The following is a 56,311-nucleotide window of genomic DNA, read 5'->3' on the forward strand; positions in this document are numbered from 1 at the left end:
TCATCCTCGAGATGCAGACCTATCGCTATCGCGGTCACTCGATGTCGGATCCCGCGAAATACCGCTCCAAGGAAGAAGTGCAGAAGATGCGATCGGATCATGATCCGATCGAGCAGGTCAAGGCGCGGCTGACGGCCAAGAAGTGGGCGACCGAGGACGAACTCAAGAACATCGACAAGGAAGTCCGCGACATCGTCGCCGACGCCGCCGAATTTGCCCAGCACGACGCAGAGCCGGATCCGTCCGAGCTCTGGACCGACATCGTATTGTAACGGGAGGGCAAGGACATGCCGATCGAAATTCTCATGCCCGCTCTCTCGCCGACCATGGAAGAGGGCAATCTTTCCAAGTGGTTGAAGAACGAGGGCGACAAGGTCGTCGCCGGCGATGTCATCGCCGAGATCGAAACCGACAAGGCGACCATGGAAGTCGAAGCCGTCGATGAAGGCACGATCGGCAAGATCGTGGTTCCCGCCGGCACCGAAGGCGTCAAGGTCAATGCGGTGATCGCCGTGTTGCTGCAGGACGGGGAAAGTGCAGGCGACGTCGAAAAGAGCGGCAAGCCTGCCTCCACCCAGGATGCCATTTCCGCTGGCGGTCAGCGGACCGATGCAGCCGAGGAAGGCTCAAAGGCGGCTCCCCAGGATGCCGGCGAGGCTCCGAAGGCAGTTCCCGCCGCTCCGGCAGCCAAACCTGCCGCCGATCCGGATATTCCCGCCGGCACCGAGATGATCTCGACTACGGTGCGCGAGGCCTTGCGCGATGCCATGGCCGAGGAAATGCGCCGCGACGGCGATGTCTTCGTCATGGGCGAGGAGGTCGCGGAATACCAGGGCGCCTACAAGATCACGCAAGGCCTGCTGCAGGAATTCGGGCCGCGCCGCGTCGTCGACACGCCGATCACCGAGCACGGCTTTGCCGGCGTCGGCGTCGGTGCGGCGATGGCCGGCCTGAAGCCGATCGTCGAGTTCATGACCTTCAACTTCGCCATGCAGGCGATCGACCAGATCATCAACTCCGCGGCCAAGACGCTCTATATGTCGGGCGGCCAGATGGGCGCACCGATCGTGTTCCGCGGACCGAACGGTGCGGCCGCCCGCGTCGGCGCCCAGCATTCGCAGTGCTATGCCGCCTGGTACAGCCATATTCCCGGGCTAAAGGTGGTGATGCCGTACACGGCTGCCGACGCCAAGGGCCTGCTCAAGGCGGCGATCCGCGATCCGAACCCGGTCATCTTCCTTGAAAACGAAATCCTCTACGGCCAGTCCTTCGACGTGCCGAAGCTTGACGATTTCGTGCTGCCAATCGGCAAGGCGCGCATTCACAAGCAGGGCAAGGACGTCACCATCGTCTCGTTCGGCATCGGCATGACCTACGCCATCAAGGCGGAGGCCGAACTGCGCGGCATGGGCATCGATGCCGAGATCATCGATCTCAGGACCATCCGCCCGCTCGACCTCGACACCGTCATTGCCTCCGTAAAAAAGACCAACCGCCTGATCGTGGTGGAAGAAGGTTTCCCGCAAAGCTCGGTCGGCGACCACATCGCCAATCAGGTGTCGCAGCGCGCCTTCGACTTTCTCGACGCGCCGGTCATCACCATCGCCGGCAAGGACGTGCCGATGCCTTATGCGGCGAACCTCGAAAAGCTGGCTTTGCCCAATGTCGGCGAGGTCATAGAGGCGGTCAAAGCCGTCACGTATCGCTGACGGTCTTTCTTGCGGGGGAGGCAGAAATGGCGACGATGGCAGATGTGAGGAGAATAGCTTGGTCTCTATTTTGGCGGAGCTTCCTGTCTAGTATCGCTTGTGGATTTGTTGCTGGCGCGATTGTTGGGTTCGTCATTGGGTTCATTGGCGGTTTTTTTGGACTTCGCCATGAGGCAATTCAGGTACTGAGCTCTGTTGGGGGAGCATGCCTTGGGCTTGTAGCATCATTCCTTTGTTTGAATTTCTTCTTGGCCCGATCGATTGGCAAGGAATTCAAAGGCAAACGTCTAGAACTTGCCGTGGTTAGCCCGGCTGGCTTGCAGGGAGAGTAACTATGCCAATCAACATCACCATGCCGGCACTCTCGCCCACGATGGAAGAGGGCAATCTTTCCAAGTGGCTGGTCAAGGAGGGCGACAAGGTTTCGCCGGGCGACGTGATCGCCGAGATCGAGACCGACAAGGCGACGATGGAAGTCGAGGCCGTCGATGAGGGCACGGTCGCCAAGCTGGTCGTTCCGGCCGGCACCGAAGGCGTCAAGGTCAATGCGCTGATCGCCATTCTCGCCGGCGAAGGCGAGGATGCAGGGGCGGCGGCAAAGGGTGGTGGCGATGCCGCGCCCGCGAAAGCCGATGCCAAGCAGGATAAGGCGTCAATCTCCCCACCCGTGGGGGAGATGTCGACGAAGTCGACAGAGGGGGGCGCTGCCCCGCCGACCTCTCAGTCTGTCGCGCCCCCCTCTGGCCTGCCGGCCATCTCCCCCACAAGGGGGGAGATCAGCCAATCGTCAGGCGAGCGCACCTTCGCTTCGCCGCTGGCTCGTCGCATCGCCAAGGATGCCGGAGTCGACGTGTCCGCCGTAACCGGCACCGGCCCGCATGGCCGTGTCGTCAAGGCCGATGTCGAGGCGGCGATTGCCGGCGGTGGCGCCAAGGCTGCACCGGCCGCGAAAGCCGCACCTGCCGGCGCTGCGGCACCTGCGGCTCCGGCTGCGGCACCCAAGGCGATGTCGGACGAACAGGTGCTGAAGCTGTTTGCCGAAGGGTCCTATGAGCTCGTCCCGCACGACAATATGCGCAAGACCATTGCGCGCCGCCTGGTCGAGGCCAAGACAACCATCCCGCATTTCTACCTGACGCTCGACTGCGAGCTCGATGCGCTGCTGGCGCTGCGCACACAGATCAATGCGGCTGCTCCGACGAAGAAGACCGACAAGGGCGAGGCTCCCGTCTACAAACTCTCGGTCAACGACATGGTGATCAAGGCGATGGCGATGGCGCTGATGGCGGTGCCGGATGCCAATGCATCGTGGACCGAAAGCGCCATGGTCAAGCACAAGCACGCCGATGTCGGCGTTGCCGTGTCGATCCCCGGCGGCCTGATCACGCCGATCATCCGCCACGCCGACGAAAAGACGCTGTCCACTATCTCCAACGAGATGAAGGATCTGGCGAGCCGTGCCCGCAGCCGCAAGCTGAAGCCTGAGGAATATCAAGGCGGCACGACGGCTGTCTCCAATCTCGGCATGTTCGGCATCAAGGACTTTGCCGCCGTCATCAACCCGCCGCATGCGACGATCCTGGCGGTGGGTGCGGGCGAGCAGCGGCCGGTGGTCAAGAATGGCGAGATCAAAATCGCCAATATCATGTCGGTGACGCTGTCGACCGATCACCGCGCCGTCGACGGTGCGCTCGGCGCCGAACTTCTGGTCGCCTTCAAGCGCATGATCGAAAATCCGATGGGCATGCTGGTCTAGGAAGGAAAAAGGCTGTGCGGAAATTCGTCACCAGCCTTTTCGCCCTGATCCTTTCCGGCCTGGCCGGCGGGCTGGTGGCGCTGTGGCTGGCAATCGTCACCAATGCGAATTCCGAATACATCCTGGTCTTCATGGTTTCGGCGCTGGTCACCATCGTTGCGACCGTGGCGTTTTTCATCGCGCAGTTCGTGCCAAACCCGCAAAGGGCGATAAACCTGACGGGGCTTGTTGGGGTTTCGTTGTTCGTGCTGGCCGGAATCGGGCTGATTGCCTGGACCTTCTCGCAGCCGCCTGGCAAAGCCCAGTGGTCGGGCGATCTCCCCGTTGTCGCCGGTCTGTTTTTGCCAAGCATCGCCACGGTTATCGTGCAGTGGCTGTTCGTGGGATGGCGCGTGCGGCGCGGGCTTAGGGCGGAGGCGGGTGCGGGTGCATGAAGACGATCCTCTGCTACGGCGATTCCCTGACCTGGGGCTATGACGCGGCGAGCCTCGGGCGTCATGCGCTGGAAGATCGCTGGCCGAGCGTGCTCAAGGCGGCGTTGGGCGACGATGATATCGAAGTCATTGCCGAAGGTCTGAACGGCCGCACCACGGCTTTCGACGATCACCTGGCTGGTGCCGACCGCAATGGCGCCAAGGTGCTGCCGACGATCCTGACCAGCCATGCGCCGCTCGACCTGATCATCATCATGCTCGGCGCCAACGACATGAAGCCCTGGATCCACGGCAATCCGGTCGCGGCCAAGCAGGGGGTGCAGCGGCTGATCGACATCGTGCGCGGCCACGATTATCCGTTCGACTGGGCCGCGCCGCAAATCCTGATCGTCGCGCCACCAGCGGTCAGCCGCACCGACAATGCCGAATTCAAGGAAATGTTTGCCGGCGGCGACGAGGCCTCGAAGCGGCTGGCGCCGCAATATTCCGCGCTCGCCGACGAGGCCGGCTGCGGCTTTTTCGATGCCGGCACGGTGGCCGAGACCACACCGATCGACGGCGTCCATCTCGATGCCGAAAACACGCGAAATATCGGCCAGGCGCTGGCGCCATTGGTGCGCGTGATGCTGGAACTCTAGAGAAAAATCAGGGAGAAACCCCGTGGCTGAATCCTACGACGTGATCATCATCGGCTCAGGCCCCGGCGGCTATGTCACGGCGGTGCGCTCCGCCCAGCTCGGCTTCAAGACTGCCATCGTCGAGCGTGAGCATCTCGGCGGCATCTGCCTCAACTGGGGCTGCATCCCGACCAAGGCGCTGCTGCGCTCGGCCGAGATCATGCACTATTCCGACCATCTGAAGGACTACGGCCTGAAGCTCGAAGGCGGCAAGGTCAGCGCCGACACGGCCGCTGTCGTCGACCGCTCGCGCAAAGTGTCGTTGAGGCTCAATGGCGGCGTCGCCTTCCTGATGAAGAAGAACAAGGTCGACGTTATCTGGGGCGAGGCCAAGCTTTCAAAGCCAGGTGAAATCGTCGTTTCCAAGACGGCCAAGAAACCGATGGAGCCGCAGCCGCCGGTGCCGAAGGGCGTCAAGGGCGAGGGGACCTATACCGCCAAGCACATCATTCTCGCCACCGGCGCCCGGCCGCGCGCGCTGCCCGGCATCGAGCCGGACGGCAAACTGATCTGGACCTATTTCGAGGCGATGGTGCCGAAGGAGATGCCGAAATCGCTGCTGGTCATGGGTTCGGGCGCCATCGGCATCGAGTTCGCCTCCTTCTACCGCACCATGGGCGCCGAGGTGACGGTGGTCGAGCTTTTGCCGGCGGTGATGCCGGTCGAGGATGCCGAGGTCTCGAAATTCGCGCAGAAGCAGTTCGAGAAGCAGGGCATGAAAATCATCCTCGAGGCCAAGGTGACCAAGGTCGAGAAGGGCACCAACTCGGTTACCGCACATGTCGAGATGAAGGACGGCAAGGTCGAGAAGATCACCGCCGACCGCATGATCTCGGCCGTCGGCGTGCAGGGCAACATCGAAAATCTCGGCCTCGAGACGCTCGGCGTGGAGACCGATCGCGGCTGCGTCGTCATTGACGGCTATGGCAAGACCAACGTTCCCGGCATCTACGCTATCGGCGATGTCGCCGGACCGCCTATGCTTGCCCACAAGGCCGAGCATGAAGGCGTGGTGTGTATCGAAAAGATCGCCAATTTCCCCGGCGTGCATGCGACAGACAAGCTGAAGATCCCGGGCTGCACCTATTGCAACCCCCAGGTCGCATCGGTCGGGCTCACCGAAGCCAAGGCCAAGGCCGAAGGCAAGGACATTCGTGTCGGCCGCTTCCAGTTCGGCGCCAACGGCAAGGCGATCGCGCTTGGCGAGGACCAGGGCTTCATCAAGACCATCTTCGACAAGAAGACCGGCCAGCTGCTCGGCGCGCATATGGTCGGCGCCGAGGTGACGGAGCTGATCCAGGGCTTTGTCGTGGCGATGAACCTGGAGACCACCGAGGAAGAACTGATGCACACCATCTTCCCGCATCCGACGCTGTCGGAGATGATGAAGGAAAGCGTGCTTGATGCCTATGGCCGTGCGCTCAACGCGTGATAAATTGCTGCCGCGAGACTCAGACGCATGCGCCGGAGGAACCTTACGGCAAGACAGTTCGTTTCCGGATGCATTTTCACCTGACACTGGAGGAGTTGGCATATGGACGTGAATGGCGTGGGCTGGATTGCGGCCATCATCATCGGCGGTTTGGCCGGGTGGCTGGCCGAGATGGTCATGAAGAGCAATACCGGCGTCTTGATGAACATCATTATGGGCATTGTCGGCGCGGTGGTGCTGAACGCAATTCTCAGGGCGCTCAACATCGAACCCTTCGGTGTCGGCTGGCTCGCCTACCTGATCACCGGCTTCATCGGCGCCTGCCTGCTGATCTTTGCCGGGCGGCTGATACGCCGCTAGACTACCGCTATGCGAAAAAGGCTGTGGCGGCATGCGCCGCCGCAGCCTTTTTCTTTGCACCGAAAAGTCCTAGATGACGCCAGAAGGGCGAATGCCGACGGGCAGACGCCAACAAGTCAGGTTTGAGATGGTCACTGTTCTCGACACGATCGCCAACGCGCCGCGCCTGCGGCACCCCGAGAAGGCACACAAGCCTGATCAGGACGTGCTGCGCAAACCCGACTGGATCCGCGTCAAGGCGCCGATGTCGAAGGGCTATGCCGAAACCCGCGAGATCGTGAAGTCGCACAAGCTGGTCACGGTTTGCGAAGAGGCCGGCTGCCCCAATATCGGCGAGTGCTGGGAGAAAAAGCACGCCACCTTCATGATCATGGGCGAGATCTGCACGCGCGCCTGCGCCTTCTGCAACGTCGCCACCGGCATTCCGACCGCGCTCGATGCCGATGAGCCGGCACGCGTCGCGCACGCCGTCAAGCAGATGGGGCTGACCCATGTCGTCATCACCTCGGTCGACCGCGACGATCTCGCCGATGGCGGCGCGCAGCATTTCGCCGAGGTTATCCGGGCGATCCGAGCAGCGACGCCCTTGACCACGATCGAAATCCTGACGCCCGATTTCCTGCGCAAGGAAGGCGCGCTGGAGATCGTCGTGGCGGCCAAGCCCGATGTCTTCAACCACAATCTCGAAACCGTGCCGTCGAACTACCTGACGGTGCGGCCGGGTGCCCGCTATTTCCACTCGATCCGGCTGTTGCAGCGGGTCAAGGAGCTCGACCCGTCGATCTTCACGAAGTCCGGCATCATGGTCGGCCTCGGCGAAGAGCGCAACGAGATCCTGCAGCTGATGGACGACCTGCGCTCGGCCAATGTCGACTTCATGACCATTGGCCAGTATCTGCAGCCGTCAAAGAAACACCACCCCGTGATCCGCTTCGTCACGCCGGAGGAGTTCAACTCCTTCGCGACGATCGGCAAGACCAAGGGTTTCCTGCTGGTGGCGTCGAACCCGCTGACGCGCTCCTCGCACCACGCCGGCGACGATTTCGCCAGGCTGCGGGCCGCGCGTGAGGCGCAGCTCAAAAAAGCCAGTTAAATCCTGCTTCAATGCCGAAATTCGAAGCCACACGCCGCGTTGCCCACACGCCGGAGCAGATGTTTGCTCTGGTCGCCGATATCGAGACCTATCCGCAATTTCTGCCGCTTTGCGAGGCGCTGACGGTGCGCTCGCGCAAGGAGCGTGACGGCCGCACCATTCTCCTCGCCGATATGAGCATCGGCTACAAGGCGATCCGCGAGACCTTTACGACGCAGGTGCTTTTGAAGCCGGACGAGAACACAATCGATGTCAAATACATCGATGGACCGTTCAAATATCTCAGCAATATCTGGCGCTTCGAGCCGGCCGACGGCGGCGGCTGCAACGTCCGCTTCTTCATCGACTACGAGTTCAAGAGCCGCATCCTCGGCGTGGTGATGGGCACCATGTTCGATCGCGCCTTCCGCATGTTTTCCGAAGCCTTCGAAAAACGTGCGGACGTCATCTACGGAACGACGCCCATCTCATGAGTGTCGCCGAGCGCGCGCAGCCCGATCTCCAGCGCATGCTTGACCGTCTCGCGGCGGATGAAGTCGCGGCCATTGTCGGCAAACATATTGAGCTCGGCAGCCACCGGCCCACGTCTTAGGGCAACTCCGAACCAGACGAGGCCGACCGGTTTTTCCGGCGAACCGCCGCCTGGGCCGGCAATGCCGGTGACGGCAAGCGCCAGCCCGGCGCGCGAGCGCGCCAGAGCGCCCGCCGCCATCTCCAGAACCGTTTCGCGCGAGACGGCGCCATGCGCCTCGAGTGTGGCGGGCGAGACGCCGAGCATCTCCATCTTTGCTTCATCGGAATAGGTGATGAGGCCGCGATCGACGACAGCGGACGAGCCGGCAATGTCGGTCAGTGCCGAGATGATCATGCCGCCGGTGCAGCTCTCGGCCGTCGCCAGCATGATGCCGCGCTGCTGGCAGACCTGGAGCAGGGCGTTGGCAAGATCGCTGTTGTTCATGCGGGAACCTCCCCGGGGAAGACGACACTGGCTGTGGCGATGGCGGCGACGCCTTCCTCGCGGCCGACAAAGCCGAGTTTTTCGTTGGTAGTCGCCTTGATGGAGATGCGATCGCTGGAAATGCCCAGCATCGCCGACAACGCGTTGGTCATGGCCTCGCGATGCGGGCCGACGCGCGGAGCCTCGCAGATCAGCGTGATGTCGGCATTGGCGATGCGGCCGCCGCGTTCGCGCACCAACCTGGCCGCATGCTCGACGAAGATCTTCGACGCCGCGCCCTTCCATTGCGGATCGGAAGGCGGGAAATGCGTGCCGATGTCGCCGGCGCCGCAAGTGGCGAGCAGCGCATCGGTCAGCGCGTGCAGGCCGACATCGGCATCCGAATGTCCCGAAAGCTTCTTGCCGTGCGGAATGGCGACGCCGCACAGAGTGACATGGTCGCCTGCCTCGAAGGCGTGCACGTCATAGCCATTGCCGGTGCGAATGTCTGGAAAACGCTCGCCAGTAAGCCGCTGATCCGCCATCGCAATATCCCTTGCCCAGGTCAGTTTGACGTTGTCCGGCGACCCCTGAACGATTTTCACCGGAATATGCGCCCATTCGGCGATCGCGGCATCGTCGGTGAAATCCGTCTTGCCGAGATGATGGGCTTTTTCGTGCGCGGCGAGCAACGGCCAGAACGGAAAGCCTTGCGGCGTCTGCGCGGCATGAAGGCCGGCCCTTGGCACCGTCTCCTCGATCATGCCGGTGGCCGACTCGCGCTTCAGCGTATCGGCGACGGGCAAAGCGGGCAGCGCGCCCTGGCGCTCGCCAATGGCGGCGATGATACGGTCGATCAGGGCCGTGTCGACAAACGGCCGCACCGCGTCATGGACAAGGACACGGCCGGGCGTACGTTCCCTCAGCGCCAGCAGGCCGAGCCGGACCGAGGCCTGGCGCGACTCGCCACCGACCACGGCGGTAACCCGCTCGGCATATACGCCGGCTGCCTTGTCGAAAAGCGCGCGGTCATCGGCATGGATGGCGACGACGACGGGACCAATTTCGGGATGCGCCAGGAACGTCTCCAGCGTGCGCGCGATGACGGCACGGCCACCGACGCGCTGATATTGCTTCGGCCCGTCGGCCTGTCCGGCGCGCGCGCCGCGGCCGGCTGCAACGATGACCACGCCGACCTTGTCGGTCGTCGCCTCGGCCGGTTTTTCGCTTGCGTCTGTCATGCCGAGAGGCTTAGTCGCGGCTTATGGCGAAGGCCAGCATTTTCCCAAATGCGCCGCAATGTGACGTCATTGCGCGTTGCACAATGCCTTTCTTATGGCTAGAGAATGTGCAGCAATCCGATATGCTTGGTTTTTGTGCATGCCTGAAGTGACAAAATTGGCTTCGCCGCTCGACATTGGCGGCGTGACGATCCGCAACCGCGTCTTCCTCGCGCCCATGTCGGGAATAACGGACGAGCCGTTCCGGCAGCGCGCCTACGCGCATGGCGCGGGCCTGGTCGTGTCGGAAATGGTGGCGAGCGGCGAGCTTGCCAAGGGCAGGGCCGGCTGCGACCTGCGCATCCGTCATTCCGGGCTGCCCGTCCATATGGTCCAGCTTGCCGGCCGCGAGGCCGAGCACATGGCCGAGGGCGCGCGCATCGCTGCCGGCGAGGGCGCCGACATCATCGACATCAATATGGGCTGCCCGGCCAAGAAGGTGACCGGCGGCTATGCCGGCTCGGCGCTGATGCGCGATCTCGACCACGCGCTGTCGCTGATCGAAGCGGTGATCGGCGCGGTCCAGGTGCCGGTCACGGTCAAGATGCGGCTCGGCTGGGACGACAATGCGCTCAATGCACCCGTCTTGGCGCGCCGCGCCGAAGAGGCCGGTGTTAAAATGGTGACCGTGCATGGGCGCACGCGCTGCCAGTTTTATCAAGGCAAGGCCGATTGGGGCGCCATCGCCCGCATCAAGGACGCCGTCTCGATCCCGGTGGTCGCCAACGGCGATGTGTGCTCGCCCGCGGAGGCCGCCGAAATCCTTGAACAGTCGGGCGCCGACGCGGTGATGATCGGCCGCGCGCATTATGGCGCGCCATGGACGGCGGGCCGCATTGCGGCGACGGCTGCGGGCGACGCGCTCTCCGGCGTGCCGGAAAGCCCGCAAGCCATGGCCGACTACATCGTTTCCCACTACGAGGACATGCTGACGCTTTACGGCGTCGAAAGCGGCTTGCGCCAGGCGCGCAAGCATCTCGGCTGGTATCTCGATCGCCACGCTGTGGGCGTCACCAATGAAGGGCGCAAAGCCATCCTCACCTCGTTCGAGCCCGCCCGCGTCATGGCCGTGCTGCGTGAGGTGTTTTCCGGCGGGGGCGAGGCCGCATCCATGCGGAGCGCTGCATGAACGCGCCTGCTGCACCGGGCACCGAGATGGCAAATGCTGCCCATATCGTGCTCAACACCATCCGCCGTCCGGTGATCATGGTCGATCCCGATGGGTTCATCACCTACGCCAATGCCGACGCGGAAGACTTCTTCCGCTCCAGCGCCAACATGCTGGCACGCAACACACTGTCCAAACTGATCCCGTTCGGCAGCCCGCTGTTGCAACTGGTCGACCAGGTGCGCGAGCGCCGTGCGCCGGTCAACGAATACCGTGTCGACGTGTCGTCGCCGCGTCTCGGCATCGAGAAGGTCGTCGATCTCTATGTCGCGCCGGTGCCGGAATTCCCAGGCTCGATCGTGGTGATGTTCCAGGAACGCTCGATGGCCGACAAGATCGACCGGCAGATGACACACAGGGGTGCCGCGCGTTCGGTCACCGGCCTTGCCGCCATGCTGGCACATGAGATCAAGAACCCGCTGTCCGGCATACGTGGCGCCGCACAGCTGCTCGAACTCTCGGCGTCCGACGAGGATCGCGCGCTGACCCGCCTCATCACCGACGAGACCGATCGTATCGTCTCCCTCGTCGACCGCATGGAAGTGTTTTCCGACGAGCGACCAATCGACCGCTATCCTGTCAACATCCATGTCGTGCTGGACCATGTGAAGGCAATCGCGAAGAACGGTTTTGCCAAGAGAATCAGGATATTGGAGGACTATGATCCATCATTGCCTCCGGTTTTCGCCAACCGCGACCAACTGATCCAGGTGTTTCTCAACCTGGTCAAGAACGCTGCCGAGGCGATCGGCGGCGACCCGCAGGGCGAGATCGTGCTGTCGACCGCGTTCAGGCCGGGCATCCGCGTTTCCGTTCCCGGAACCCAGGACCGCGTGTCGCTACCGCTTGAATTCTGCGTGCGCGACAATGGGTCCGGCGTTTCGGAAGACATTCTGCCGATCCTGTTCGATCCGTTCATCACCACCAAGCCGAACGGGTCGGGGCTCGGCCTGGCGCTGGTGGCGAAAATCGTCGGCGAGCATGGCGGCATCATCGAATGCGATTCGACGCCGCGCGGCACCACCTTCCGAATCCTGATGCCGGCCTGGAAAGAAACACCCATCGACACTGCCGATGATGAAGGCGAAGGAGACCGCAAATGACGGTTCGCGGCAATATTCTCGTCGCCGACGACGATGCGGCCATCCGCACCGTGCTCAATCAGGCGCTGTCGCGCGTCGGCCATGAGGTGCGCGTGACCTCCAACGCCTCGACGCTGTGGCGCTGGGTGGCGGCGGGCGAGGGCGATCTGGTGATCACCGACGTTGTCATGCCGGACGAGAACGCCTTCGACATGCTGCCGCGCATCAAGAAGGCGCGCCCCGAGCTGCCGGTCATCGTGATGAGCGCGCAAAACACTTTCATGACGGCGATTCGTGCTTCCGAAACAGGTGCTTACGAGTATCTGCCGAAGCCGTTCGACCTGACCGAACTGCTCAACATCGTCAACCGGGCGCTGTCAGAGCCGCGCCGACCGAAGATCGATACGCGACCGGAAGAACAGCCTGACGCGATGCCGCTGGTCGGCCGGTCGGCCGCCATGCAGGACATCTACCGCATGCTGGCGCGCATGATGCAGACCGACCTGACGGTGATGATCTCGGGCGAGTCCGGCACCGGCAAGGAATTGGTGGCGCGCGCGTTGCACGAATATGGCCGTCGCCGCGGCGGTCCGTTCGTCGCCATCAACATGGCGGCGATCCCGCGCGATTTGATCGAATCGGAGCTGTTCGGCCACGAGAAGGGCGCCTTCACCGGCGCACAGAACCGCTCGACCGGCCGCTTCGAGCAGGCCGAGGGCGGCACGCTGTTCCTCGACGAGATCGGCGACATGCCGATGGAGGCGCAGACGCGGCTGCTGCGCGTGCTGCAGCAGGGCGAATACACCACGGTCGGCGGGCGCACCCCGATCAAGACCGATGTGCGCATCGTCGCCGCCACCAACAAGGATCTGCGCACGCTGATCAACCAGGGGCTTTTCCGCGAGGATCTGTTCTATCGCCTGAATGTCGTGCCGCTTCGGCTGCCGGGTTTGCGTGAGAGATCGGAAGACATTCCCGATCTGGTGCGGCATTTCTTCAAGATCGGCGCCAGCGAAGGCTTGCAGACCAAGCGCATTTCGACCGGCGGCATCGAATTGATGAAGCGCTATCCGTGGCCGGGAAACGTGCGCGAGCTGGAAAACCTGGTGCGCCGGCTTGCGGCGCTCTATTCGCAGGACGAAATATCAGCCGAGATCATTGAAGCCGAGCTGAAGACAGGCGAAAGACCGGTCGTTCCCGGCGGCGGCAATTTGATCCCGGACGATCTGTCCATCGGGCAGGCGGTGGAGCACTTCCTGCAGCGCTATTTTGCCTCTTTCGCCGGTGAGTTGCCGCCGGCAGGTCTCTATCAGCGCATCTTGTCCGAGGTCGAATATCCGCTGGTGCTCGCTTCCATGACGGCAACGCGCGGCAACCAGATCAAGGCGGCCGAATTGCTCGGCTTGAATCGCAACACACTGCGCAAGAAGATTCGCGAGCTGGGCGTCAACGTCTACAAATCGTCGAGATCATGAGCGCCTGGCGCCCGAAGTGACGCGAGGTCATCCCCTTTTCAGGGGATCGGCGGCCGAAAGATTTCCGTCACGGCCACACTTGTTGCATAATCGCCACAATGCGTTGCATACATCCGACGCAATCACTGGCTCTTAGACGGCGACATGGCTTCGCAAGCTCTGACATCAAACGAACCGCTTTTCAGCAGACCCGGCCAGAGGGATGGACGGCGGCTGCTTGCGTTGCCCGGCGTTGTGGCAATTGCCGGCGCGCTGGTTACGGCGGCAATCTCGTTTGCGATTCTTGTCGGCGCCACGCCGATCACGCCAGACGCAAACACAACGCTGACGCTGATTGCGGCCAATGCCTTATTTGTGCTGGCGCTGATTGCCCTCGTTGGCCGCGAGGTGCATCGCATCACCATGGCGCGCCGGCACGGCAAGGCGGCGTCGCGGCTGCATGTGCGCATCGTGACGATGTTTGCGCTGGTCGCGGCCATCCCCGCCATCATGGTGGCCATCATCGCCTCGATCACGCTCGATATCGGCCTCGACCGCTGGTTCGAGATCCGCACCAAGGCGATCGTCAACTCGTCGCTGTCGATCGCCGACGCCTATGTGCAGGAAAACGCTCGCAATCTTCAGGGCACGACGCTGTCGATGGCCTACGATCTCGATGCGTCGCGCACGCTTTACGGCCTCGATCGAACCGGCTTTCTCGACCTGATGAACAAGGAAGCCGTCGGCAGAAGCCTGGTGCATGCGGCGCTGGTCAGGGAAGACGGCTCCTTTGTCGTGAGTGCCCAGACCGATGCGGACTTCGCCATGCCGGCACCGCCTGAGGGCGCGGTGGCAAGTGCGGCCGACGGCAAGCCGGTGCTGATCGAGCCGAAGACGCGCAACATCATGGGCGCCATCATCAAGCTGCGGGAGATCGAAGGCCTCTACCTCTACACCAATCGCCTGGTCGACCCCGAAGTGATCAAGGCGAGGGCGATCGTCCAGTCCAACACCGCCGAATATCGCGGCCTGGAAGACAACAGGCGGACGTCGCAGGTGGCGTTCGCGCTGCCCTATCTGTCGCTGACGCTGATCATCATCCTGTCGGCCATCTGGACCGGCATAGCGGTGGCCGACCGTCTGGTGCGGCCCATCCGTCAGCTCATCGGCGCGGCTGACGAGGTTGCGACCGGCAATCTCGATGTCGCCGTTCCGGTACGGCCTTCCGACGGCGATGTCGCCTCGCTTGGCGATACGTTCAACAAGATGCTGCTGGAGCTTAAATCGCAGCGCAACGAGATCCTGTCGGCCAAGGATTTGATCGACGAACGGCGTCGTTTCTCGGAAGCGGTGCTGGCCGGCGTCACCGCCGGCGTCATCGGCGTCGATCCCTACGGCATCGTCTCCATCGTCAACAAATCGGCCGAAACGATGCTGGCCATATCGGCCACGGCGGCGCTGGGGCAGAACCTGTCCGCCGTGCTACCGCATGTCGGCCGTGTCTTCGAGATCGGCCGCAAATCCGGCAAGCCGGTCTATCGCGAGCAGGTCACCTTCTATCGCACCGGCGCCGAGCGTACCTTCAACGTGCAGATCACCATCGAGGCCGGCGACGACGGCGAGGAGGAGAAATCCTACGTCGTGACTGTCGACGACATCACCGATCTGGTCCAGGCACAGCGCTCGTCGGCCTGGGCGGATGTGGCGCGGCGTATCGCACATGAAATCAAGAACCCGCTGACGCCGATCCAGCTCTCGGCCGAGCGCATCAAGCGACGCTTCGGCAAGGTCATCACCGAGGACCGCGAGATTTTCGACCAGTGCACCGACACGATCATCCGGCAGGTCGAGGATATCGGCCGCATGGTCGACGAGTTCTCGGCTTTCGCCCGCATGCCCAAGCCCGAGATGAAAGCCATCGATCTGCGTGAATCGCTGCGCGAGGCGTCGTTCCTGGTCGAAGTCAGCCGCGCCGACATTGCTTTCGAACGCGTGTTCGGCAACGAACCGCTCAAGGGCACGTTCGATAGCCGATTGATGGCGCAGGCTTTCGGCAACGTCATCAAGAACGCGGCCGAGGCGATTGACGGGCTGGAACAAAAGGACGGTTCGCACGGCATAATCCGGATTCAAGCTGCCCGGCAGAATGGCGCGATCAGAATCGACGTCATCGACAATGGCAAAGGCTTGCCGCGCGAGAACCGCCAAAGGCTGCTCGAGCCCTACATGACGACGCGCGAGAAGGGCACCGGGCTCGGTCTCGCCATCGTCAAGAAGATCGTGGAGGACCATGGCGGGCGGCTCGAATTGCACGATGCGCCCGCGGATTTCCACGGTGGACGCGGCGCGATGATCTCGATCATCCTGCCGCCAGCTGCCGCAACCGCGCCGCCACGCGGTCAAGGCGAAACGGAACACGAACGAGAAACTGAAAAGGTCGGTAATGGCGTCTGATATTCTCATCGTCGATGACGAGGAAGACATCCGTGAACTCGTCGCGGGCATATTGAGCGACGAAGGGCATGAAACCCGCACGGCATTCGATGCCGACAGCGCGCTCGCGGCAATCGCCGACCGGGCGCCGCGGCTGATTTTCCTCGACATCTGGTTGCAGGGCTCGCGCCTCGACGGGCTGGCGCTGCTCGACGAGATCAAGACGATGCATCCGAGCCTGCCGGTGGTGATGATCTCCGGCCACGGCAATATCGAGACAGCGGTGTCGGCCATCCGCCGCGGCGCCTATGATTTCATCGAGAAGCCGTTCAAGGCCGACAGGCTGATCCTGATCGCCGAGCGGGCGCTCGAAACCTCGAAATTGCGGCGCGAGGTGTCCGACCTCAAGCAGCGCAGCGGCGAAACCTTCGACCTGATCGGCATGTCGTCGGCGATGAGCCAGCTGCGCCAGACCATCGAGCGCGTGGCGCCGACCAACAGCCGCGTCATGATCATCGGTCCGTCCGGCTCGGGCAAGGAGCTCGCCGCGCGCGCCATCCACACGCTGTCGACGCGCAAGGGCGCGCCCTTCGTGACGCTGAGCGCGGCCAACATCACGCCCGAGCGCATGGAGATCGAGCTGTTCGGTACCGAATCGAACGGCACCGAGCGCAAGGTCGGCGCGCTTGAAGAGGCGCACCGCGGCATTCTCTACATCGACGAAGTGGCCGACATGCCGCGCGAGACGCAGAACAAGATTTTGCGCGTGCTGGTCGAACAGCAGTTCGAGCGGGTCGGCGGCACCAAGCGGGTCAAGGTCGACGTCCGCATCATCTCCTCGACCTCGCAGAACCTGGAGGCGATGATCGCCGACGGCCGTTTTCGCGAAGACCTCTATCACCGCCTGGCGGTGGTTCCGGTCATGGTGCCGGGCCTGGCCGAGCGGCGAGAGGACATTCCCTATCTCGTCGACAATTTCATGAAGCAGATCGCTCGCCAGGCCGGCATCAAGCCGCGCCGCATCGGCGACGATGCGCTTGCCGTGCTGCAGGCGCACAACTGGCCGGGCAATGTCCGCCAGCTGCGCAACAATGTCGAACGGCTGATGATCCTGGCGCGTGGCGACGATATCGATGCGCCGATCACCGCCGACCTGTTGCCGTCGGAGATCGGCGATGTCATGCCGCGCACGCCGAACCAGTCCGACCAGCACATCATGGCGCTGCCGCTGCGCGAGGCGCGCGAACAGTTCGAGAAGGACTATCTGATCGCCCAGATCAACCGTTTCGGCGGCAACATCTCGAAGACGGCGGAATTCATTGGCATGGAGCGCTCGGCGCTGCACCGGAAACTGAAGTCGCTGGGGGTCTGATCCCCATTGTTGTTGGTCCAGCGGGCCGTGGCCCGTGCAATTGCCGGTTACGGCAGCGGCGGAATCGCCTAGAAATAGCGAGACTGTTCTGAGGGATAACCCATGCCGCGCATTGCCTATGTGAACGGGCGCTATGTCGCCCATGCCGACGCTGCCGTGCATATCGAGGATCGCGGCTATCAATTCGCCGACGGCGTCTACGAGGTCTGCGAGGTGGCGCAGGGCTTTATCGTCGACATGCCGCGCCATCTTGCCCGGCTGAACCGCTCGCTTAGCGAATTGTCGATCGACTGGCCGGTCACCAAGGGCGTGCTGCCGCTTCTTCTGCGCGAGATCGTCCGGCGCAACCACGTCGTCAACGGCCTGGTCTATGTCCAGGTTACGCGCGGTGTTGCCAGCCGCGACTTCGTTTTCCCGGCCGATACACCGTCATCGCTGGTGATTACGGCCAGAAAGGCCGACCCGGCGGCGGCCGCCAAGCGAGCCGAGGCGGGCATCAAGGTCATCACCGTGCCGGAAAACCGTTGGGACCGGGTCGACATCAAGAGCACCGGCCTGCTGCCCAACGTGCTGGCCAAGCAGAAAGCCAAGGAGGCCGGCGCCCAGGAAGCCTGGTTCGTCGACACCGATGGCAACGTCAAGGAGGGCGGCTCGTCCAACGCCTGGATCGTTACAAGGGACGGCGTTCTGGTCACCCGGCCGGCGGAGCATGGCATCCTGCGCGGCATCACCCGCACGACCATGTTCGAAGTGGCGGCAAAGCTCGGGTTGACGATCGAGGAGCGCGGGTTTTCAGTCACTGAAGCCAAGGCGGCGCGAGAAGCTTTCATCAGTTCGGCAACGACAATCGCCATGCCGGTCGTGGCAATCGACGGTGCCGCGGTCGCCAATGGGCACCCCGGTTCGATAACACTTTCATTGCGGCAAGCCTTTTTTGACGTTGCGGAAAAAAGTCCAGCCTGATAACCGCACAGACGGACTGCACATCAATATATCTCGTTCTGCTTGTCGTTACTGACGGCAAGGGGGTGTTTGCAAGCTTGACATGTGCCCGCTAATTTGGCGCATTAGCCTGCAAACCGAAGGGGATCGGCGAAAGACAAGAACAATGGCGGAACGATCGCAAAACCTTCAGGACCTGTTCCTGAATTCTGTTCGCAAGAGCAAAAATCCACTCACCATCTTTCTCATCAACGGCGTCAAGCTGACCGGCGTGGTCACTTCCTTCGACAATTTTTGTGTTCTGCTGCGCCGTGACGGCCACTCCCAGCTCGTCTACAAGCATGCCATTTCCACGATCATGCCGAGCCAGCCGGTTCAGATGTTCGATGGCGAGGAAAGCCAGGGCGCCTGATTGGCACGTGAAAAAGACGCGGACCGCGGCGTCCGCGGGAAACCAGCACATAATTCCGGGACGGAAGCCACAGGTCCGACCCGGGCGGTTGTCATTGTGCCGGTGCTTACCCGGCATCAGCGCAACGATGACGAAACGAACCGTCCACGGCTGACGCGTTCGGCGGATGCGCGCCACGACGAAGCGGTCGGCCTTGCCCGCGCCATCAACCTGGATCTGATCCACACGGCGGTGGTCACCGTCAACGATCCACGCCCGGCAACCTTGCTCGGCAGCGGCAAGGTCGCGGAATTCGCCGAGATCGTCAAAGAGGGTCACGCGGAGGTGGTCATCGTCGACCATCCGCTGACGCCGGTGCAGCAGCGCAATCTCGAAAAAGAAATGAATGCCAAGGTGCTCGACCGCACCGGATTGATCCTGGAGATTTTTGGCGAGCGCGCGCGGACCAAGGAGGGCACGCTGCAGGTCGAACTTGCCCATCTCAACTACCAGAAGGGCCGCCTGGTGCGGAGCTGGACCCACCTTGAACGCCAGCGCGGCGGCGCCGGCTTCCTCGGCGGCCCCGGCGAAACCCAGATCGAGTCGGACCGGCGGCAGCTGCAGGAAAAAATCATCAAGCTCAAGCACGAGCTGGAAACGGTGCGCCGCACCCGCGACCTGCACCGCGCCAAGCGCAAGAAGGTGCCGTTCCCGGTGGTGGCGATCGTCGGCTACACCAATGCCGGAAAGTCGACGCTGTTCAACCGGCTGACCGGGGCCGACGTGCTGGCCGAAGACATGCTGTTTGCAACGCTCGACCCGACGCTGCGCCGCGTGCGCCTGCCGCACGGCACGCCGATTATCCTGTCGGACACAGTCGGCTTCATTTCGGACCTGCCGACGCATCTGGTCGCCGCCTTCCGGGCCACACTGGAAGAGGTCGTCGAGGCCGATCTGGTCATCCACCTGCGCGATATCTCGGATCCGGATACCGCAGCGCAAGCCGAGGACGTCGAGCGCATTCTCGCCGAACTCGGCGTCGATGCCGGCGATGCCAAGCGCGTCGTCGAAGTGTGGAACAAGGTCGACCTTCTCGACGACGGCAACCGGGAGCGCCTGCTCGCCGACGGCACTGACGCCAACAAGGCGCCGCCGATCGCCATCTCGGCGGTCACCGGCGAAGGCATCGATGCGCTGAAGGCGCTGATCGAGACCAGGATGTCGGGCGAACTGGAGGAATTGACGGTGACGATCGAACCGGCGCAGTTCGGCCTTGTCGACTGGCTCTACCGCAATGGCGACGTCGTTTCGCGGGTAGACAATGAGGATGGCAGCGCGACCATCGCACTCAAGGCCACGCACAGCGCGCGGCATGAGATCGAAAGCCGATTGCACCGCAAAAACAGGCAGTAAGCCTGATTATTTCGCGCTCTTGGCCTGCTGCCAGAGCGCTTCCATCTCGTCCAGCGTGGCTTTTTCGAGCGTGCTTCCCGATGCATCGATCGCGCGCTCGACATAGTGGAAGCGTGTGCGGAACTTTTCGTTGGTGCCGCTCAGCGCTGCTTCCGAATCGAGCTTGAGGTGACGCCCCAGATTGACGACGGCAAACAGCATGTCGCCGAATTCGGCCTTGATCTCAGCCGTTTCGCCCTTGGCCAGCGCCTCGCGCAATTCGCCGATCTCTTCCTCGATCTTGTCGAGGATGGGCGCCGCCTCGCTCCAGTCGAAGCCGACCCGGGCTGCCTTTTCCTGCAGTTTCAGTGCCCGCGTCAAAGCGGGCAGGGCGACCGGCACGCTGTCCAGGAACCCCTTGCCATTGTCTTCGGGGTCGAGGCCGCGGGCGAGGCGCGCACTTCGCTTTTCAGCCTTCTCCTGCGCCTTGATCTTTTCCCACATGCCCTTGGCCATGCCGGCGCTGCGCGCCTCTTCGTCGCCGAAGACATGCGGATGGCGGCGGATCATCTTGGTGGTGATGGCCTCGACCACATCACCGAAGGCAAAATCGCCGGCTTCCTGCGCCATCTGCGCGTGGTAGACGACCTGCAGCAGGAGATCGCCGAGTTCGTCGCGCAGATCGTCGAGATCGCCGCGCGCAATGGCGTCGGCCACCTCATAGGCTTCCTCGATCGTATAGGGCGCGATGGTCGAGAAATCCTGCTCGATGTCCCAGGGACAACCGGTCTTCGGCGCCCTGAGCGCCGCCATGATCTCGATCAGCCGGGAAATGTCGCGCGAAGGTTTCATGCGGCGAATGCTATCCCGCTGCCTGTCGTGCGGCCAACGGCGTCAGCCGGAGAGGGGAGATTGTCCACAGCGAGCTTCAGCCGAGTACCGACACAACCGCCTTGGCGAGGTCATCCATGCCGTCCTCGGGCAGGCCGGCGACGTTGATGCGGCTGTCGCCGACCATGTAGACGCCATACTCGGCACGCAGCCGCTCGACTTGCGCCTCGGTCAGGCCAAGCCTGGAAAACATGCCGCGATGGCTGGCGATGAAGTCGAAGCGGTCGGAGTTGGACTGCCGGCGCAGCGCGTCGGCGAACTGGACGCGCAGCCTCAGCATGCGCAGCCGCATCTCCTCCAGCTCCGCCTCCCAGTCGGCGCGAAGGCCATCATCTTCCAGCACCATGCGCACGGCGGCGGCGCCATGGTCCGGCGGCATCGAATACATGGCGCGCGCCGCCGCCAGCATCTGGCTCATCGCCACATCGGCTTGCGCACCATCCTTCGCCAGGATCATCGCCGCGCCGACGCGGTCGCGGTAGACGGCAAAGTTCTTCGAGCAGCTCGAGGCAACGACCATTTCAGGCACCTTGCCCGCGAGAAGGCGCAAGCCGGCCGCATCGGCGTCCAGGCCTTCGCCAAAGCCCTGATAGGCAATGTCGACAAAGGGCAACAGCCCGCGCTCGACGACAAGATCGGTGACGCTGGCCCATTGCGCGATATCGAGATTGGCGCCGGTCGGGTTATGGCAGCAGCCATGCAGCAGCACGATATCGCCGGGCTCGGCTGCGCCAAGCGTTGCCAGCATCTCGTCGAAGCGCACCGCGCCGGAAACGGCATCGAAATAGGGATAATCGCGCACCGTGAGGCCGGCCCCGCGCATCACCGGCGGGTGGTTCGGCCATGTCGGGTCCGACAGCCAGACGGTTGCGTCGGGGCGGGTCCGCTTCAACAGCTCCGCCACCAGCCGCAGCGCGCCGGAACCGCCAGGCGCTTGCGCGGCGCGGATGCGCGTCATGTCGGCAGCGGGGCCGAAGGCCAGCTTGACCATCGCCGTGTTGAAGCCGGTGTCGCCGGCAAGGCCGAGATAGGTCTTGGTGTCCTGGTCCTGCAGCAACCGCTTCTCGGCCTCGCGCAGGGCGCGCATGACCGGCGTCCTGCCGTCGCGGTCCTTGTAGACGCCGACGCCGAGATCGATCTTGCCGGGGCGCGGATCGGCGCGATAGAGGCCGATCAAGGCGATGATCTTGTCAGCCGGGGCAGGTTGCAGGGTCTCGAACATCAATACGGCTCCAATGGCGGCGGAGTAATACGCAAAGCGGCCGCGTTTCGCCAGTGCTTCCATCTGCGCCAGTCCGCTAGCGTACTGGACCGTTACGCCAAGCTTTGTCTGTACGGCAGGGGTCGGCGGCTATGGCGACGGGTTCATTCCAATCCGCCGGATAAGCACCCGTCCAATCACGGCGAGACCGATGCCGGTCAGCAGGGAGAAACCGCCGAGCATGCCGGCCAGCCCGGCAAGGAACCAGCGTCCGGCGAAGCTGTCGACGGAGGCATTTTGCGGATTGGTTGGGTCGTAAGCGACAGGGACGCTGTCGCCATCACCCCAGAACGAGCTGTGGACGGCATTGTTGAAGCGGATGACGGTGCCGTCGGCGGTCGAGAACTCGATGCGGGGATTGTATTCGGCGGCGACAATCCTGCCTGTCGCCGAAGCGGTACGAGGGCCGTACATCTCGACGATGGCCAGCACGCCGGAAGCGATCAGTCCGACAATGCCAAAGATGATGAACACCCTGCCGACGACCGGCAACGCTGCAAAACCCGTTACACGACTACCATTGGCCATCTTTTGCTCCTGGGACAGACGGATAAGGCTAGACTTCATCCATAAAGCAAACATCTGCCGCACGGGAGATGGGTAAGTGCGCAGCGGACTTCTGATTGCATGATGCCTATTGTGGCGACGCAAAAAAGTTTTGGTGGCGATGGATTAAGATCCCCGCCTGTTTCGTAAACGGGGCATGAAACGGTCGATGCCACGCTTCGATATTGTCGGACAGCTGGGTTCGCTCAGGCGCTACGCACGCTCGCTGACGCGCGACGGCACTGACGCCGAGGATCTGGTGCACGATGCGCTGGTGCGCGCCTACGAGCGGCGCGACACATTCCGCTCGGGCGGCAATCTGCGGGCATGGTTGCTGTCGATCGTCCACAACGCTTTCATCGACAAGATGCGCTCGCGCCGGTCGGAAGCAGCGCGTGTCGAGCAGGCCGGCTATCTCACCGATGCCAGCACGCCGGCGCCTCAGGAACATTCCGTGCGACTGGCGCAGGTGCGCGAGGCCTTTTTCAGTCTGCCGGAGGAGCAGCGTTCGGCGCTGCATCTGGTCGCCATCGAGGGCCTTTCCTACCAGCAGGCCGCCGACGCCAGCGGGGTGCCGCTGGGCACGCTGATGTCGCGCATCGGCAGGGCGCGCGCAGCACTGCGCGAGATGGAAAACGCTGCACCTTCGCCGGCCAAAAGCCATCTGAGGATCGTGGGAGACCCGTCATGACCGACCTGTTGCGGGACCCGGTGACCGATACCGATCTCGATTCTTATGTCGACGACCAGCTGGATGTCGCGCGCCGCATCGAGGTCGAGGCGTTCCTCTCGGTTCGTCCGGAGGCTGCGGCGCGGGTGATGTCCGACTTGAGGACGCGCGACGAACTGCGCCTGGCGCTGGCTGCTTCCACAGGCATGGCGCGGCCGGCGACGACTGAAGTCGCGCGCCGGCTGGGCAGGGGACTGGCCAGTCGCCGCGTCTTCGCCGTGCTGCAGCGGGCGGCCGCGGTCGCCGTCTTTGTCGCTGCCGGCTGGCTGGCGAACGGCCTCTTCGGGCCGCTGCTGGTGACCAAGGTCGTGGCTTCGCCGCCGCCGCCCGCCTATGTCGAAGAAGCGATCCGGGCGCACAAGACGACGCTCATGCGCGAGGCGATGCCCTCGCAGCTGGAGGCGCCCAACTACAATGGCGACGAAATCCGCGCCGCCACCGCAATCGTCATGCCATCGCTGCCCAAGGACTGGAAGGTCCGCGACGTGCAGATCTATCCGTCGCGCTTCGGGCCGAGCGTCGAGGTGGCGCTGGAGACGAAGGATATGGGGCTGGTCTCGCTGTTTGCGATCCGGCCCGGAACCTTCGACGTGGTCAAGCCTGCCATCGCGCCCTCCGGCGACATCTCCTCTGCCTATTTCCAGATCGGCGAGGTCGCGTACGCGGTCGTCGCGCGCAGCGATGTCCACGACCTCGACCGCGCCGCCGAGACGCTTGCCAAGACACTTTACTGATCAGGACACTTTACTGAGACCACATAAGGAGAACCCGCAATGAATACCCCTGACCTCGGATACCGCATGGGCACTGGCGCACGCGCCGGCGCCATCTATGACGAGGGCCTGCGCAGCCACATGCTGCGTGTCTATAACTACATGGGCATCGGCCTCGTCGTCACCGGCATCGTCGCCATGGTGGTCGCTTCGACGCCGGCCCTCTACGTGCCGATCTTTTCCAGCCCGCTGAAATGGGTGGTGATGCTGGCGCCGCTCGCCTTCGTGCTGCTGTTCTCGTTCAAGATGCAGACGATGTCGGCGGCGAGCGCCCAGTTGATGTTCTGGGCCTTCTGCGCGGTGATGGGGCTGTCGCTGGCTTCGGTGTTCCTGGTCTTCACCGGCACCAGCATCGCGCGCACCTTCTTCATCACCGCCACCATGTTCGGCGCCACCAGCCTCTACGGCTACACGACCAAGCGCGACCTGACCCAGTTCTCGTCCTTCCTGATCATGGGCCTGATCGGCGTGGTGATCGCCAGCGTCGTCAACATCTTCCTTGGCTCGACCGCGCTGCAGTTCGCCATCTCGGTGATCGGCATTGCCGTCTTTGTCGGCCTGACCGCCTGGGACACGCAGACGATCAAGGAACAGTATGCGGAGAATTTCGACGCGGAATCGCAGCAGAAGCTCGCCGTCTTCGGCGCGCTGTCGCTGTACCTGAACTTCGTCAACATCTTCCAGCTGTTGCTGAATTTCACCGGCGAGCGCGAATAGTCGAACCGTAGCAGGGCAACAATCTCGATCTCGCAGTGGCCGGAGGAGAATCTCCGGCCACTGTCGTTTTGCCGTGGAGACATCGCTCCTCTATCAGCGCGATGTCGCTGCGCCCTTGAGTCCATGCGGGCTTTTGCTAACCTGCCGCTCGCACGCAGCTTTCCGCGAGAACGCATGGAACAAGTGACGCTTCACGGCGACGGCATCTCGGCAACCATTGTCGGGCAGGGGGCCGAGCTCGTCTCCTTGCGCAATGCCGAGGGTCTGGAGTTTTTGTGGCAGGCCGGGCCGGAATGGCGGCGGCATTCGCCGGTGCTGTTTCCGATCGTCGGCCGGCTGAAGGGCGACCAGCTCCGCCATGGGGGCCAGGTCTATCCCCTGACGCAGCACGGATTTGCGCGCGACAAGCCATTTGTGTGGGCTGCTGAGACGAGTCCCCGATCTTGCACGCTGGTGTTGACCGACGATGCCGATACACGCACGCGCTATCCGTTCGCCTTTCGCCTTGCCATCACCTATACGCTCGAGCGTCGCGAACTTGGTGTGAGCTTCGAGATTGCCAACACCGGCGACGAGACGCTGCCAGCCTCCATCGGTGCACATCCGGCTTTCAATTGGCCATTGCAGCCGGGGCTCGCCAAGACCGACTACCACCTGACCTTTGCCCAGGACGAGCCGGCGCCGATCCGCCGGCTGAAGGATGGCTTGGTGCTGGCTGCACCGCGGCCGACGCCCATTGAAGGCAAAACGCTGGCGCTTTCCGAACAGCTGTTCGAGGCAGACGCCGTGATCCTCGACCGGCCGGCCAGCACCAGCGTGCGCTATGCCGCCGCGAACGGTGCGGCGATCGAGATGTCGTGGCAGGGTTTTAAGGAATTGGGCATCTGGTCGAAGCCGAGCGGCGCTCCGTTCCTGTGCATCGAACCCTGGCACGGGCTTGCCAGCCCCGTGGATTTCGATGGCGAGTTCGCGGACAAGCCGGGCGTGATGCTGATTGCGCCCGGTGAAAGGCGCGTGCTGAGCTATCAGGTACGGCTCTACCATGCGCCACTGTGACCGATGAACCAGAGATAGGCGCGATGAAACTTGGCTTCATCGGCACGGGTGCCCTTACAGCGGCCATCGTCAGCGGCTCAAATCCGTCGCGGATAACTCCGTCTCCGTGCTGCTGTCGCCGCGCAATGAAGAGATCGCCGCAGAGCTGGCAGCCCGTTATCCGGATGTGCGTATTGCTGATGACAATCAGGCGGTTCTCGATCAATGCGACCTGGTCATGCTGGCTGTCCGGCCGCAAATTGCGCATGACGTCCTGCCGGGTTTGCGGTTTCGGCGCGAGCATCACCTCATCAGCTTGATCGCCACGCTGCCGCGCGAGGAGATTGCCCGCTTGACCGCACCCGCGCACCAGGTGACGAAAGCGCTGCCCATGCCGATGATCGCCCACCGGCTGGGGGCAACGATCATCTGCCCGCCGGATGCCACTGTCGCTGCCTTGTTCGGCAATCTGGGGAAAGTGATCGAGGTCGAGAACCCAGCCGAATTCAACGCGTTGAGCGTGGCCACCGCAACCTATGCCAGCTACTTCAGATATCTCGATACGATTAACAGCTGGCTCAAGAGGAATGGCGTGGAGGAAGGGAAGGGGCGCGATTACATCGCCTCGCTTTTCAAAGCCTTGGGATGCGCTCCCGATATGTCGCCGGATGCCGACTTCATGCATCTGGCGCAGGACTATGCGACGCGCGGCGGCATCAACGAACAGGTTCTTCGCGAACTCACGGCGCGAAACGTGTTCGAGGCGCTCACCGAGAGCCTGGACGGCGTACACCGGCGCATCGTCGGCGATACGCCTTGATGGGCGGCACCTTGAAATTCCCTGATGATCAGGAGTATGGCTCCAACGGATGTTCCGGACCGTTTCGGGAGGGTCGGCGGGTGCCTGCATGCTTGAAATTGGGCTTTGTGGCAGCGGCGCTGGCTGTGCTGATTGTCTTTCCGGTCGCTGCCGCCGACATCGACCGCGCCAGCCTCTACCGCGCGCAATCGGTGACCAGCGGCACTGGCGAGGAGAACCGGGCGTGGGGCCTGGCGCCGTGCCTTGAAGAGGTGCTGGTCAAGGTTTCCGGCGACCCGCGGCTGATCGGCGACCCGCGTGTTGCGGACATGAGCCGGCACGCGGCCGACTATGTCACTGGTGTCGGCTACCGCGACCTGCTCAACAACCGCCCGCCGCATGACGAGCAGGGCACCCACGACCGTCCGCAATACATCACCGCCGATTTCGACCCGGACAAGATCGATGCCTTGCTGGCGTCGCTCGGGCGCAAACCGTGGGCGGTGCCGCGGCCAAAAATCGTCGCACTGCTCGATGTAAGGCCGATGAAAGGCGAGGGCTTCACGCTAGTGCGCGATGGCGGCGGCGAGCTTGCGGCGGATATGCGCGTTGCGCTGGCGGACGCGGCGCACCGGACCGGTTTGCCGCTGGAGTTGCCTCGGCCGTCGGACGTCGCGCTCGCCGACGTGGCCAACACGCTGGATGGCGACGCCCTGCTTTCCGGCACTTTGGCATGGCGCCAGGAAGCGCTGGGTTGGGTCGGCGACTGGCGGCTCAGCTTCAAGGATAAGGACTATCGCTGGCAGGTACGTGGCGTCAGTTTCGACGATGCGTTCCGCAACGCCACGCGCGGAACGCTGCAGATCCTGTCGGGCAATGGAGAGCCGGAAGCCGTCACGCCCTGACTTCAAGGGAACCTTCTTGCCGGAGCGCCGTAAACAAAGTGGCGGGCAAGCTTTGAGCAAGGAGGTAGAATTGCAACATCGCCGGATCGACGTTGACGGAAACAGCATCTTCTATCGCGAAGACGGCCCGCCTGATGCTCCCGTCCTTCTCCTGCCGCACGGCTATCCGTGCTCGTCCTATCAATTCCGAAGGTTGATGCCGGCACTTGCCGATCGCTGGCATACATTCGCGCCGGACTTTCCCGGCTTTGGCTACAGCGGCACGCCCGAAATGTCGGACTTTGGCTATGATTTCGATGCCTATGCCGAGTTTCTGACAGCTTTCGCCGATGCGCTCGGCATGTCGCGCTATGCTCTCTGGCTGCACGATTATGGCTCGCAGATCGGACTGCGCCACGCCATCGCACATCCCGAGCGCATCGCGGCACTCATCATCCAGAACGGCGATATATACCAGGATGTTCTCGGGCCGAAATACGCTGGGATAAAAGCCTATTGGAAGGAAAAGACGCCCGAAAAGCACCGGCCGTTGGAAGAGGCGGTGAGCGAGGAGGGGTTCCGGCACGAGTTTGTCGGAGAGGTGGATTACGCTGTAGCCGAGCGCGTGGCTCCCGATCTTTGGAAACTCCACTGGCCTTTGATGGACACGCCGATCCGCCGGCGGCTCGCGGTCGGCCTGATGGAGAAGCTGGAGGCGAACCTCGGCTGGTTCCCGCGCTATCAGAGCTACCTGCGCGAGCACCAACCGCAGACGCTCATTGTCTGGGGCCCCGAGGATGGTTACATGCCGGCACAATCGGCGCATGCCTACCACCGCGATTTGCCGGAAGCAGAACTTCATCTCATCGGCGGCGCCGGCCACTGGCTGCTCGAAACCCATTTCGATGAGGCGCTTCCCCTGGTGCGCGATTTTCTGGCGCGCGTCCACAGCCAGGAAGCGAAAGGGACGGGCCGGGCGGCCGGCCGGGCGTAGACCCCTCCGTTGCGGCCACCCGATCAATCTGCAACCATGGCGTCACGATGGAGAAGTCTGCCGCGCCCTGGCCTCTGCTGCAAATCGCGATCGAGCCGAAGTCGCGGGCCGATCAGGAGAAGCTGCTTGTCACTTCGTCCAAGCTCGCGCCTGACGACCGCGACCCGTCCGCTGCCATGGCCATGGCCAGATGACGTCGCCAAAATTCTCCTCGCGGGCAGGGTTCCTTGTCGGCCTCGGCATCACGCCCGTCGCCTTTTTCCTGGCGCTCTATTCGGCCGGAGCCGGGCATGGCGACTATGGGCTGGCGCGACTTCTCTATCCGGTCCCCATGCTGGCAACGCTGTTGACCAACACAACGATCACCGGCCTTTCCATCGGATTGGCTGCGCTGCAGTTTCCTGCCTATGGGGCGAAAGGCGCCATCCCAATCGCTAAGGGGAGAGGGGGGATCGACCTGAAGCAGCCGCTCGTTAATGAGGCGATCATCCCATACCTGCACCTCGATGAACTTGTCATACTTCATCGTTGGATCGGTCTTCCAGCGCTCACCGGGCATCCCAAATTCGGCCACGACGGCTTCGATCTCACCAAGAGTAAACACTTGCCCGTGGTATCGCTTTCGTTGGGGGCGAAGATCGTCACGCGTCGCGATCGGAAGACTTGCCATGCTGTCCGGATAGGTGAAAGTGAGCGTCTCCGGTGGGAACTCTCGCAGTCGCATAACGAGTGAGCTTGGCCGTGACGGGTCTTTGCCGTCGGCAAAGTCGCCAAGAAAGAAATAGACCGGACGCTCTAGCTTCGTGGGCCCAAGCAGTCGGCGCCGTTCTCGAATGAGCCATTCCTCCGTTAATCGTCGCCTCTCCAAGTAGTTTGCTTTGATAGCGCGCAGCCCAGACGCTCTGATCTCGTCAAGAACCCGTTCTGCCTGCTCTCGCAAATATTTCTGCACGGTCCTCGACGGGGATCGTAGTTGTGAGTGATGACCTCGGGGAAGCTATACGAACCGCGCGTCAGCAGGCCAGATCGCTGGCAGATGGATGCCCCTGAGGGTACCCGTTGGGACGTTGTCGGCAAATCATGCGTTGTATCGCAACCATGGGATGGTGACCGCCCAGTGAGCCGCCGGCCTGCATCTCAGTCAGCAGGGCGTATATTGGCACGCCGCTAATGGAAGCAGCAGCCACATATGAAAGTCGCATAAGATAGATTATGGAACTTATGCATCAGGCTGCAGCTGGGAACGGACGCGGACTTTCATAGGGCTTGGCATGAGCCGTTGGCCAACGCTACGCTGTGTCGATGACGACAGGAAAGCGTGACATCGAAGCGGCGATCGAAGTGTTCGTGCACGGCTTTAGCACCGACAAGAGCCGCACCTTTCCATACGAAGCCAGCCGCGTCGGACCCTTGTGGCTGATGCGCGATGCCGAGCGCAAGAATGCACGCGACTACCGTGGCGAAGAATGGATCGTCCATGACGTCGCCGCCGAGGAAGCCGATGCCATCGTGCGGCAGCATGCGCGGCCGGGCTTTGCCGTTTCGGTCGTGATCGCGAATGACGGCCCGGACGAACCAACGCGAACGGCCTACAAGGCGCTCGGCTACCGGCTGCTGCGGACGGAAGGCTTTTTCGTCCAGTCGCTGCGCCAAATTCCAGACCCGCCAGCAATCGTCTCTATCGAACGCGTGAGGACGGCTGAACGCGCTGCACAACTGGGAAAGGTCATACGCAGGCGGCCACTTCCAGACGATCAACTCGGCGACGATGCGCCGTTTCGCCAGTATGTGGCGCTCGATGGCGACGCTATCGTCGGGCGTGTGCGCAGCATAGACGCCGTCGGCGCCACATGGTGCTCGGCAATGTTTGTCGAGCCTTCGCACCGGCGTCGAGGCATCGGCCAGGCGCTGATGGCCAAAATGCTGCATGACGACAAAGCGCATGGGTCGCGGTGCTCGATGCTGTTGGCGACGCGTGCCGGAGCGCTGCTTTATCCCCGCATGGGCTATGAGCGGATTGGAACGCTGCTGATCTTCGCGCCGAAGAACCGAACGTCCTTATAAAGATCTGCTCGTATCATGCTGTCTCATAAAGGAATTTCGATCACCATGCCGTCATAGGCCGGAGTGACGTTGGCCGGCACCTCGGCCTTCACCGTGGCATAGTCGAGCGGCACATGCATATGCGTCAGCACGGCCTGTTTCGGCGCCAGTTTTTCAATCCAGCCAAGCGCCTGACCGAGCGACAGATGGCTGGGATGGGTATGGTACTGCAAGGCATCGATGACCAGCATGTCCAGGCCGCGCAGCCGCTCGGCGGTGGTATCCGGGAAGTCGCTTATATCGGGGCAGTAAGCCAGCCCGCCGATGCGGAACCCGAGCGAAATGATGTCGCCATGGATCTGCGGCAGCGGCTCGAGGGTGAGGGCACCGCCCTCGCCTTCGATCGTCACCGCCCTTGCGTGATCGATGATGTGCGGCCTGACGATCGGCGGGTAGGAACTGCCAAGCGGCGTCTCGAAGCAATAGCCGAACGCTTCGCGCAGCCTGAGCATGGTCGGCTGGTCGGCATGCACATCGATCAAATGGCGCTGTTCCAGCACGTAGCCGCGCAGATCGTCGATGCCGTGGATGTGGTCGGCGTGCGGATGCGTATAGACGACGGCGTCGATGCGCCGGACCGCCGCCATCAGCATCTGCTCACGGAAATCAGGCCCGGTGTCGATGACCACCGTGGTTCTGGCGCCGTTGGCTGCTATCCGCTCGACGAGCGCGGCTGAGCGTGTACGCCGGTTTTTCGGATTGGCCGGGTCGCAATTGCCCCAATCGCCGGTGATGCGCGGCGTGCCAGGTGACGAGCCGCAGCCGAGGATGGTGAGGCGCAGCCGGTCGCTCATGCGTCAGAGCCCGGCGGGCCGCGGCATCTTGCCGAACAGCCGGAAGAAGTTCGCCGTCGTCAGCGTCGCGATCTCGGCTTCGCCAACGCCGACCGTCTCCGCCAGCACCTTGGCTGTATGCGCGACATAGGCCGGCTCGTTGCGTTTGCCGCGGAACGGCACCGGCGCCAGATACGGCGCGTCGGTCTCGACCAGCAGCCGGGCATGCGGCACATCGGCTGCGATGGCGCGTAAATCGGCGGAGTTCTTGAAGGTCAGTATGCCCGAGAAGGACACATAGCCACCAAGCGCCACGCCGACCTCTGCCAGCCGTCGCCCCGACGAAAAACAATGCAGGATGAAGGGGAAGGCGCCCTTCCCTGTTTCGTCTTCGAGGATGGCAGCCATGTCGTCATCGGCATCGCGCGAATGGATCACCAGCGGCAGCCCGGTCTCGCGCGCAGCTGCTATATGAGTGCGAAAACCCTGCGCCTGCGCATCGCGTGGCGCCTTGTCGTAAAAATAGTCGAGCCCGGCCTCGCCGATCGCCACCACCTTCGGGTGCGCGGACAGGCGCACAAGGTCCTCAGCCGTCACATCCAGCTCTTCGCCGGCATTGTGAGGATGGGTGCCGACCGAGCAATAGATTTCGTCGAAACTCTCGGCAATCTCAAGCACTTGCGCAAACCGCTTCACGCGTGTCGAGATGGTCACCATGTGACCTATACCGGCAGCCTTTGCGCGGGCGACGATGGCCGCCCGCTCCTCGGTGAAATCCGGAAAGTCGAGATGGCAATGGCTGTCGACGAGCATCAGGCGCTCGCTTCAGGGTTTTCGACATAACGCGGAAACACGCCCTCCGGCGCGGGCAGCGCCGTGCCGGGCACCAGCGCATAGTCGGCATGGACATGCGCGAAGTCACGCTTGTCCGCCGGCACCACCAGCAGATCGAGCAGCTTGCCGGCCGACCCCGGAATGTAGGGTTGGCACAGCAATGCCACGCGCCGCACCAGTTCGGCGGTCGTCCACAGCACTGTTTCCATGCGCGCCGGATCGGTCTTCTTCAGCGCCCAGGGCTCCTGCGAGGCGAAGTAGCGATCCGCTTCCGCCACAACGCCGAAGATCGCCGCCAACGCGAGATGGATGCCCTGTTCCGCCATCGCCTGGCGCGCGGTACCCAGCGCTTCCACCGCCTGGTCGAGGATCGCGCTGTCGGCTTCGGTCAGCTCGCCGCGATGCGGCACCACGCCGCCGCAGTTCTTGGCGATCATCGACAGCGAGCGCTGCGCCAGATTGCCGAGACCGTTGGCGAGATCGGCATTTGTGCGGTTGACGATCGCGTCATGGCTGTAGCTGCCGTCCTGGCCGAATGGCACCTCACGCAAGAAGAAATAGCGCACCTGGTCGAGGCCGTAATGCTCGACCATGGTGAAGGGGTCTACGACATTGCCGACCGACTTCGACATTTTCTCGCCGCGGTTGAACAGGAAGCCATGCGCGAAGACGCGCTTCGGCAGTTCGATGCCGGCCGACATCAGGAAAGCCGGCCAGTAGACGGCATGGAAGCGGACGATGTCCTTGCCGATAATGTGCGTGGCCGGCCAGTAGCGCCATTGCTCGGCCTTGGTGTCGGGATAGCCGGCAGCGGTGATGTAGTTGGTCAGGGCATCGACCCAGACATACATCACATGCTTGTCGTCGCCCGGCACCGGCACGCCCCAATTGAAGGTCGTGCGCGAGACCGAGATGTCCTTGAGGCCGGACCTGACGAAGCTCATCACCTCATTTCGGCGCTCGGCCGGACCGACGAAATCGGGCTGGCTTTCGTACAGCGCAAGCAATTTGTCCTGATAGGCGGAAAGCCTGAAGAAGTAGCTTTCCTCCTCATTCCATTCGACCGGCGAGCCAAGCGGCTCGCGGCGCACGCCGTCGTCGCCGAGCGTGGTTTCGCTCTCTTCGAAATAGGCTTCCTGGCGGACCGAATACCAGCCACTGTAGCGGTCGAGATAGATGTCGCCATTGGCCGCCATCGCCTTCCAGATCGCCTGGCACGACTCGTAGTGGCGTGGTTCCGTCGTGCGGATGTAATCATCATTCGAGCCGCCCAGGACCTCTGTCATCGAACGGAAGATCGCCGAGTTGCGGTCGGCAAGCGCGAGTGGCGTTATGCCTTCCTTCTCGGCCGTCTGCTGCATCTTGAGGCCGTGTTCGTCAGTGCCGGTGAGGAAGAGCACGTCCTTGCCGTCCAGGCGCTGGAAGCGGGCCAGCGCGTCGGTCGCGATGACCGTATAGGCGTGGCCGATATGCGGCTTGCCGTTCGGATAGAAAATTGGTGTCGTGATGTAGAATGTGTCGCGTGACATGAATTAACCGTCATGAATGGCCGAATGAATGTGAGCGGTGGATATCGCATCGAGACGGCGATTGCCATCCCGCCCCAATGCCGAAACCGGTCACATTCGCATTGCGGAATTCAGGCGGTCGATCATGGTCAAGGCGTGCTGCTTCTTGTCAAGATTGTAGGTATCGGTCTCAGATATGGCGTTCAGCGCGTCGTGCCAAGTGTCGGACAGCGTTTTCGCCCGCGCGAGATCCCCAGCCAGCGCGGCTTCACTGGCGCCGGTGGAGAGCAGATCGAGCGCGCGGCGGTTGAAGATGTCGAACTGGATCGCCTGGTCGCGGCCGGCGACGGCCTCGGCAAGGCGATAGGCGCCGGCGATGTCGCTCTTGCCCGACGTGACCAGGGCGTCGAGCGTGCCGGCAATCTCCAGCCCGCCATATTGGGTCAGAAGGATCGCATTGCGGGCGCTGCCCCCTGCCCGTTCCGCCAATGCCGCGCGCGCGGCAGGATCGGAAGGTGGCGGCGGCTCGACGGTTTCCAGAACGCTCATCAGGCTGCCGGCATCGAGCGGCGTCAGCCGCACCATCTGGCAGCGCGAGCGGATGGTCGGCAAAAGGCTGCCCGGCGCATGCACGATGAGGATGAACAGCGTGCGGCTCGGCGGCTCCTCAAGGTTCTTCAGCAAGGCATTGGCGGCGTTGGTGTTCATGTCGTCGGCCGGATCGACGATCACCACCCGGTAGCTGCCGTCATGCGAGGTCAGCGACAGGAAGCGGTTGACCTTGCGGATCTCGTCGACGGTGACGACCGTCTTGAAGCTCTTGGTCTTGTCGTTCAGCGGCCTGGTCAGATGCAGCACGCCGGGATGCGCCCCTGTGGCGATCTGGCGAAACAGCGGTGAGGCCGGATCGGGAACGGCAAACACATCCGGCGCCTGGTCGAAGGCCGGATGCTTCAACAGATGGTGCGCCAGGTGAAAGGCAAGCGTCGCCTTGCCGATGCCGACCGGCCCGGCAAAGATCAACGCATGCGGCAGTTTTCCCGAGCGATAGGCGGCAGCGAGCATCGCGGCCGCCTGCTCATGGCCGACCAGGCGCAGCGTCTCGGACGGCTCCGGTACACCGTCCAGCGTGTCGTGCTGCTCGGGAGCGATGCGTTCGAAGATCATGCGGGCGCCGCCTGTCGGTTGCGCGCGGGCGCCCTCGCCTCAAGTGCGGCGAACACCACCGCGGTGATGACATCCTCCACCGCAGCGGGAGGCGCCGACGCGTCGATCACGATGCAGCGGTCCGGCTCGGCGGCTGCGATCGCCAGGAAGGCGTCACGGCGGCGCTGGTGGATGTCCAGCGTCTCCTTTTCGAAGCGGTCCGGACCGTCCTCGGCGCCACGCCGCGCGGCGGCGCGCCGCAAGCCCTCGGCGGGGTCAATGTCAAGGATCAGCGTCATGTCCGGCATCATGCCGTTGATGGCGACCTCCTCCAGAGCTTCCATGAAAGCCGGATCGAGGCCGCCGGTGACGCCCTGATAGACGCGCGACGAATCCAGGAAACGGTCGCAAAGCACGATGGAGCCGCGCTCCACCGCCGGCCGGATGACCTGCTCGACATGGTCGGAGCGTGCGGCGGCAAACAGCAACGCCTCCATCTTCGGCCCGAAAGGCTCGGCGGCGCCGGACAGGAGCACGTGCCTGACCGCCTCGGCGCCGGGTGACCCCCGGGTTCGCGGGTGAGGAGGACATCGTATTTCTTGGCGCGCATCTTCTGGGCCAGCCGCTCGATCTGCGTCGACTTGCCGGCGCCCTCGCCGCCTTCGAAGGTGATGAAAAATCCGCTTGCCAATCGAAAGGCCTTTGTCCTGCTTTGCGCTGGTGTCTTAGTCCGCGCCCGAGAAAAGGTCCACGCCGCAGGAACTCAACGCAGCCAGCCTACGGCCAGTTCCCTGGCGGCATCAAACGCTCGTTGCGGCAGTGTGCCGACGCCAACCGATTCGGCGGCGAAAAGCGGGGTTTCCTGGCTCAGCGTGTCGCCGATCCAGACGCGCAGCGCGCCGACGGGCTGTCCCTCCTCCACCGGCGCCGATACCGGCCCCTGATAGACGATCCTGGCGGTCAGCTTGTCGCGGTTGGCGATCGGCAGCAGGACGTCGATGGGCGCCTTTGCCTTCAGCGCTACGCTGGATTTGGCGCCGCCGAACACCTGGGCCTCGCCGACCACTTCGTTGCTGGCGAAAATCTCGGTCTTCTCGAAGGAGCGGACGCCCCATTCAAGCAGCTTGCGCGCTTCCTCGGCGCGCTCGCGGTCGTTGGCCAATCCGCTCATCGCCGCGATCACCCGCGTCCCGTCATGGCTGACCGAGCCGACGATGCCGAAACCGCCCGCCTCACTCGACCCGACCGCCAGCCCATCGGCACCGATGCCCATGGCCAGCAACGGGTTGCGGTTCTTTTGCGAGATCTTGTTCCAGGTGAAATCGGCCCGGCCGTAATAGAGATAGAGATCCGGATATTCGCGCCATATATGCAGGCCAAGCTGCGCCAGTTCGCGCACCGTCGTCTGCTGGCCGTCGGCCGGCAGGCCGGTCGAATTGACGAATGTCGATTTCGCGAGCCCGATCTGGCGGGCGCGATCGTTCATCTGCGCCGCGAAATTCTCTTCCGAACCGGCCATGCCTTCGGCCAGCACCATGCAGCCGTCATTGGCGGCCTGTATGGTGACCCCCTGGATCAGATCCTCGACCCGGATCGCCGATTTGAGCTTGGCAAACATGGTCGACGTTCCCGAAGGCGCACCGCCCTTGCGCCAGGCATTTTCCGAAACCACGAAGGTGTCGTCGAGGCTCATGCGCTTCGACTTGATGGCGTTGAAGACCATCTCCATCGTCATCAGCTTGGCCATCGAGGCCGGCGGGATCGGTTGGTCGGCATCCTTGGAAAACAGCACCGTGCCGGTTTCGGCATCGATCACGAAAGCCTGCGTGGCCTTGGTCTCAAAAAGCTGCGCGTTGGCCGGAACCAACGCGGCAAGCAAGAAGCCAAGGCCAAAAAGCCCGGCAAAAGGGTGGAAAAGGCGAAATCGCATGAAGAGGCTCGACTGTTAGCCGGCAGAAACTTGCCGCAACGCTATCAGGCTTCTTCCCGGCGGATCAACCGCGCAATGACAAAACCGGCGTGCCTTTGTTGGTCAGTTGCGCACAGCCAGCGCGTCCGGCGCGCCATGCGACCATGCCGCGCGCAAGAGGTCGTCGACATTGCCATGGCCATCCGGATAGAGATTGACCGCGTACCAGTCATTGCCGTCGAGTTCGGTGCTCTGGATTTCGGTCCTGCCGAACGGTTCGAGAGCCGCAGCCACCCGCTTTGCCTCGGCAGCATCGTCGAAGGATCCGGCGGCGACATAGTCGGAAACGGCAGGCGATGCCTGCGGGTTGGATTTCTTCCACGATTGCAGGATGTCGGCTGGCGACATGCCCTGGTCGTCAAGCGCTGCAAAGACGTCGGCGCGCTGTACGCGCTCATCCGCATAGGAGAGCGAAGCCACGGCAAAGGACGATTCCGGGCGCTGAGGCACGATCGGCCCGAATTCAGGCAGCGTCACATCGCTTGAGGCCGGTGCCTGCATCGACATCACTGGCTGTGTGTCGGAATTCGTCAACTGACCAGGAAACGGCACTACGGCAGGGGGTGCGCCAACAGATAGGCTCGGCGAAGGTCCGTTCATCGCCACCATGACGCCGGTCGGCAAGCCATCGGACGGGTCCGGGCGGTTGTTGCCCGGGCGATAGGAGGCGACCAGATATTGGTCGTCGTCGCCGTCGAGCGGCGCGCGGCCGATATATTCCACTTTGACCCTGGCCGTGCCGACCTTGGCATAGTCGAGCATTTGCGCGGCGCGTTCCGAGACATCGATGATGCGTCCCTCATGATAGGGGCCGCGGTCGTTGACGCGCACGATGACCGAGCTTCCGGTCTCGGTGTTGGTGACACGGGCATAGCTCGGCAGCGGCATGGTCGGATGCGCCGCGGTCAGATGGGTCATGTCGTAGACTTCGCCATTGGCTGTGAGACGACCGTGGAAGGCATCGCCATACCAGGAGGCGAGACCGACCTTGGCGTAGCGCTTGTCTTCCTTGGGGTAATACCACTTGCCGCGCACCTGATAGGGCTTGCCCAACTGGTCGCGGCCGCCGCCGCGCCGCATGTACTGAACGCGCGGGCTGGCCTTCACGCCGTACTCGGTCTCGGCAAAATATTCCTTCGAGCGAGGCTTCTTGTAGACCATGGCTTTCGGCTCGGACTGCGGCGACGCGCACGCGGCCAGCAACGCAGCCGAAAGAGCGCACAACACCAAAGCAGGAGCGCGACGAAGACGCCGATGCGTCGTGGTCTGCATGTTTTCCGATGTCCCCTACCGTCTCGACACAGGCGCCGCTTCTAGAATTTCGGCGGAGCCAGATGAGCAATGCCTGCGACGCGCCAATCCCCATCCCTTGTGCGCAGGAATTGTTTATCAGCGTATTAATCGATTGTGTCCGGAACCGGGCAGGAATGTGGCGGCCAGGTCCCGGGCTGGCCGGGCGCCTGTGAGGAGGCATCCGAGACCTCTGTCCTTTGGAGTCTGGAAGTGAACCTGTGGCATGAAGCGCGGCTGCCTGGAACCGACCGACCCGAGATACGTTCTGCGCCTCATGGATGAATTCATTGAACGTTTCGGGCAACAGACGTGGCTGCCCTTTTCCGTAATTTCAGCCAGGCTTTTGCTCGCGGCCGTCCTTGGCTCCATCGTTGGGATCGAACGCGAATGGCGTAACCGACCGGCCGGATTGAGGACACACATCCTGGTCTGTGTTGCGACGGCTCTAATTGCCATCCTCACGATCGAGATTACTCATCTTCACGTCTTCGATGGTCAGGAAATCGCCATTGATCCTATCCGCTTGATCGAAGCCACGACTGCCGGCGTGGCATTTCTGGCCGCGGGCTTGATCTTCTTCTCCAAGGGCGAGGTTCAAGGGCTTACCACTGGGGCGGGCATGTGGCTGGCAGGCGCCATAGGCCTGGCGGTTGGGCTCGGGTTCTGGCAGATCGCGGCTTTGGCTACCTTGCTCGCACTTGTCGTGCTGGGTCTTCTGCAACTTGTGCAGGTCGGCAGCAAGGATCGCAATTAGATCCCGGCTCCTTCGAAAACGGGTTCGCAGCTCCGTTCGGGTAACGAACGCCACCCCCTATTATCCATGGCAGCGCCGATGGTTGACTTGGCGATGGGCAACGCTCTAGAGAAATGAACCGCAAGCTGGTCCGGAAGGATAGGTATCATTCGATACCAACTGTCGTTCACTGGGTCGGTTGATGTTCCTAGATGATTGAAAAGTCACGTTGGAGGGATGGCCGAGCGGTTTAAGGCACCGGTCTTGAAAACCGGCGTGGGTGCAAGCCCACCGTGGGTTCGAATCCCACTCCCTCCGCCATTTCTCTGACATTATCTTTTTAAAACAACAGCTTAATTCTGATTTTGTTCGAGACCGGCCATTGGACCCACCATAAAATCAGCCGCAGCATTTTGGTTTTTGAATAGCACTTTTGACACCCGTTGGGAGCTGATCGAGCTCGATCGAGGAGCTCCGAGTGCGTGCCCGGTGCTCGCTTGGTGTGCCGTTAATTGACGATCACATACTCCCCTCGCCGGTACGTGCCTGAAGAATCCACAGATCGGTTTATCGAACTTGATCCTGCACAATGAAAACAACGATGATCATCGGTACGGTCAGCGCATGATCCTTAATCTGCTCATCGGCACCATCGCCATAAGCCTGACCGTTCTCATACACACATTTGGTCTGATCGCCGTTACCCATGCGATGGGACACCTGGTCGCCCGGTTTCGCATGCACGGGCGCCGCAGCCGCATCATTGCGATGATCAGCGTGGTCATGGGGCTCTTTGCCGTTATGACAGCGGAGGTGTGGCTCTGGGCAGGACTATACCGGTTGCTGAATATCTTCGCCGACTTCGAAACCGCCCTGTACTTTTCCACCATCACCTTCTCGACGGTTGGCTACGGCGACATCGTGCCGGCCCACGCATGGCGTGTCCTGGCGGCGCTTGAAGGCGTGAACGGATTTCTTCTGATTGGCTGGTCGACCGCCTATCTGATCGCGGCAGGCACCCGCATCGGCCCGTTCAAGGCCGGCGAACATTTCTGACAGGAGCCAATGCTCAGACCGCCGCCGAATGCCTGGCTTTGCCGGTTTCGAAATATTTGTCGAACTTTGCCGCGATGCTTCTGACAAAGGGCCGACTTTCCGCCGGCACGACGAAACTGTCGCCATCAAGCTCAAGCAATCGCGCAGGATCGCGGAGGGCTGTGGAACTCGCCTTGACGAGAAGTCTTTGGCCGGCTTCGCCAAAGCGCTCCACCAGATCGAGCGCCGAGAAGCAGAAATCGCACATCAGGCGCTCTATGATCCAGCCGCGAACCCGGTCGTCATCGGAAAGCGCGATACCGCGGACCGCGGCCAGCCCGCCGTCCGCGACCATGCGCCCATATTCAGCGGTCGAAGGCATGTTCTGTGCATAGCCTTGCCGAAATTGGCTGACGGACGATGGGCCAAGGCCGATCAAGGTTTCGCAGCGATCCTCGGTATAGCCCTGAAAGTTCCGGTGCAAAGTCCCGGCGCTGGCCGCAAGCGCCAACGCGTCGCCCGGTTTGGCGAAATGGTCGAGCCCGATTGCCTCGTATCCCTGGTTCACGATCGCCCGTGCTGCCAGTTGCGACTGGGCAAATCGCTCCGCGGGACCCGGCAACCAGGCCTCGTCGATCATCGTCTGATGTTTCTTGAACCACGGTACATGCGCATAGCCAAACAGTGCGATCCGATCCGGTTCCAGGGTCAGTGCCTGCGTAACCGTGGAAGCGACGCTTTCCCTGGTCTGGTGCGGCAGACCGTAAAGCAGGTCCAGATTGACCGATTCGACGCCGCGCGAACGAACGCCGTCGACGACAGTCTTGGTCTGCAGGAAGCTCTGCTCGCGGTTGATCGCCTTCTGCACCTTCGGATCGAAATCCTGGACGCCGAGGCTCGCACGGGTCATGCCGATTTCTGCAAGCGCATCGAGGCGGGCATCGTCGATATCGTTGGGTTCGATTTCAACGCTGATCGTGGCGCTTGGAAGAAAGCCGAAGCCCTTGCGCAGGGCGGTTCCCAGCGCCACCATATCTTCGGGCTTGAGCATCGTCGGCGAACCACCGCCGAAATGGACGGCACGCACACGACCTTTGCCTGCAACAAGACCGGCGACGGTAGCGATCTCGGCATGCAGTGAGCGGAGATAGATCGTCACCGGTTCGTAATGGCGTGTCTGCTTGGTATGGCAGGCACAAAACCAGCAAAGCTTGTCGCAGTATGGGATGTGCAGATAGAGCGAGATTTCGTCGCCCTCGTTGAGCGCTTGCAGCCAGCCACCACAAACGGCAGCATCAACGCCTGGATGGAAATGCGGCGCGGTCGGATAGCTGGTGTAGCGTGGAACGTTCTCACCGAGCCTGGCAACTAATTCTGGCCGCATGTCGCTATCCGATCCCCTTTGCATGGCGCGACACTGATCACATTGGGCGCGAGCGGCCTTGATTTCGGTCAAGGCCGCCCGCGGACAAACTGCCGCAAGGTTCTTTTGTGCGCCAATGCTACCTTCTGGACAGATGGAATCTCTCGGACGATGAAGATGACCGTGCGCCAAGACGTTCACAGTTCCAGCATTCCAGTGCTTTGCCAGTCTTGCGAGGCACGGCACCGCGGCGTTTGCGGTGCGCTCGATCCCGACCAATTGGTAAGCCTGGCCAAAACCTCATCGAGGCATACCGTTGAACCGGGCACAGAACTGATTGGCGACGCCGAGACCGTCGACAGCTATTCGAACGTGCTTTCCGGCGTTGTGAAGCTGACCAAGAGCCTTTCGGACGGACGCCAGCAGATTGTCGGCCTCCAGTTCGCCCCCGATTTTCTGGGCAGGCCCTTCAAGGTGGAAAGCGCGATCAACGCTGAAGCCGCAACCGCGGTTTCCGTGTGTTCGTTTCCAAAGGCCGCCATCGAGCGGATGATGAAGGAATCTCCGGAAATCGAGCATCGTCTGCTCAAACAAGCGCTCAACGAACTCGACGAAGCCCGCGACTGGATGGTGACGCTCGGGCGCAAGAGTGCTTCGGAAAAGGTGGCGAGCTTTCTCCTGATGATCGCCAGGAACATCGATCCCACGCTGGACCCGGCGGCGCAGTCGACGACCTTCGACCTGCCTTTGACCCGCGCCGCTATCGCCGATTTTCTCGGCTTGACGATCGAGACGGTCAGCCGCCAACTGACCAGGCTGCGAACAGACAGCGTGATCCGGATCGACAATAATCGGCGCGTGACGGTGGACAACATGGGCCGGCTGGAACGCCGCTCCGGCGCCTAACCGCCATCGACCCCGATCATCGGCAAGACGTGCTCGCGTTCGAAGGCGATATGCCGGCGCAAACTTTCGAAGAAGCCGCGCAGCATGAAGCCGACAGCCTCGGCATTCTCAACACTCTCGCCATGGCCGATCGCTAACAGATTTTCAGTCACTTCGCCGGCAAAGCATTCATCCTCCACGTGTTCGGCGCGCAGTCGACGAGTTGAAGCAAGGTTGGCATCCCTGCCGGTCAAAACAGCCTCGTAGGCCGGAAAGATCACCGTCTCCTCATATTGATGAATGTTGCGCAACAGCGGAACGATCGCGTTTGCCGCAGCCAGGCATGCCAGGCTATCGACCCTGGGCAGGGTGTCGGCTATTTTTTCCAAGGCATCGCAGAGCTGCAGCTTTTCCAGATGCGCACGTTTCATGAGCGCAACCGGGACTGCTTCTCTGCCAGATCGAACTATCGGCATCGATCTGTCGCGGCTCGTTTCGAACAGCGACGATCGCAGCTCCCTCTCCCTGTTCAATGACAGCCTCCCGATCCTTTGCAAATCCAACGCTGCCCAATCCAAAATCAAATGGCTTTGACATGGATCAAGGCGCCAGCCGCGTGACTGCTGGATTGGTGTCAGGCGGATTGACGTCCGCGCACAGGAATCCGAAGTCGGGGACAGGTCATGAAGTTCGGCACGCAAGTCTTCGCTTTGGCCCTTTTTACCTTTGCCGCCCTGGTGGCCGCCGGTTTCGGAGTGGACGAGCCCTTCCGGCAGCATATGTGGGTGCTGTTTCTTGTGCTGCTCGGTTTTGTCGCCATCCTCCTCCGCAACACGAGTTTCGAAGCTGCCGCTCCGATCGACCCGTCCGCCTACATGGATGGTCCAATCCGCTACGGCGCCATCGCCACCATGTTCTGGGGTGTGGTTGGCATGCTGGTCGGGGTGGTCATCGCGCTGCAGCTTGCCTATCCCGATCTCAACATCCAGCCCTGGTTCAACTTCGGCCGCTTGCGGCCTCTGCACACCTCGGGCGTCGTCTTCGCCTTCGGCGGCAACGCGTTGCTTTGCACGTCTCTCTATGTCGTCCAACGCACATGCCGCGCCCGGCTGTTCGGTGGCGATCTCGCCTGGTTCGTGTTCTGGGGCTACCAGCTCTTCATCGTCATGGCCGCGACCGGTTATCTGCTCGGCATCACCGAGAGCCGCGAATATGCGGAACCCGAATGGTATGTCGACATCTGGCTGACCATCGTTTGGGTCGCCTACCTGATCCTGTTTCTGGGCACCATCCTGAAGCGCAAGGAACCGCACATCTACGTCGCCAACTGGTTCTACCTTTCCTTCATCGTGACCATCGCGATGCTGCATGTGATCAACAACCTATCGATGCCGGCCTCCTTTCTCGGCTCCAAGAGCTATTCTGCATTTTCCGGAGTTCAGGACGCCCTGACGCAATGGTGGTACGGCCACAATGCCGTCGGGTTCTTCCTCACAGCCGGCTTCCTCGGCATGATGTATTATTTCGTGCCCAAGCAGGCCAACCGGCCGGTCTATTCCTACCGCCTGTCGATCGTCCATTTCTGGGCAATCATCTTCCTCTACATCTGGGCCGGGCCCCATCACCTGCACTACACCGCCCTGCCCGATTGGGCGCAGACGCTCGGCATGGTGTTCTCGATCATGCTGTGGATGCCGTCATGGGGCGGCATGATCAACGGCCTGATGACGCTGTCGGGCGCCTGGGACAAGCTGCGCACCGATCCCATCATCCGCATGATGGTGATAGCCATCGCCTTCTACGGCATGTCGACCTTCGAAGGCCCGATGATGTCGATCAAGACGGTCAACTCGCTGTCGCATTATACCGACTGGACCATTGGCCACGTCCATTCCGGCGCACTCGGCTGGGTCGGCATGATCTCGTTTGGCGCAATCTACTTCATGGTGCCGAGACTCTGGAACCGTGAACGCCTCTATTCGCTCAGGCTCGTCACCTGGCATTTCTGGCTGGCGACGCTCGGCATCGTCGTCTACGCCGCGGTGATGTGGGTGTCCGGCATCATGCAGGGCCTGATGTGGCGCGAATACGACGAACAGGGCTTCCTGGTCTACTCCTTCGCCGAAACCGTGGCAGCCATGCATCCTTACTACATCATGCGTGCCATCGGCGGCGCCATGTATCTGGCCGGCGCCCTGCTCATGGCCTGGAACATCGCCATGACCATCCTCGGCTACCAGCGCGAAGAAGAACCTATGCCGGGCGCCCTGCCCGTCCTGCAGCCTGCCGAATAAGGAGCCAGACAATGGGCTTGATGGACAAACACGCGCTGATCGAGAAGAACGCCACGCTTCTGCTCATCGGTTCGCTTCTCGTGGTCACCGTGGGCGGTATCGTCGAGATCGCACCGCTCTTCTATCTCGATAATACGATCGAGAAGGTGGAAGGCATGCGGCCTTACTCGCCGCTCGAACTTGCTGGTCGAAACATCTATGTCCGCGAGGGCTGCTACCTCTGCCACAGCCAGATGATCCGCCCGTTCCGCGACGAGGTCGAGCGCTACGGCCACTACAGCCTGGCGGCCGAGTCGATGTACGACCACCCCTTCCAGTGGGGATCGAAGCGCACCGGACCTGATCTCGCCCGCGTCGGCGACCGCTATTCCAACCTGTGGCACGTGGATCACCTGACAGATCCACGGTCCGTGGTGCCGGAATCGATCATGCCGAGCTATGCCTTCCTGAAGGACAAGCCGATCGCGGTGAAGGACTTCTCTACGCATCTGGTCGCCAACAGGCGCGTCGGCGTCCCCTACTCCGACGACATGATCGCCAACGCCAATGCCGATTTGATGGCGCAGGCTGATCCCAACGCCGACCCATCCGGCCTCGAGGCCCGCTACCCCAAGGCTAAGATCGGTGACTTCGACGGCAACCCGCAGCAGGTGACGGAGATGGACGCGCTGGTCGCCTATCTCCAGATGCTCGGCACGTTGGTCGATTTCAAGAACTACGACGAAGCCGCCGGCTACCGCTGAGGAGGTTTGTCCATGGATTACAATTTGATGCGGGAGTTCGCTGACAGCTGGGGTCTGGTCGCCATGTCGCTGTTTTTTGTCGGCGCAATCATCTTTGCCCTGCGCCCCGGCAGCCGCAAGCTGGCCGACGAAGCTGCCCGGATTCCCCTTGAGGACGAGTGATCATGAGCGACGAGCACATCGATGAAATCTCTGGTGTTTCAACCACGGGTCATGAGTGGGACGGCATCCGGGAGCTCAACAACCCGCTTCCGCGCTGGTGGGTCTGGACGTTCTACATCACCATAGTCTGGGCGATCGGGTACACGATCGCCTATCCGGCATGGCCTCTGCTGCACACGGCAACCAAGGGTGTGCTCGGCTATTCCAGTCGCAACGATGTCGGGAACGAGTTGTCCAAGGCTGAAGCAGCCAAGGGCAAATATGTCGCCGCGATAGAAGCGAAAAGTGTTTCGGAGATCGCGGCGGACGACACGCTGCGCGAATTCGCCGTCGCCGCCGGCGGTGCCGCGTTCAAGCTCAATTGCGTGCAGTGCCATGGTTCCGGCGCCCAGGGCTCCAAGGGCTTCCCCAACCTCAACGACGACGACTGGCTGTGGGGCGGCAAGGCGGACCAGATCCAGCAGACGGTTACACATGGCATTCGCTTCGCCACCGATCCGGATACGCGCCTGTCCGAAATGCCGGCCTTTGGCGACATCATCACTGCCGATCAGATCAAACAGGTCAGCGCCTATATTGCCAGCCTGTCCCAAACCGTCAGCGATCAGGTGTTGGTGGCGCCCGGCGCCAAGGTCTTTGCCGAAAACTGCGTGGCCTGTCATGGCGACAATGCAAAGGGCAACAAGGAACTCGGCGCTCCTGATCTGACCGACGCCATCTGGCTCTACGGATCGGGCGAAGCCGCCATCGCCGCCCAGGTAACCGCACCGAAACAGGGCGTGATGCCGGCTTGGGGCGCGCGCCTGGGCGAAACCAGGGTGAAGGAACTTGCGGTTTACGTGCATTCGCTTGGCGGTGGGGAATAGGAACGGGGCCCTATTCCCTGCCCTTCACCGTCCAAGCGACGAGGCCCGGCTCTGCCGGGCCTCGATCTGTTTGCGCGGACCTGGCGATTGACCTGCATCAACGCGGCGCCATCCGGTCGGCGGCACAATCCGATCGACGCTGCATTTCGCTGACCTGGCTGCACCAGCCAAGACATTTACCCCGGCGAAATCACGAGTTGCGCGACGGGAGAAACCAGTGCTGGACAATATGCAGGTAGAACGGCTCGAGGCTGAGGCGGTCAACTCCGCCAAGGTGCGCCAGCCAATGTATGCCGCGCGCAGGAAGATCTTCCCGAAGCGGGCCTCGGGCAGCTTTCGCCGATTCAAATGGATCGTGATGGCGATCACGCTGGGCATCTACTATCTGACACCGTGGCTGCGCTGGGATCGGGGTCCGTTTGCCCCCGACCAGGCCGTGCTGCTCGATGTCGCCAACCGGCGCTTCTACTTCTTCTTCGTCGAGATATGGCCGCAGGAATTCTACTATGTCGCCGGTCTTCTGGTCATGGCCGGCGTCGGTCTTTTCCTGATCACGTCAACGGTCGGCCGTGCATGGTGTGGCTACACATGCCCACAGACCGTATGGGTCGATCTGTTCCTGGTCGTCGAGCGCGCGATCGAGGGCGACCGCAACGCCCGCATCAAGCTCGATGCCGGTCCTTGGACCACTCGTAAGCTTGTGCTGCGGGCATCGAAACACGTCACCTGGCTGGTCATAGGCGCAGCGACTGGTGGCGCATGGATCTTCTATTTCGCCGATGCGCCGACGCTGCTCGGCGAACTCTTCACCGGCACGGCAGCGCCTGCCGCCTACATCACCGTCGCGGTTCTGACGGCGACGACCTACACGTTTGGCGGGCTGATGCGCGAACAGGTCTGCACCTATATGTGCCCATGGCCGCGCATCCAGGCAGCCATGCTCGACGAGAGCTCGCTCACCGTCACCTACAATGACTGGCGCGGCGAACCGCGCACGCGTCACGCCAAGAAGGTTCTTGCCGCAGGGCATCCCGTCGGCGATTGCGTCGACTGCAATGCCTGTGTCGCCGTCTGTCCGATGGGGATCGACATACGCGACGGTCAGCAACTCGAATGCATCACCTGCGCGCTCTGCATCGATGCCTGTGACGGCGTCATGGACAAGCTCGGCAAAGCGCGAGGACTGATCTCCTACGCGACGCTCTCCGACTACAACGCCAACATGATCCTGGCCACCGCCGGCGGCGCCAGCTCGGTCAATCCATCACTGGTCAGGACGGATGACGGCCTGTTTTCGCACAGGGTGGCGCATTTCCATATCCACAAGATCTTTCGGCCACGAACCTATGTCTACATGGCCATGTGGTCGCTGATCGGGCTGGGCCTGCTCTTTTCGCTGCTGACGCGCGACCGGCTCGAAATCAATGTCCTGCACGACCGCAACCCGCAATTCGTGACGCTCTCGGACGGCTCGATCCGCAATGGCTATACCGTCAAGCTCTTGAACATGATCCCCGAACCGAGAACGATTATCGTCACCCTCGGGGGTTTGCCAGGCGCGGAGATGAGCATCGTTGGCGTCGACCTCCCCGCCGATCGCTCCTTTGCGGTCCAGGTCGAACCCGACCGGCTGAAGATGCTGAAGGTTTTCGTGCGCCTGCCCGCCGATCAGATTAATCGCCAGGCGCAGACCTTCACATTCCGCGTCGAAGACAAGGTCAGCTTCGAGTCCAACGAATACACCGCCACCTTCAATGCGCCGGAGATCGCCAGATGAACGCCACCACGCGAAAACCCCGCGAGTTCACCGGCAGGCACATGTTGGCCACCGTCCTTGCCTTTTTCGGCGTGGTCATCGCGGTCAATCTCACGATGGCGACGCTTGCCAACACAAGCTGGACCGGCCTTGTCGTCGAAAATACCTATGTGGCGAGCCAGCAATTCAACAAGAAGGCCGAGGAAGGCCGTGCGCAGGCAGCGCTTGGCTGGACCGGCCAGTTGACCATCGCATGGGGCGAAGTCCGCTATCGCATCATCGACGCCGCGGGCAAACCGGTTTCCCTGCATGGCGTGAAGGTGCTGTTTCGCCATCCGGCTTACGAGAAAGAGGATGAGTCCGTCACGCTCGCCCTGGTCTCTGGCCAGGAGTTTGCAGCACAACACGTGCCAAGGGATGGTGTCTGGATCATCGAAATAGACGCCGATGCCGGCCTGGCAAAACCTTATCGCGACGTGCGCAGGGTCATGATTTCCCAAGGGGTGCTGAAATGAGCTGCTGCGCGCCGGGCGCTGAAATGGCGCTGGATCTGGTCAGCCCCGCTTCGGTCCTGCCGTCAAGCCAGGAGGTCAGGCTGGCGAGCCGGTCGCTGGGCGATGACCTTCATCAGACCGACCTGTCGGTACCGACGGTTCACTGCGGCGCCTGCATCCAGATGATCGAGACCGCGTTGGGAAAGCTCAATCACGTCCAGGCCGCCCGCGTCAACCTTTCAACGAAGCGGGTCTCGGTCCAGTGGCGCGGCGATGAGGTTCCACCATTGGTCGCAGTGCTCGGGCGCCTGGGCTACCAGGCACATCTGTTCGAAGCCGACACCGATGCGAAGGACAGGACGTTATCGGAGCTCATCCGCGCCGTCGCCGTTGCCGGCTTTGCGGCGGGCAACATCATGCTGCTCTCGGTGTCGGTCTGGTCCGGCGCCGAGGGCGCCACCCGCGACCTGTTCCACTGGGTCTCCGCGCTGATCGCCATTCCCGCCCTTGCCTTCGCCGGCGGTATCTTCTTCAAGTCGGCGTGGACTGCGCTGCGCCACGGCCGCATGAATATGGACGTGCCGATCGCTGTCGGCGTGTCGCTGGCCTACGCCATGAGCCTCTATGAGACGATCACCCATGGCGACCACGCCTATTTCGACGCGTCGGTATCGCTGCTGTTCTTCCTGTTGATCGGCCGCACGCTCGATCACGTGATGCGCGAGCGCGCCCGCACCGCGGTGAAGAGTCTGTCGCAGTTGGCCGCGCGCGGCGCCATGGTGTTGCGCGGCGACGGCGCACGCGACTATTTGCCGGTTGGCGAGATCGAACCAGGGATGCAGTTGCTTATTGCAGCCGGCGAAAGAATCCCCGTCGACGGCAGGATTGCGCGCGGGACATCCGACGTCGACTGCTCCCTGGTCTCCGGCGAGAGCACGCCCAGAAGCGTGGCGCCAGAAGATACCGTGCAGGCCGGCGTGCTCAACCTTACCGGTCCGCTGACGATCGAGGCCACAGCCGCCGCGAAGGATTCGTTCCTGGCAGAAATGGTTCGGCTGATGGAAGCCGCGGAGGGCGGTCGCGCCCACTATCGCCGGATCGCCGATCGTGTTTCAGCGCTCTATGCCCCGGTGGTTCATCTCACCGCCTTCGCGACATTCCTAGGCTGGATGGCGGTGACTGGCGACTGGCACCGGGCGATCACCATCGCTATTGCCGTTCTGATCATCACATGCCCATGTGCGCTCGGCCTCGCCGTGCCGATCGTCCAGGTGGTCGCGGCGCGGCGCCTGTTCGACCACGGCATCATGGTCAAGGATGGGTCGGCCATGGAGCGCCTGGCTACGGTCGATACGGCTGTGTTCGACAAGACCGGCACGCTCACGCTCGGACAGCCCCGGCTCGTCAACGCGGCCTCGATCGATCCGGCAATGTTGATGATTGCGGCCACCATGGCCGCACATTCGCGTCATCCGTTTTCAAAGGCCATCTCCGGTTTTGCCACTTCTAGCGGGCAACTCACATTCGATACCGTCAGCGAGCATGCAGGGTTCGGAATCGAAGCCACCCACGCCGGGACCACCTGGCGACTGGGTCGGCGCGGATGGGCGGGATGGAAAGCCCGGACCGGTGGCGAAGGCAAGCATGGCTATGGCGGAACGGTTTTGACCAGGAATGGGCTGATTGTTGCTACCTTCGCCTTCGAGGATGCGCTGCGTGCCGACGCCAGGGCTGCCGTCCAGCAATTGAACGACGCTGGAATAGCGGTGGAAATGCTGTCAGGCGATACCGCCCATGCCTGCCAGGATGTTGCGAAAATGCTGGGTGTCGGCGACTTCGTTCCGTGTCTGCTGCCATCCGGCAAGGTTGAACGCATCGAGTCCCTTAGACGCGATGGACATAAGGTCTTGATGGTCGGCGATGGCCTCAATGACACGCCGGCGCTGAGCGCGGCCCATGTCTCGATCGCACCGGCCACCGCCGCCGACATTGGCCGCAATGCAGCCGACTTCGTTTTCCTGCGCGAAAGCCTCATGGCGGTTCCGCTGGCGCTGGACGTTTCGCGCAACGCGGGAAACCTGATCCGCCAGAACATCGCGATCGCCATCGTCTACAATGCTGTCGCCGTGCCGATCGCCATTCTCGGGCACGTCACGCCATTGATAGCGGCGATTGCCATGTCGGCGTCATCGCTGCTTGTCATTGGCAATGCAATGCGTTTGCGGCGTTCCATGCCAGGTTCGCCGGCGAAAGTGGTTCGGACCTCCAGAGGATCCGGCGTCAACGAATTCTCGCGATCCTCATGACGACCCTTGCCTACCTCATCCCGGTCGCCCTCTTCCTTGGCGCGCTAGGCCTGGGCGGGTTCCTGTGGGCGTTGAGAAGCGGCCAGTACGATGATCTCGATGGCGCTGCGGAGCGCATTCTAATCGACCGCGACGACGGCGCGGAGAATGCTCCTCGCTCCAAGTGACTCAGATCAAAGCGCTGCGGGTCGGGATGTCCCATCGTCGGCCGACGTAAGATCAGGAGGGTAAGGATGCTAGCCGAAGCCATCATGACGAAAGCAGTCATCACGACGGATGCGAACGCGACGATCGCCGAAGCGGCCGAGCTCATGCTTTCAAACAAAGTCAGCTGCCTCCCGGTAACCGACAGCGACGGTGCCCTCGTTGGAATTGTAAGCAAAAGCGACTTCTTGCGCCGAGAAGAACTTGGGACCCAGCGTGTGCGTCCGCGCTGGCTGGAGTTTGATCTTGGCCCGGGCACAGTCGCCGAAGACTATGCGCGCTCGAACGGACGGATCATCCATGAGGTGATGACCACAGCCGTCATTTCGGCGTCTCCAGGCGCCTCAATTGCACAGATTGTCAACTTGATGATGCAACACCGCATCAACAATGTGCCGATTGTCGATCGGGACAGGGTCGTCGGCATCATCACGCGAACTGATTTGCTGCCTGTCCTGATCCGCGCCATGCCGAAACAGGGCACCACGCCACCCGATGACGACCTGATCCGCAAGGCCGTACTTGCCGAGCTGCAGGGACAATCGTGGGGCGGCGGTGACTTGATTGATGTAAGGGTCAGCGACGGCGTCGTCGAACTGACCGGGGCGATTGTCGACGAGCGTCAACGGAAAGCCGCGATCGTTGCGGCGGAGAACGTTGCCGGCGTCGGACAAGTCAAGGACAGCCTCTTCCTCCGTACAGATCCGCTCTCGGTGATGGTTTCATAGCTGCGGAAAAAAGCGGGGACGCCAAGCAGCGTCCCTTGGGGTTCTGCTCCCTTCCCACATCACTTAGACATGAGGCTGTCGGCGAGTTCCTCCAGCGTATAGCGCCCGTCATGGTTGGCGAGCACGCTGTCGGCAGCGAAGACGCCCGTCCATCGCCAAGCTCGAAACCGAGCGGGACTTGCTCGACCATTCTTGACGCACAAGATTGCCGCAGTCGAGGCTGTTTGTTGCTCCAATTAACACTCACCAATTTGCGCCAGCGCAAAGAAACGCTGCGTCAGGTCAGTTAGCTTCTGCTCATCCGCAACGGTTGAGATAGGAGATTGATATGATCACGCGACGCGAAGCCCTCTTCGGAGCAGCGATTGGCGCTGCCGCCGTGGCGGCACTGCCCGCACTGTCGGCAACGGTGACGAAAGCAGACATTCGAGGACTTCCCCGCGACAAGGTCAAGCTCGTGGCACCGCCTTTTGTGCATCCGCACGACCAGATCGCCAAAGGCGGTCCGAAGATCGTCGAATTCACCATCACGATCGAGGAGAAACCGATGGTCATCGACGCCGACGGGACGCAGCTCAATGCAATGACTTATAACGGCTCGATCCCGGGCCCGCTGATGGTCGTCCACCAAGACGATTATGTCGAGCTGACGCTCATCAATCCCGACACCAACTCGCTAGCCCACAACATCGATTTTCACGCAGCGACGGGTGCGCTGGGCGGCGGCGCCCTCACCTTGATCAATCCCGGCGAACAGGTGACGCTGCGCTTCAAGGCAACCCGAACGGGAACTTTCGTCTATCACTGTGCTCCCGGCGGACCGATGATCCCGTGGCACGTCGTCTCCGGCATGAATGGCGCCATCATGGTGCTGCCGCGCGACGGGCTCAGGAACGACAAGGGCGAGCCGGTCAAATACGACAAGATCTTCTATATCGGCGAGAGCGACTTCTATATTCCGCGCGATGAGAAGGGCAATTACAAGAGCTATGAATCGGCAGGCGACGGCTACGACGACATCGTCAAGGTCATGCGCGGGCTGATCCCGACGCATGTGGTGTTCAACGGCAGGGCCGGTTCGCTGACCGGCGACAACGCCATGAAGGCGAAGGTCGGCGAGACCGTGTTGATCGTCCATTCGCAGGCCAACCGCGATACGCGGCCACATCTCATCGGTGGACACGGTGACTATGTCTGGGAACAAGGAAAATTCGCCAATCCGCCGGCCAAGGATCTGGAAACCTGGTTCATCCGCGGCGGCTCGGCAGGCTCGGCGCTCTATACGTTCCTGCAGCCCGGTGTCTACGCTTACGTCAACCACAATCTGATCGAAGCTGTGGAACTCGGGGCGACCGCTCACTTCATGGTGGAGGGCGAATGGGATGACGACCTGATGACGCAGGTCGAGGCGCCTAAACCCATCGCCACCAACTGACGGCACTCCAATTTGCCCGGACAGCGTCGCTGTCCGGGCATGGACAAAAGCCATGTCACCTCTCATCGTCAAGGTTGTCTCGGTCGCCATGGCGGCTGCATCGGTTCCGATGGGCTTGTCTGCCATCGGCCGGAACGGACATCGACAGTCCTACCCTGCCGCCACGACAGTTACCCTGGTCCCCGGTTCGATCACATATCCCCTGCCGGGCGAGTTCCTGAGGAATGGGCGCCCGCAAGCAAATCCGCGGCTCAGCCGACAGTTCAATAAACCTATCGAAATCATGACCTATCAGGTCAGCGCGTCAGACTATGCGAGCTGTGTGGCGGCTGGCGGCTGTCAGCCGGCACAGGAGACGCACGCGATCGCGCCCGATGCTCCCGCTACCGGAGTGAGCTATCTCGACGCCAATGCCTACGCCCAATGGTATTCGAAGGCGATAGGCGACGACTGGCGGCTGCCATCCGATGAGGAGTGGGCGTTTGCCGCGGCCGAGCGGTTTGCAGGGGAATTTGAGGGTGTCGAAAACGATACCAACAATCCCGCCAGGCGTTGGCTCACCAGCTACAAGGCCGAGGTGGACCTCAATCGCAAACCGGACCCCTTGCCCAGGAGCCGTGGCTCCTTTGGTGTGAATTCCTTAGGCCTCGCCGACTTTTCCGGCAACGTCTGGGAGTGGACTTCGACCTGCTATGTCCGCACCACGTTGGCTGCGGACGGGACCGATGTCGTGAGTTCGGTCGACAATTGCGGCGTCCACGTCCTTGAAGGGCTTCACAGGGCGTACATGTCGAACTTCGTCGGCGACGGGAAAAGCGGTGGCTGCGCCGTTGGCACACCTCCCGACAATCTTGGATTCAGGCTGGTCCGGGACCATCGAGGATGGGCGAACCGTTTCCTCGGCTACCTCGGCATTGCCTGAAAAAACAGCAGCGTCCGCTCCATCGTGTTTCGCCTGCACTCCCGTCGCCTCACTGTGCCTTTGGCGTCATCAACGCGGTTCCGTAGATCAGGATGAAGCTTGCGAATGCCGCCACCCATGCGGTGCCGGCCATGTCGATCACCACGCCATAGGGCACAAAGGCGGCCAGGATTCTCAATGATCCCGCCAAAAGGACGGTCACGAAGATGAACGAGGCGCCTTTCCCAGCCTTGAGCTCTCGCCCGGTGTGCCCGAGCGTCGCGCGGGTCATCACGGCAAGCGTCATTGAGCCCACCGCGCCAGTCCCGAGCGCGTGAAGTCCTGCCGCCGCCGGCACGGCATCGGGAAAGAAGATCGACGCCGATACCAGGGCAAGACCGATCGGCACGAAGGCGTAGGCAAGATGCAGAACCAGCACCAGCGGATCCCGCAACGTGCGTTCGCCAGCCCAACGCGACAGACGCCATGTCTGGCAGACTGCCGCGACGGCCACGAGCGTTGCCGACACTTCGTGGTCGGGAGCGAGCGTCCAAGCAGCCAGCGCAATGGCTGAGATGGCTATCGAGGCGACGTCAAAACGATCGAACGGCGCAGGCAGCCGCCCAGGATTTTCGCGGACGAGCCAGTTGCGGGTGAAGCTTGGAATGATGCGCCCCCCGATCAGCGAGATGAACATGATCGCCGCAGCCATGCCGAGCCTGCGACTGATGTCAGATGTGCCTTGAAGGTGGGCCTCGATATGGAACGCACCGTTGGCGCACGCCAGGACGGCGAGCGGCAGCAGCACCTTGAGATTGCGCCAGTTCCGCCCTGCGATGATTTCGCGTGCCGCAGCGGCTGCGACAGCAAGCAGAAATGAACCGTCGATCACGGCTGCCGCTACCCAGCCGATATCCGCCGAGACGAAGACAGCGGCACGGCCGGCAAGCCACAGGACCACCAACGCCAGCAGGGGCAGGCCTTGCACGGGCAGCCGGCCGGTCCAGTTCGGGATGGCTGTCAGCAGGAACCCGGTAACGATCGCCGGCAGATAGCCGAACAGCATCTCGTGAATGTGCCAGTCGACGGGAACGAACGCACTGTGGGCATCGAGTTCGCCGGCATACATCGGCAGCCAAAGCAGAATGGAGAGCGCAGCATACAGCGACCCGAGGAGAAAGAAGGGCCTGAACCCGTAGGAAAGAAATGCAGGCCCGGCGTAGGCCTGCAGGCGTGGAATCCCCATGACTGTATCCTCAAATGAACAGGGCCGGATGAACCGCCGCCCTCGGTCCGTCCGGCCCGTGCCCGCCCTTTTTGCGGCAGGCATGCCTGTATCGATTGCTGTCAGTTCGCAGGAACCTGGGTGAACAGGTCGGCGAACACCGTTTTTGCCTTCCCAGGATGCTTGACCGCCTTGGCGGAATCGAGATTGACCGGCTTGCCGACAACGATCAGTGCGACCATCCCCATGCCGTAGTGGGGCGCGCATTTGACGCCGTAGACGCCCTCCTTTGTCACCGTGACGGTAATTTCCTCGCTGGGCTTGCCCTTGAAAGGCTCAGCGCCATCCGGAAGCATGCCCTTGATCGACTCGGCGTCGTGTGTCTTGTCGGTCGGCACGAACTTGACGGTTTCGCCGGGTGCCGCCTGGACGAAGGCCGGCTGGAAAACCATTGCGCCTTTTTCGCCCTTGTTGAGCATTTGCACCACATGCTCTTCAGCGCTTGCGCCGCTTGCGAGCGCCAAGAGGGAGATTGCGGCAGCGAGGATGGTGAGTTTCATCGATTTGTCCTTTGTTTCGTCTTCGCGGCGTTGCGCCGTTCCATGCCATTTAGCTTGATGCGGCCCGAGACAATTTGCGCTGGCGCAAACTCGGGATAAGAAAGGTCTGACCTGAACGCTGGGGCGTGGGGAAATCCGCTTGGTTCTGCTGGATCGATCGCTGATATCGAAGCTGCCGCTCTTCCAGGGACTGACCCCTGACGAGCAGAGCGAGCTTCTCCAAAGCGCGAGATCGTCACGCTATGCCAAGGACTCCGCGATCTTCGAGCAGGAAACCGAGGCCCATTCGTTCTTCGTGTTGATCTCTGGCCACATACGCGTCTTCCGCACCACGCCGGATGGACAGCAGGTCATCGCCAGGTACATCAGCGAAGGCGAGATCTTTGGCGTCGCCGCAGCCCTTGGCCGGACGACCTATCCCGCCAGCGCAATCGCGGCGGTGGACTGCGTGGT

General features: G+C 62.3%; 58 protein-coding genes, 1 tRNA gene and 1 pseudogene (2 of these 60 only partly in view). 44 read left to right on the forward strand and 16 right to left on the reverse strand.

The window, feature by feature from the left end:
• From pdhA to NL532_RS17585, 10 genes are all read left to right on the forward strand, one after another.
• Positions 1-272, forward strand: the final stretch of a protein-coding gene (gene pdhA, locus NL532_RS17540) for a pyruvate dehydrogenase (acetyl-transferring) E1 component subunit alpha (protein ID WP_023682559.1). The gene continues 775 nt to the left of window position 1, outside the view; the window shows 272 of its 1,047 coding nt (coding positions 776-1,047); its start codon lies beyond the left edge, outside the window; it ends in the stop codon at positions 270-272.
• A 15-nt stretch (positions 273-287) separates the two neighbouring features.
• Complete coding sequence (locus NL532_RS17545) at positions 288-1,709, forward strand: pyruvate dehydrogenase complex E1 component subunit beta (protein WP_023668915.1); 1,422 nt, start codon at positions 288-290, stop codon at positions 1,707-1,709.
• Between the two features lie 26 nt (positions 1,710-1,735).
• The gene (locus NL532_RS17550) at positions 1,736-2,041 is read left to right on the forward strand and encodes a hypothetical protein (RefSeq protein ID WP_023714177.1); all 306 of its coding nucleotides are present in this window, start codon (positions 1,736-1,738) and stop codon (positions 2,039-2,041) included.
• A gap of 2 nt (positions 2,042-2,043) precedes the next feature.
• Positions 2,044-3,465 carry a pyruvate dehydrogenase complex dihydrolipoamide acetyltransferase gene (locus NL532_RS17555; protein WP_286487391.1) on the forward strand — a complete coding sequence of 474 codons (1,422 nt, stop codon included), beginning with the start codon at positions 2,044-2,046 and terminating at the stop codon, positions 3,463-3,465.
• Positions 3,466-3,479: 14 nt separating this feature from the next.
• Positions 3,480-3,899: a hypothetical protein gene (locus tag NL532_RS17560; RefSeq protein WP_023668917.1), complete on the forward strand. Its 420-nt coding sequence runs from the start codon at positions 3,480-3,482 to the stop codon at positions 3,897-3,899.
• Positions 3,896-4,537: an SGNH/GDSL hydrolase family protein gene (locus NL532_RS17565; protein ID WP_023755213.1), complete on the forward strand. Its 642-nt coding sequence runs from the start codon at positions 3,896-3,898 to the stop codon at positions 4,535-4,537. Before NL532_RS17560 ends, NL532_RS17565 begins: the two co-directional genes overlap by 4 nt.
• 22 nt (positions 4,538-4,559) lie before the next feature.
• Positions 4,560-6,008, forward strand: a complete 1,449-nt coding sequence (gene lpdA, locus NL532_RS17570; RefSeq protein ID WP_023830008.1) for a dihydrolipoyl dehydrogenase — start codon at positions 4,560-4,562, stop codon at positions 6,006-6,008.
• Positions 6,009-6,110: 102 nt separating this feature from the next.
• Positions 6,111-6,368 (forward strand): GlsB/YeaQ/YmgE family stress response membrane protein, encoded by a 258-nt coding sequence (locus NL532_RS17575; RefSeq protein ID WP_023668920.1) that lies wholly within the window; start codon positions 6,111-6,113, stop codon positions 6,366-6,368.
• Positions 6,369-6,495: 127 nt separating this feature from the next.
• Entirely contained in the window at positions 6,496-7,461 is a 966-nt protein-coding gene (gene lipA / locus NL532_RS17580; protein ID WP_023682553.1) for a lipoyl synthase, read from the forward strand.
• 11 nt (positions 7,462-7,472) lie between these two features.
• Entirely contained in the window at positions 7,473-7,934 is a 462-nt protein-coding gene (locus NL532_RS17585; protein ID WP_023682552.1) for a type II toxin-antitoxin system RatA family toxin, read from the forward strand.
• Here the strand turns inward: NL532_RS17585 and NL532_RS17590 are convergent.
• Positions 7,910-8,419 (reverse strand): CinA family protein, encoded by a 510-nt coding sequence (locus NL532_RS17590; protein WP_023682551.1) that lies wholly within the window; start codon positions 8,417-8,419, stop codon positions 7,910-7,912. The two genes, NL532_RS17585 and NL532_RS17590, sit on opposite strands and share 25 nt — an antisense overlap.
• Positions 8,416-9,639 carry a bifunctional 2-C-methyl-D-erythritol 4-phosphate cytidylyltransferase/2-C-methyl-D-erythritol 2,4-cyclodiphosphate synthase gene (locus NL532_RS17595; RefSeq protein WP_023830009.1) on the reverse strand — a complete coding sequence of 408 codons (1,224 nt, stop codon included), beginning with the start codon at positions 9,637-9,639 and terminating at the stop codon, positions 8,416-8,418. Before NL532_RS17595 ends, NL532_RS17590 begins: the two co-directional genes overlap by 4 nt.
• Before the next feature lie 139 nt (positions 9,640-9,778).
• Between NL532_RS17595 and dusB the strand changes: the two genes are divergently transcribed.
• From dusB to hflX, 8 genes are all read left to right on the forward strand, one after another.
• Positions 9,779-10,807 (forward strand): tRNA dihydrouridine synthase DusB, encoded by a 1,029-nt coding sequence (dusB, locus tag NL532_RS17600; RefSeq protein WP_286487392.1) that lies wholly within the window; start codon positions 9,779-9,781, stop codon positions 10,805-10,807.
• Entirely contained in the window at positions 10,804-11,949 is a 1,146-nt protein-coding gene (locus tag NL532_RS17605; protein ID WP_023688458.1) for a two-component system sensor histidine kinase NtrB, read from the forward strand. The genes dusB and NL532_RS17605 overlap by 4 nt, the downstream gene beginning before the upstream one ends.
• Positions 11,946-13,403, forward strand: coding sequence for a nitrogen regulation protein NR(I) (ntrC, locus tag NL532_RS17610; RefSeq protein ID WP_023710528.1), 1,458 nt, complete (start codon positions 11,946-11,948; stop codon positions 13,401-13,403). The genes NL532_RS17605 and ntrC overlap by 4 nt, the downstream gene beginning before the upstream one ends.
• A gap of 144 nt (positions 13,404-13,547) precedes the next feature.
• On the forward strand, positions 13,548-15,836 hold the full coding sequence (locus tag NL532_RS17615; protein ID WP_023688460.1) for a sensor histidine kinase NtrY-like: 2,289 nt from the start codon (positions 13,548-13,550) through the stop codon (positions 15,834-15,836).
• The gene (ntrX, locus tag NL532_RS17620; RefSeq protein ID WP_023668929.1) at positions 15,826-17,187 is read left to right on the forward strand and encodes a nitrogen assimilation response regulator NtrX; all 1,362 of its coding nucleotides are present in this window, start codon (positions 15,826-15,828) and stop codon (positions 17,185-17,187) included. Before NL532_RS17615 ends, ntrX begins: the two co-directional genes overlap by 11 nt.
• A 102-nt stretch (positions 17,188-17,289) precedes the next feature.
• Positions 17,290-18,150, forward strand: coding sequence for a D-amino-acid transaminase (locus NL532_RS17625; protein ID WP_023755217.1), 861 nt, complete (start codon positions 17,290-17,292; stop codon positions 18,148-18,150).
• Positions 18,151-18,295: 145 nt separating this feature from the next.
• Positions 18,296-18,541, forward strand: a complete 246-nt coding sequence (hfq, locus tag NL532_RS17630; protein WP_006202172.1) for an RNA chaperone Hfq — start codon at positions 18,296-18,298, stop codon at positions 18,539-18,541.
• On the forward strand, positions 18,542-19,933 hold the full coding sequence (gene hflX, locus NL532_RS17635; RefSeq protein WP_023830011.1) for a GTPase HflX: 1,392 nt from the start codon (positions 18,542-18,544) through the stop codon (positions 19,931-19,933). It abuts the gene before it with no gap.
• Between the two features lie 6 nt (positions 19,934-19,939).
• On the opposite strand, the gene mazG is transcribed toward hflX, so the two are convergent.
• The 3 genes from mazG to NL532_RS17650 all read right to left on the reverse strand — a co-directional run bounded on the left by mazG (position 19,940) and on the right by NL532_RS17650 (position 22,592).
• Complete coding sequence (mazG, locus tag NL532_RS17640; RefSeq protein ID WP_023830012.1) at positions 19,940-20,764, reverse strand: nucleoside triphosphate pyrophosphohydrolase; 825 nt, start codon at positions 20,762-20,764, stop codon at positions 19,940-19,942.
• Between the two features lie 76 nt (positions 20,765-20,840).
• On the reverse strand, positions 20,841-22,025 hold the full coding sequence (locus tag NL532_RS17645) for an amino acid aminotransferase (protein ID WP_023830013.1): 1,185 nt from the start codon (positions 22,023-22,025) through the stop codon (positions 20,841-20,843).
• 129 nt (positions 22,026-22,154) lie between these two features.
• Positions 22,155-22,592, reverse strand: a complete 438-nt coding sequence (locus tag NL532_RS17650) for a DUF3592 domain-containing protein (RefSeq protein WP_196813731.1) — start codon at positions 22,590-22,592, stop codon at positions 22,155-22,157.
• A 175-nt stretch (positions 22,593-22,767) separates the two neighbouring features.
• On the opposite strand from NL532_RS17650, the gene NL532_RS17655 reads away from it, so the two are divergent.
• The 10 genes from NL532_RS17655 to NL532_RS17700 all read left to right on the forward strand — a co-directional run bounded on the left by NL532_RS17655 (position 22,768) and on the right by NL532_RS17700 (position 30,606).
• A complete protein-coding gene (locus NL532_RS17655; protein ID WP_023688465.1) occupies positions 22,768-23,301 on the forward strand; it encodes a sigma-70 family RNA polymerase sigma factor in 534 nt (177 codons plus the stop codon).
• Positions 23,298-24,074: an anti-sigma factor family protein gene (locus NL532_RS17660; RefSeq protein ID WP_023696103.1), complete on the forward strand. Its 777-nt coding sequence runs from the start codon at positions 23,298-23,300 to the stop codon at positions 24,072-24,074. Before NL532_RS17655 ends, NL532_RS17660 begins: the two co-directional genes overlap by 4 nt.
• A 39-nt stretch (positions 24,075-24,113) precedes the next feature.
• The gene (locus NL532_RS17665) at positions 24,114-24,830 is read left to right on the forward strand and encodes a Bax inhibitor-1/YccA family protein (protein ID WP_023745040.1); all 717 of its coding nucleotides are present in this window, start codon (positions 24,114-24,116) and stop codon (positions 24,828-24,830) included.
• A gap of 174 nt (positions 24,831-25,004) precedes the next feature.
• Positions 25,005-25,886 carry an aldose 1-epimerase family protein gene (locus NL532_RS17670; RefSeq protein ID WP_023745041.1) on the forward strand — a complete coding sequence of 294 codons (882 nt, stop codon included), beginning with the start codon at positions 25,005-25,007 and terminating at the stop codon, positions 25,884-25,886.
• 106 nt (positions 25,887-25,992) lie between these two features.
• The gene (locus NL532_RS17675; RefSeq protein WP_245270404.1) at positions 25,993-26,685 is read left to right on the forward strand and encodes an NAD(P)-binding domain-containing protein; all 693 of its coding nucleotides are present in this window, start codon (positions 25,993-25,995) and stop codon (positions 26,683-26,685) included.
• Between the two features lie 92 nt (positions 26,686-26,777).
• Positions 26,778-27,569 carry a DUF8605 domain-containing protein gene (locus NL532_RS17680; RefSeq protein ID WP_196813896.1) on the forward strand — a complete coding sequence of 264 codons (792 nt, stop codon included), beginning with the start codon at positions 26,778-26,780 and terminating at the stop codon, positions 27,567-27,569.
• Between the two features lie 52 nt (positions 27,570-27,621).
• A complete protein-coding gene (locus NL532_RS17685; protein ID WP_245270407.1) occupies positions 27,622-28,542 on the forward strand; it encodes an alpha/beta fold hydrolase in 921 nt (306 codons plus the stop codon).
• Between the two features lie 47 nt (positions 28,543-28,589).
• Positions 28,590-28,736 (forward strand): hypothetical protein, encoded by a 147-nt coding sequence (locus NL532_RS17690; RefSeq protein WP_023830016.1) that lies wholly within the window; start codon positions 28,590-28,592, stop codon positions 28,734-28,736.
• On the forward strand, positions 28,733-29,275 hold the full coding sequence (locus tag NL532_RS17695; protein ID WP_286487393.1) for a hypothetical protein: 543 nt from the start codon (positions 28,733-28,735) through the stop codon (positions 29,273-29,275). Before NL532_RS17690 ends, NL532_RS17695 begins: the two co-directional genes overlap by 4 nt.
• A gap of 569 nt (positions 29,276-29,844) precedes the next feature.
• A complete protein-coding gene (locus NL532_RS17700; RefSeq protein WP_023830018.1) occupies positions 29,845-30,606 on the forward strand; it encodes a GNAT family N-acetyltransferase in 762 nt (253 codons plus the stop codon).
• A gap of 23 nt (positions 30,607-30,629) precedes the next feature.
• Here the strand turns inward: NL532_RS17700 and NL532_RS17705 are convergent, their stop codons facing one another.
• The 7 genes and pseudogenes from NL532_RS17705 to NL532_RS17735 all read right to left on the reverse strand — a co-directional run bounded on the left by NL532_RS17705 (position 30,630) and on the right by NL532_RS17735 (position 38,147).
• Complete coding sequence (locus NL532_RS17705) at positions 30,630-31,439, reverse strand: MBL fold metallo-hydrolase (protein WP_023830019.1); 810 nt, start codon at positions 31,437-31,439, stop codon at positions 30,630-30,632.
• A gap of 3 nt (positions 31,440-31,442) precedes the next feature.
• Entirely contained in the window at positions 31,443-32,231 is a 789-nt protein-coding gene (locus NL532_RS17710) for a TatD family hydrolase (RefSeq protein ID WP_023830020.1), read from the reverse strand.
• On the reverse strand, positions 32,231-33,781 hold the full coding sequence (gene metG, locus NL532_RS17715) for a methionine--tRNA ligase (protein ID WP_023830021.1): 1,551 nt from the start codon (positions 33,779-33,781) through the stop codon (positions 32,231-32,233). Before metG ends, NL532_RS17710 begins: the two co-directional genes overlap by 1 nt.
• A 90-nt stretch (positions 33,782-33,871) precedes the next feature.
• Positions 33,872-34,927, reverse strand: a complete 1,056-nt coding sequence (locus NL532_RS17720; protein WP_023830022.1) for a DNA polymerase III subunit delta' — start codon at positions 34,925-34,927, stop codon at positions 33,872-33,874.
• Positions 34,924-35,597 (reverse strand): annotated as a pseudogene (gene tmk, locus NL532_RS17725) (dTMP kinase). Before tmk ends, NL532_RS17720 begins: the two are co-directional and overlap by 4 nt.
• A gap of 72 nt (positions 35,598-35,669) precedes the next feature.
• The gene (locus NL532_RS17730; protein ID WP_023830023.1) at positions 35,670-36,836 is read right to left on the reverse strand and encodes a D-alanyl-D-alanine carboxypeptidase family protein; all 1,167 of its coding nucleotides are present in this window, start codon (positions 36,834-36,836) and stop codon (positions 35,670-35,672) included.
• Between the two features lie 102 nt (positions 36,837-36,938).
• Entirely contained in the window at positions 36,939-38,147 is a 1,209-nt protein-coding gene (locus NL532_RS17735) for a septal ring lytic transglycosylase RlpA family protein (protein WP_023830024.1), read from the reverse strand.
• 295 nt (positions 38,148-38,442) lie between these two features.
• Between NL532_RS17735 and NL532_RS17740 the strand changes: the two genes are divergently transcribed.
• The 3 genes from NL532_RS17740 to NL532_RS17750 all read left to right on the forward strand — a co-directional run bounded on the left by NL532_RS17740 (position 38,443) and on the right by NL532_RS17750 (position 39,957).
• Positions 38,443-38,922 carry an MgtC/SapB family protein gene (locus NL532_RS17740; protein ID WP_027050850.1) on the forward strand — a complete coding sequence of 160 codons (480 nt, stop codon included), beginning with the start codon at positions 38,443-38,445 and terminating at the stop codon, positions 38,920-38,922.
• Between the two features lie 210 nt (positions 38,923-39,132).
• A tRNA-Ser gene (locus tag NL532_RS17745) sits at positions 39,133-39,222 on the forward strand.
• A gap of 255 nt (positions 39,223-39,477) precedes the next feature.
• Positions 39,478-39,957 carry a potassium channel family protein gene (locus NL532_RS17750; protein WP_245270406.1) on the forward strand — a complete coding sequence of 160 codons (480 nt, stop codon included), beginning with the start codon at positions 39,478-39,480 and terminating at the stop codon, positions 39,955-39,957.
• A 13-nt stretch (positions 39,958-39,970) separates the two neighbouring features.
• Here the strand turns inward: NL532_RS17750 and hemN are convergent, their stop codons facing one another.
• Complete coding sequence (hemN, locus tag NL532_RS17755) at positions 39,971-41,320, reverse strand: oxygen-independent coproporphyrinogen III oxidase (RefSeq protein ID WP_023806442.1); 1,350 nt, start codon at positions 41,318-41,320, stop codon at positions 39,971-39,973.
• 156 nt (positions 41,321-41,476) lie between these two features.
• On the opposite strand from hemN, the gene NL532_RS17760 reads away from it, so the two are divergent.
• Complete coding sequence (locus tag NL532_RS17760) at positions 41,477-42,205, forward strand: Crp/Fnr family transcriptional regulator (protein WP_023686751.1); 729 nt, start codon at positions 41,477-41,479, stop codon at positions 42,203-42,205.
• Here the strand turns inward: NL532_RS17760 and NL532_RS17765 are convergent.
• Positions 42,202-42,615, reverse strand: coding sequence for a hemerythrin domain-containing protein (locus NL532_RS17765; protein WP_023686750.1), 414 nt, complete (start codon positions 42,613-42,615; stop codon positions 42,202-42,204). The two genes, NL532_RS17760 and NL532_RS17765, sit on opposite strands and share 4 nt — an antisense overlap.
• 252 nt (positions 42,616-42,867) lie before the next feature.
• Here NL532_RS17765 and ccoN point away from each other — a divergent pair, with 252 nt between their 5' ends.
• The 11 genes from ccoN to NL532_RS17820 all read left to right on the forward strand — a co-directional run bounded on the left by ccoN (position 42,868) and on the right by NL532_RS17820 (position 54,094).
• Entirely contained in the window at positions 42,868-44,478 is a 1,611-nt protein-coding gene (ccoN, locus tag NL532_RS17770) for a cytochrome-c oxidase, cbb3-type subunit I (protein WP_286456209.1), read from the forward strand.
• Between the two features lie 11 nt (positions 44,479-44,489).
• Entirely contained in the window at positions 44,490-45,221 is a 732-nt protein-coding gene (ccoO, locus tag NL532_RS17775) for a cytochrome-c oxidase, cbb3-type subunit II (protein ID WP_023835581.1), read from the forward strand.
• A gap of 12 nt (positions 45,222-45,233) precedes the next feature.
• On the forward strand, positions 45,234-45,383 hold the full coding sequence (locus tag NL532_RS17780) for a CcoQ/FixQ family Cbb3-type cytochrome c oxidase assembly chaperone (protein WP_023830262.1): 150 nt from the start codon (positions 45,234-45,236) through the stop codon (positions 45,381-45,383).
• Between the two features lie 2 nt (positions 45,384-45,385).
• Complete coding sequence (gene ccoP, locus NL532_RS17785) at positions 45,386-46,249, forward strand: cytochrome-c oxidase, cbb3-type subunit III (protein ID WP_031239774.1); 864 nt, start codon at positions 45,386-45,388, stop codon at positions 46,247-46,249.
• A gap of 229 nt (positions 46,250-46,478) precedes the next feature.
• Positions 46,479-48,026 (forward strand): cytochrome c oxidase accessory protein CcoG, encoded by a 1,548-nt coding sequence (gene ccoG, locus NL532_RS17790; RefSeq protein ID WP_502882006.1) that lies wholly within the window; start codon positions 46,479-46,481, stop codon positions 48,024-48,026.
• The gene (locus NL532_RS17795) at positions 48,023-48,520 is read left to right on the forward strand and encodes a FixH family protein (protein ID WP_023685548.1); all 498 of its coding nucleotides are present in this window, start codon (positions 48,023-48,025) and stop codon (positions 48,518-48,520) included. Before ccoG ends, NL532_RS17795 begins: the two co-directional genes overlap by 4 nt.
• Positions 48,517-50,805, forward strand: a complete 2,289-nt coding sequence (locus NL532_RS17800; protein ID WP_286487395.1) for a heavy metal translocating P-type ATPase — start codon at positions 48,517-48,519, stop codon at positions 50,803-50,805. The genes NL532_RS17795 and NL532_RS17800 overlap by 4 nt, the downstream gene beginning before the upstream one ends.
• Positions 50,802-50,972, forward strand: a complete 171-nt coding sequence (gene ccoS, locus NL532_RS17805) for a cbb3-type cytochrome oxidase assembly protein CcoS (RefSeq protein ID WP_023835431.1) — start codon at positions 50,802-50,804, stop codon at positions 50,970-50,972. Before NL532_RS17800 ends, ccoS begins: the two co-directional genes overlap by 4 nt.
• A gap of 66 nt (positions 50,973-51,038) precedes the next feature.
• Positions 51,039-51,737 carry a CBS domain-containing protein gene (locus tag NL532_RS17810; RefSeq protein ID WP_023689267.1) on the forward strand — a complete coding sequence of 233 codons (699 nt, stop codon included), beginning with the start codon at positions 51,039-51,041 and terminating at the stop codon, positions 51,735-51,737.
• Positions 51,738-52,065: 328 nt separating this feature from the next.
• Positions 52,066-53,172 carry a copper-containing nitrite reductase gene (gene nirK / locus NL532_RS17815; protein ID WP_023689268.1) on the forward strand — a complete coding sequence of 369 codons (1,107 nt, stop codon included), beginning with the start codon at positions 52,066-52,068 and terminating at the stop codon, positions 53,170-53,172.
• A 52-nt stretch (positions 53,173-53,224) separates the two neighbouring features.
• The gene (locus NL532_RS17820; RefSeq protein WP_023689269.1) at positions 53,225-54,094 is read left to right on the forward strand and encodes an SUMF1/EgtB/PvdO family nonheme iron enzyme; all 870 of its coding nucleotides are present in this window, start codon (positions 53,225-53,227) and stop codon (positions 54,092-54,094) included.
• 49 nt (positions 54,095-54,143) lie between these two features.
• Here the strand turns inward: NL532_RS17820 and NL532_RS17825 are convergent, their stop codons facing one another.
• Positions 54,144-55,319: an NnrS family protein gene (locus NL532_RS17825; protein ID WP_023830198.1), complete on the reverse strand. Its 1,176-nt coding sequence runs from the start codon at positions 55,317-55,319 to the stop codon at positions 54,144-54,146.
• Positions 55,320-55,420: 101 nt separating this feature from the next.
• Entirely contained in the window at positions 55,421-55,858 is a 438-nt protein-coding gene (locus NL532_RS17830) for a pseudoazurin (RefSeq protein WP_023830197.1), read from the reverse strand.
• A 139-nt stretch (positions 55,859-55,997) separates the two neighbouring features.
• On the opposite strand from NL532_RS17830, the gene NL532_RS17835 reads away from it, so the two are divergent.
• Positions 55,998-56,311, forward strand: partial view of a Crp/Fnr family transcriptional regulator gene (locus NL532_RS17835; protein WP_023830196.1) — the beginning only. Its footprint extends 388 nt past the window's final position; 314 of the gene's 702 nt are visible here — the first part of the coding sequence; its start codon is at positions 55,998-56,000; its stop codon lies beyond the right edge, outside the window.

Source organism: Mesorhizobium sp. C120A, from assembly GCF_030323105.1.
In the GTDB taxonomy this organism is placed as follows: domain Bacteria; phylum Pseudomonadota; class Alphaproteobacteria; order Rhizobiales; family Rhizobiaceae; genus Mesorhizobium.

Coding starts and splice junctions, on each gene's coding strand:
- ntrC (WP_023710528.1), top strand. CDS start 11,946: ATGACGGTTCGCGGCAATATTCTCGTCGCCGACGACGATGCGGCCATC.
- NL532_RS17585 (WP_023682552.1), top strand. CDS start 7,473: ATGCCGAAATTCGAAGCCACACGCCGCGTTGCCCACACGCCGGAGCAG.
- NL532_RS17545 (WP_023668915.1), top strand. CDS start 288: ATGCCGATCGAAATTCTCATGCCCGCTCTCTCGCCGACCATGGAAGAG.
- metG (WP_023830021.1), bottom strand. CDS start 33,781: ATGTCACGCGACACATTCTACATCACGACACCAATTTTCTATCCGAAC.
- NL532_RS17800 (WP_286487395.1), top strand. CDS start 48,517: ATGAGCTGCTGCGCGCCGGGCGCTGAAATGGCGCTGGATCTGGTCAGC.
- ntrX (WP_023668929.1), top strand. CDS start 15,826: ATGGCGTCTGATATTCTCATCGTCGATGACGAGGAAGACATCCGTGAA.
- NL532_RS17655 (WP_023688465.1), top strand. CDS start 22,768: ATGAAACGGTCGATGCCACGCTTCGATATTGTCGGACAGCTGGGTTCG.
- hemN (WP_023806442.1), bottom strand. CDS start 41,320: ATGCGGCCAGAATTAGTTGCCAGGCTCGGTGAGAACGTTCCACGCTAC.
- NL532_RS17810 (WP_023689267.1), top strand. CDS start 51,039: ATGCTAGCCGAAGCCATCATGACGAAAGCAGTCATCACGACGGATGCG.
- NL532_RS17710 (WP_023830020.1), bottom strand. CDS start 32,231: ATGCTCGTCGACAGCCATTGCCATCTCGACTTTCCGGATTTCACCGAG.
- NL532_RS17670 (WP_023745041.1), top strand. CDS start 25,005: ATGGAACAAGTGACGCTTCACGGCGACGGCATCTCGGCAACCATTGTC.
- NL532_RS17660 (WP_023696103.1), top strand. CDS start 23,298: ATGACCGACCTGTTGCGGGACCCGGTGACCGATACCGATCTCGATTCT.
- lipA (WP_023682553.1), top strand. CDS start 6,496: ATGGTCACTGTTCTCGACACGATCGCCAACGCGCCGCGCCTGCGGCAC.
- NL532_RS17765 (WP_023686750.1), bottom strand. CDS start 42,615: ATGAAACGTGCGCATCTGGAAAAGCTGCAGCTCTGCGATGCCTTGGAA.
- dusB (WP_286487392.1), top strand. CDS start 9,779: ATGCCTGAAGTGACAAAATTGGCTTCGCCGCTCGACATTGGCGGCGTG.
- NL532_RS17700 (WP_023830018.1), top strand. CDS start 29,845: ATGACGACAGGAAAGCGTGACATCGAAGCGGCGATCGAAGTGTTCGTG.
- nirK (WP_023689268.1), top strand. CDS start 52,066: ATGATCACGCGACGCGAAGCCCTCTTCGGAGCAGCGATTGGCGCTGCC.
- NL532_RS17565 (WP_023755213.1), top strand. CDS start 3,896: ATGAAGACGATCCTCTGCTACGGCGATTCCCTGACCTGGGGCTATGAC.
- NL532_RS17830 (WP_023830197.1), bottom strand. CDS start 55,858: ATGAAACTCACCATCCTCGCTGCCGCAATCTCCCTCTTGGCGCTCGCA.
- mazG (WP_023830012.1), bottom strand. CDS start 20,764: ATGAAACCTTCGCGCGACATTTCCCGGCTGATCGAGATCATGGCGGCG.
- NL532_RS17645 (WP_023830013.1), bottom strand. CDS start 22,025: ATGTTCGAGACCCTGCAACCTGCCCCGGCTGACAAGATCATCGCCTTG.
- NL532_RS17605 (WP_023688458.1), top strand. CDS start 10,804: ATGAACGCGCCTGCTGCACCGGGCACCGAGATGGCAAATGCTGCCCAT.
- NL532_RS17820 (WP_023689269.1), top strand. CDS start 53,225: ATGTCACCTCTCATCGTCAAGGTTGTCTCGGTCGCCATGGCGGCTGCA.
- NL532_RS17720 (WP_023830022.1), bottom strand. CDS start 34,927: ATGATCTTCGAACGCATCGCTCCCGAGCAGCACGACACGCTGGACGGT.
- NL532_RS17705 (WP_023830019.1), bottom strand. CDS start 31,439: ATGAGCGACCGGCTGCGCCTCACCATCCTCGGCTGCGGCTCGTCACCT.
- NL532_RS17740 (WP_027050850.1), top strand. CDS start 38,443: ATGGATGAATTCATTGAACGTTTCGGGCAACAGACGTGGCTGCCCTTT.
- NL532_RS17550 (WP_023714177.1), top strand. CDS start 1,736: ATGGCGACGATGGCAGATGTGAGGAGAATAGCTTGGTCTCTATTTTGG.
- NL532_RS17595 (WP_023830009.1), bottom strand. CDS start 9,639: ATGACAGACGCAAGCGAAAAACCGGCCGAGGCGACGACCGACAAGGTC.
- NL532_RS17780 (WP_023830262.1), top strand. CDS start 45,234: ATGGATTACAATTTGATGCGGGAGTTCGCTGACAGCTGGGGTCTGGTC.
- NL532_RS17735 (WP_023830024.1), bottom strand. CDS start 38,147: ATGCAGACCACGACGCATCGGCGTCTTCGTCGCGCTCCTGCTTTGGTG.
- NL532_RS17795 (WP_023685548.1), top strand. CDS start 48,023: ATGAACGCCACCACGCGAAAACCCCGCGAGTTCACCGGCAGGCACATG.
- ccoN (WP_286456209.1), top strand. CDS start 42,868: ATGAAGTTCGGCACGCAAGTCTTCGCTTTGGCCCTTTTTACCTTTGCC.
- NL532_RS17825 (WP_023830198.1), bottom strand. CDS start 55,319: ATGGGGATTCCACGCCTGCAGGCCTACGCCGGGCCTGCATTTCTTTCC.
- NL532_RS17575 (WP_023668920.1), top strand. CDS start 6,111: ATGGACGTGAATGGCGTGGGCTGGATTGCGGCCATCATCATCGGCGGT.
- NL532_RS17625 (WP_023755217.1), top strand. CDS start 17,290: ATGCCGCGCATTGCCTATGTGAACGGGCGCTATGTCGCCCATGCCGAC.
- NL532_RS17665 (WP_023745040.1), top strand. CDS start 24,114: ATGAATACCCCTGACCTCGGATACCGCATGGGCACTGGCGCACGCGCC.
- NL532_RS17730 (WP_023830023.1), bottom strand. CDS start 36,836: ATGCGATTTCGCCTTTTCCACCCTTTTGCCGGGCTTTTTGGCCTTGGC.
- ccoP (WP_031239774.1), top strand. CDS start 45,386: ATGAGCGACGAGCACATCGATGAAATCTCTGGTGTTTCAACCACGGGT.
- NL532_RS17555 (WP_286487391.1), top strand. CDS start 2,044: ATGCCAATCAACATCACCATGCCGGCACTCTCGCCCACGATGGAAGAG.
- ccoO (WP_023835581.1), top strand. CDS start 44,490: ATGGGCTTGATGGACAAACACGCGCTGATCGAGAAGAACGCCACGCTT.
- NL532_RS17615 (WP_023688460.1), top strand. CDS start 13,548: ATGGCTTCGCAAGCTCTGACATCAAACGAACCGCTTTTCAGCAGACCC.
- NL532_RS17760 (WP_023686751.1), top strand. CDS start 41,477: ATGACCGTGCGCCAAGACGTTCACAGTTCCAGCATTCCAGTGCTTTGC.
- hfq (WP_006202172.1), top strand. CDS start 18,296: ATGGCGGAACGATCGCAAAACCTTCAGGACCTGTTCCTGAATTCTGTT.
- NL532_RS17650 (WP_196813731.1), bottom strand. CDS start 22,592: ATGGCCAATGGTAGTCGTGTAACGGGTTTTGCAGCGTTGCCGGTCGTC.
- NL532_RS17590 (WP_023682551.1), bottom strand. CDS start 8,419: ATGAACAACAGCGATCTTGCCAACGCCCTGCTCCAGGTCTGCCAGCAG.
- NL532_RS17690 (WP_023830016.1), top strand. CDS start 28,590: ATGGAGAAGTCTGCCGCGCCCTGGCCTCTGCTGCAAATCGCGATCGAG.
- ccoS (WP_023835431.1), top strand. CDS start 50,802: ATGACGACCCTTGCCTACCTCATCCCGGTCGCCCTCTTCCTTGGCGCG.
- NL532_RS17695 (WP_286487393.1), top strand. CDS start 28,733: ATGACGTCGCCAAAATTCTCCTCGCGGGCAGGGTTCCTTGTCGGCCTC.
- ccoG (WP_502882006.1), top strand. CDS start 46,479: ATGCAGGTAGAACGGCTCGAGGCTGAGGCGGTCAACTCCGCCAAGGTG.